The sequence below is a fragment of the Motilibacter deserti genome (genome assembly GCF_011250635.1).
In the GTDB taxonomy this organism is placed as follows: Bacteria; Actinomycetota; Actinomycetes; order Motilibacterales; family Motilibacteraceae; genus Motilibacter_A; species Motilibacter_A deserti.
In genome coordinates, this window is the sequence record NZ_JAANNP010000002.1 from 132,478 (window position 1) to 190,148 (window position 57,671).

A 57,671-nucleotide genomic window follows, 5' to 3' on the forward strand; every position below is an offset into this window, starting at 1 on the left:
GCTCGCGGTTGCGGGACGCGCGGTGTCGGCGCCGAGGCCGCAGCACGCGGTCAGCGGCGCTCCGCGCTCAGCGCTGGGCGCGCGCCCGGGAGGAGCCGAGGTACGCGACGACCAGGAAGAGGACGACCGCGGCCAGGAGGCAGGCGCCCGTGAGGGCGATGAAGAGACCGAGGCTCACCCCCCAAGCCTAACCGCCCGCGCGGGGCCGGCTCGACGCCGGCGGGGCGGGACGGCCCGCGGTCTCACGCGCTCTTGCGCGCCGCAGCCTTCTTGGTGCCCGTGGTGGCCTTCGTGGCGGTCTGCTTGGCGGTCGTCTTCTTGGCCGGGGCCTTCTTCGCGGCCGACTTCGAGGCAGTCGCCTTCGTCGTCGAGGACGCGGTCTTCTTGGCTGCGGCCTTGCGGGTGCCGCCGTCGTCGTCGCCGGCCGTCTTCTTCGCCGCGGTCTTCTTCGCGGGCTGCTTGGCCGCGGTCCTGCGCGCGGGCTTCGCCGTCTCGGCAGCGTCCTGCTCGTCAGCGGCGCCCTGCTCGTCGGCCTTGTCGTGCTGGGCCGCGCGAGCCGGGGCCGGCGCCCCGCCGGCCCGCTTCGCCTGCGCCGCCTCGACGCTCGCACGCAGCGCCGCCATCAGGTCGACGACGGTGCCGCCGGTGTCCGGCTCCTCCTGGTCCTCCTGCAGCTCGCGTCCGCCCGTCTTCGCGGCGACGAGCTCCTCCAGCGCGGTGCGGTAGTCGTCGGTGAACGCCGACGGGTCGAAGTCGTCGGACAGCGTGGAGATGTAGGACTCGGCCATCGCGACCTCCTGGTCGCGGATGTTGACGTCCTCGTCGGGCGCGAACGGCTCGGCCCCGCGCACCTCGTCCGGCCACAGCATCGTCTGCACGAGGAGGGCGCCGTCGCGCGGGCGCATGACGGCGAGCGACTCGCGGTTGCGCAGCGCGACCTTGACCAGCGCCGCGCGGCCGCTGCGCTCGAGCGCGTCGCGGAGCAGGACGTACGGCTTGTTGCCCGGCCCGTCGGCGGCGATGTAGTACGGCTTGGACATGTAGACGCCGTCGATCTGCTCCAGCGGGACGAACTGGAGGACGTCGATCGTGCGCTTCGTCGGGAGCGGGAGCGCCGCGAAGTCCTCGTCGGACAGGACGACGATGTCGCCGTCGGGCAACTCGAACCCCTTGACGATGTCGCGGTACGCGACCTCTTCGCCGTCGACCGAGCAGACCCGCTTGTACTTGATCCGGCCACCGTCGGCGTCGTGCACCTGCCGGAAGGAGATCCCCTTCTCCTCCGTCGCGGCGTAGAGCTTGACGGGAATGGACACGAGCCCGAAGGACACCGTGCCCTTCCAGATGGCCTGCATGGCGATCAGTCTCCCCGAACGGGCCGCGTGTGGAAACAGGGCGCGCGGGCACGTACGCCCGCAGAAGAGGCTGTGCGAGCGGCGGCCCCTCCGTCGGCACGACGATAGTGGCAGGGTGACAGCCGTTGGACGGCCTCCTGCACGTCGAGCGGGACGGGCCGTGCGCGGCACGAGCGGGTCGGCCCGTGCGAGGACAGCGGGACGGCCTGCGCGAGGAAGGAGCACCGTGGCGCCGACGAAGACGGGGGTCGAGGTCGAGGGCCGCCAGCTCGTGCTGACGAACCTGGACAAGGTGCTCTATCCCGACGTGGGGTTCACCAAGGGCGAAGTGATCGACTACTACGCCCGCATCGCCCCGGTCCTGCTGCCCCACCTCGCCGGCCGCGCGCTGACCCGCAAGCGCTACCCCGACGGCGTCGACAGCACCCCGTTCTTCGAGAAGAACGCCCCGCGCCACACCCCCGACTGGGTCCGCACGGTCGTGGTGCCCTCGCCGGGCAGCACGAAGGACCGGGAGACGGTCAACTACGTCGTGGTCGAGGGCCTGCCGACGCTCGTGTGGCTGGCCAACCTGGCGGCGCTCGAGCTGCACGTCCCGCAGTGGACCGTGGGCCCGCGGGGGGCGATCCACGACTCGGACCTGCTCGTGCTCGACCTCGACCCCGGGCCGCCGGCGACCGTCGTGGAGTGCTGCCAGGTCGCCCTGCTGCTGCGCGAGGTCCTCGCGCGCCCGGAGTACGGCGGGCTGCAGGCGTGGGCGAAGACGAGCGGATCCAAGGGCCTGCAGCTCTACGTCCCCATCGCGCCGCAGCCGGGGGAGAAGACGTCGGCGTACGCCAAGAAGCTCGCCGAGTGCCTGGAACGCGAGCACCCCGAGCTCATCGTCTCCCGGATGACGAAGGCGCTGCGGCCGGGCAAGGTGCTCATCGACTGGAGCCAGAACAACGCGGCCAAGACCACGGTCGCGCCGTACTCGTTGCGCGCGCGGGAGGCGCCGACGGTCTCGACGCCCGTCACGTGGGCCGAGGTCGAGGCCTGCGACAGCCCGCAGGACCTGCGGTTCACCGCGGCGGACGTGCTCGAGCGCGTGGACCGGTCGGGCGACCTGTTCGCACCGCTGCTCGAGCTGCGTCAGCGGCTGCCGGCCCCGCCCGGCTAGCGGTCGTGCGCCTGCCGCCTCGCCCAGCTAGTGGTCAGTCCGCGAAGCCCGGCAACCAGCGCTCGAGCTCGGAGCGGAAGGGCGCCTCCGTGCCGAGCTGGGACAGGACTCCGATGCCGCCCAGCCAGACCCGGTGGATGAGGAGGTACGCCGGCGGCATGTTGAGCTTGAGCCCGACCGTGTAGCCGGGCTGTCGCGGGTCGTTGATGCGGGCGAACTGCTCGCGCATCCAGTCGCGGGTGAAGCGGAAGCGCGGGGCGCTGGCCGGCTCGATGAACGGGGCGAGGTAGTCCAGCAGCGCATCGGGGTCGATCGTGACCCCGGGCTTGACGAACCCTTCGTCCCGCAGGCCGGCGAGCATCGTGTAGGCGGCGCCGTCGAGCGCGCGGCGCATCAGGGTGCCGATGGAGGGCGGCAGCCCTCCGGGCAGGCGGGCGACGGCGCCGAAGTCGAGCACTCCGAGCCGGCCGTCGGGCAGCACCCGGTAGTTGCCCGGGTGCGGGTCGGCGTGGAGCATCTCCACCCGGGCGGGCCCGGAGAAGAGGAACCGGACGTAGAGCAGTCCGACCCGGTCGCGCTCCTTCGGGCTGCCGTCCGCGATGAGCCGGGAGAGCGGCTCGCCCTCGAGCCACTCGGTGACGAGGACCCGCCCTGTGCCGGCGAGCACGGGAGGGACGGCGATCTCCGGGTCCCCGGCGTAGGCGGCGGCGAACGCGCGCTGCGCCTCGGCCTCCAGCCCGTAGTCCAGCTCCTCCGCGACCCGGTCGCGCAGCTCGCGCAGCAGCGGCTTCATGTCCAGGCCCGGGACAAGCGGGCCGATCACGCGCCCGAGCCGGCTCAGCTGGTCCAGGTCCGCCCGCAGCGCCTCGCCGGCGCCGGGGTACTGCACCTTGACCGCCACGGCACGGCCGTCGCTCCACCGCGCGCGGTGCACCTGGCCGATGGAGGCCGCGGCGGCGGGCACGTCCTCGAAGCCGGGCAACAGGTCGGCCCACCTGGGCCCGAGCTCGGCAGCGAGGACCTCACGGACGGTCGATGCCGGCATCGGTGGCGCGGCGTCCTGCAGCCGGGTGAGCGTGGATCGGTAAGGGGCCGCGACGTCCTCCGGCAGCGCCGCCTCGAAGATCGACATCGCCTGGCCGAGCTTCATCGCTCCGCCCTTGAGGTCGCCCAGCACCCTGAAGACCTGGTCGGCCGTCCTCGCCTGCACCTCGGCCGACACCTCATCGGCGGGGCGCCCGCCGAGCCGCTTGCCGAGCCCGAGCGCCGTCCGCCCCGCGAACCCGACGGGCAAGGCCGCGAGGCGGGCGGTGCGTGCCACGGCCTTGCGGGGTAGCTCGCTCACCAGACCATCCTGCCTGACGGACGGGGCGGACATGCCGTCCCGAACCGGTCATTCTCACAGGGCCCGGCCGCGCGCCACCCGGCAAGCCCGCGATGACGTACGGGCGTCGTCGACGGTCTGGCCCACGGACCGCGGCGCGAACTCGCGGCGCCCGCCCCAGCCGCATGTGCGAAGCGGACGATCCGGCCCCGCACGCTGGCGCGGTTCACGGCCGCCCGCCCCAGCCGCATCCGCAGAGCGGGTGCATCGACCAGGAGCGCCGCCGGGTCGGGCCGGCCGGCAGCGTCGTCTCGAGCGTGCCGCCACGCGCCGGCGGGCTCTCGTCGCCGTCGAGGTGCGCGAGCGCCTGCAGCGCCGCGCTCGCCGCAGCGAGCGCCGACAGCGCCACGTCGCAGCTGTCGGCCGGCGGCGTGCCGGGGACCGCCAGCTGCGCGGCGAGCCGGGGCCAGGCCGGATCGCGGTCGGTCCGGTGCAGGTCGAGGCAGCGCAGGCAGGCCGAGCGGCCGGGCAGCACGAGCGGGTCCACCACGGCGGTCGTCTCGCGCACGACGACCAGCAGATGCGGCACGCCGCTGCGTACGAGGGACTCGACCAGCTGTGGAGCCGGCGCCACGGTCGGGGCGAGCACGGCGAGGTCTGGCGGCGGCGAGCCGAGCGCTGGCGCCGCCCGCACGCCGGGTCCCCCGGCACGGGCGCCCGCGGGACGGCCCGCGAGGGCCCCCTCCGCCGGCTGCCCGCCGTGCGGGGAGGTGCGGGCGGCGTCGGCCCGGGAAGCGTCGTCCGGGTGGTCGGCAGCGACGGGCCGGCCACCACCGCCGGCCCAGCGTGGGCTTTCGCTCGGCGTGTCCCGGGCCTGGTCCGCAGGTCGGGCCGACCAGCGGGTCGCGGCGCGCTCCGCGGCCGCCCCGCGCGGAGCTCCCAGCCCGTCGGGCGCGTGGCCGCCCGGGCTGAGGTCGCCGGGGCGCACGGTCCCGGAGTCCTCGACCTCGACCGTGCCGACCCCGGCTGCGGCGAGCAGCGCGGCCACCGTCGCCCCGACGCGGCCGGCGCCGTGGACCCGCACCCGCCGCGAGAGCCGTGCGCGCAGCGCCGCGGCGCCGCCGTCGGTCGCCCCCTGGCTGAGCGACAGCGCCGACAGGTCCGGCAGGAGCCGCTCGCGGACCACCGGCGCCAGCTCGCGGAGCACCCGTCGGTCTGCGGCCGCGTCCTCCACGACGCCGCTGTCGGCGAGCAGGTCGAGCAGCACGCGTGCCGTGGTCGCGTCCACCCCGTAGGACGGGGCGCCCTGCAGCAGCTCTCCGGCCTCCCTGCTCCCGTCCAGCGACTGCAGCAGCCGGGCCGCGCCGGGCGCCAGCCCGCCGACCACGACCGCGCGATCGGCGTCGAGCCCGAGCTGGACGGTCGCCGGGTCGCGCCACAGGCGGCGGAGCGCTGGCTTGAGTGCTGGGCGCATGGGGCCTCCGGCGGGAGCGGGCGGTGCGGACGGCTGCAGCCTCCCCGAGCCGTCCCGCCCGGTGGCCGCGTCGTCCACAGGGCGGGCTCCACCGAGGCTCTCCGGCGCCCGCTCGTCCACAGGGCAGGCCCCGGAAAAGCGGAACGGGGCCGCTCCCGGATGGGAGAGGCCCCGCGTCGCGGTGGATCGGGCGCTGCGTGCCGTCAGGCCTTGCCGAGGATGCGGTTGAGCTTGGTGCCGCAGACCGGGCAGATGCCCTGCGCCATACGACGGCCGGAGTCGCTCACCTTGACCTCGCCGGTGAACTCCCGCTTCTCCTTGCACTTCACGCAGTACGCCTCGCCGCTGTAGCTCTCGGCCACGAGGATCTCCTTGTCGTCGGGGGAGCCGGGCTGGGCCAGGGGGAGGGTCTCCCCGGGGCCTCGACGCCCGGCGGGGGCTCCGAGCGGTGAGCCTATGCCAGGCGGCGGCCTACGCCGTGGAGGCCCACCGCGAGCGGGCGTGCCGTGGGCGTGCGCCAGAACCGGTCGGGGACCGGCGGGAGGCCGGTCCGGGGCGGCTCGAAGGGCGGGACCGGGGTCGGTCGGAGGGTCGGCCCGGATCGAACGGGAGGCCGGCCCGGGACCCGTCATGGGTTGTCGAGGGCCGGCCGAGAGCCGGGCAAGGGGACGTCAGCGGCCGGCAGGCGCACCGGTCCCCGGCCTGCGGACCGGGCGTGGACACGGCGCCCGCGCCATGTGCACGGCCCTGGGGACGACGTGGGCGCAACCTGTGGACGCGCCTGGGGATACCTCCACGTACACCGCCGTGACCTGCATCGACTGCGTCCCCTGCCTGTGGAGAGCGGCTCGCTTGAGCGTTCTGCCCCATCCAGGTGGAGATCCGGGGTAGCGTCCGAACATGGAGGGACCTCGGGCGCTGCCGGAGGGCGGCGACCAGGCCGCCGAGCGCTCCGCAGGCATCCGCAGAGCGCCGGACGGCAGCCTCGTCGACGTGCGGCGCAGCGCCCGCCGGCGGCGCACCGTCTCGGCCTACCGCGACGGGGACACCGTGGTCGTGCTGCTGCCCGCGGGGCTCGCCGCGGAGCAGGAGCGCCACTGGGTCACCACGATGCTGGAGCGGCTCGAGCTGCAGGAGCGGCGCCGCCGCCCGAGCGACGACGGCCTGCTCGACCGGGCCGGGGAGCTGTCGCGGCGCTACCTGCACGGCCGCGCCGTCCCCGCCACGGTGCGCTGGGTGGACAACCAGGGCAGCCGCTGGGGCTCGTGCACGCCCGCGGACGCCTCCATCCGGCTGAGCAGGCGGCTGCAGGGCATGCCGGGCTGGGTGCTCGACTACGTGCTGCTGCACGAGCTCGCCCATCTGATCGAGCCCGACCACGGGCCCGCCTTCTGGGCGCTGCTCGAGGCCTACCCGCGCACCGAGCGAGCGCGTGGGTTCCTCGAGGGGGTGGAGGCGAGCCGGGGGGTGCCGGACATCCCGAACGGCCGCCGGGCGGCGGACGGCGACGACACCGCGCCGGGCGGGGCGGCCGGCCGGGGCGCAGCAGTCGCCTGCGGCGGTGAGGGTGACGAGGGGGGCGAGAGCGGCACCGTGGGCGCGCAGGGGCCGTCCTGGACGACGGCCCACCCTGCGTACTAGTCCCGGCCCTGCCCGACCGGCTCGGCGAGGGCCCGCCCCGCAGCCGCGACGAGGGCGACGACGGAGGCGTCCGTCCCCGGGGGAAGGCTGTCGGTCGGGAACCACCGCAGCTCGAGGGACTCCTCGCTGACCTGCTCGACGGCGTCCGGCGACGCGATGGCGACGTACTGCACGTCGAGGTGGGCGACCGCGCTGCCCGGCCCGGCGCACGGCACGAGATGGCGGTCGAGCCGCACCGGCGCCGGCCGCAGCGCGAGCCCGGGGATGCCGGACTCCTCGGTCGCCTCGCGCAGGGCCGCGGCGTGCAGCGTCGGGTCGCCGGGCTCGCAGTGGCCACCGAGCTGCAGCCACCGGCCGAGCTTGCGGTGCAGCGTGAGCAGCACCCGCCCGCCGACGGGGTCGACGACGAGCGCGCTGGCCGTCAGATGGCCCGGCAGGCAGGCGCGCGCCATGCCGTCCGGGTACGCCGCGAGGTGGTCCAGGTAGGCCCGGCGCAGGGCGTCCTGGCCGGCGTCGGGCGGCTCCCACCCGGACAGGACCGCGACGGCGTCAGCGTGCAGGGTCACGGGCCGGACGGCGCGGGGGGCAGAGGGCGGTCGTCGGGGCCAGTGCCGGGCGCGCTTCCGCCGGTGCCCTGGTCCGGGCCCTCGGCCGTGCCTCCGCCGGCGCCCTGGTCCCGGCCCCCGGTCGGGCCCTCCTCCTCGGCGGCCGCTCCGGGAACCGGTCCCGGCTCGTCCGCGAGCAGGCCGGACAGGTCGAACGCCGCGTCGTCGGAAGCCGCGGCGAAGGCGGCGGGGGAGTCGAGGTCGTCGGAGCCGGGCAGCAGGTCCGGGTGCCCCCAGACCGCGTCCCTGCCCTCGATGCCGCGCACGTCAGCGACCGCCTTCCAGAGGGCAGCGGCCTCGCGCAGCCGGCGTGGGCGCAGCTCCAGGCCCACCAGGCTGGCGAAGGTCTGCTCGGCCGGGCCGCCGGTGGCCCGGCGGCGGCGCACGGCCTCCCGCAGCGCCGCGGCGTGCTTGAGGGCCGGCTCGGCGGCCGCGGCGACCACCTCGTCGACCCACCCCTCGACCAGGGCGAGCAGGGTCTCGAGCCGGGCGAGCGCCGCAGCCTGCGCAGGGGAGGGCTCGACGTCGAAGAGCCCGGAGCCCAGCGCCTCCTGCAGGGCGGACGGGTCGGAGGGGTCGAGCTGGGCCACCGCCTCCTCGATACGGCCGGTGTCGATCGTGATGCCGGAGGCGTAGGCCTCGACCTCGCCGAAGAGCCGGGCGCGCAGCCACGGGACGTGGGCGAACAGCCGCTGGTGGGCGGCCTCGCGCAGCGCGAGGTAGAGGCGTACCTCCTCCTCCGGGACCTCGAGGCCCTCGGCGAACGCGGCGACACCGGCCGGCAGCAGCGCGGCGCGGCCGTCGAGGAGGGGCACGCCGACGTCCGTCGAGCCCACGACCTCCCCGGCGAGCGCGGCCAGGCCCTGGCCCACCTGGGCGCCGAACATCGACGCCCCCATCGCGCGGACCATGCCGGAGAGCGGCCCGGTCAGCTGGGCGCCGAGTGCCTCGGGGCTCATGCCGCCGGCGCCGGCCAGGTCGCCGAAGCCGCGCTGGGCCTGCTCGGCGAGGGTCTCGCCCATGGCCGCGACCACCCGAGCGGCGACCGGCTCGACGAGGCCCTTCCAGCTGGGCAGGGTGTGCTCCACCCACTCGGCCCGGCTCCACGCCTGCGCGCGGGCGCCGGCGGCGGGCAAGGTGGTCGCCGGGTCGAGCCACAGGTCGGCCAGGCGCAGCGCCTGCTCCACCTGCTCGCGCTCCGCACCGCCCACCGACCTGTCCTTGCCGGCGATCCCTGCTCGGGCCACGTCCCGGGCGAGGTCCCAGTTGACGGGGCCGCCCGTCCACGACAGCAGCTGGCCGAGGCGCTGCAGTGCCGCCCCCATCGAGGCCGGGTCGCCCATGGCGCCGAGCAGCCCGAAGGGGTCCGAGGGGTCCGGGGAGCGCGGCGCGGGGTCGTTGCCGCCCTCGCCCCCGCCTCCCTGGCCGCCGCCGCCTGGCCCGCCGGAGCGTCCGGGCGGGCCGAAGCCGAACGGGACGCCGCTCATCGCGCGCCCGGGGCGACGACGTCGGGCCGGTCGCTTGGCAGGATGTGGGCGATGAACGCCGCGGCCTTGCTCATGGGTCCCACCGTATCCGCGGGGCCGGACGAGGCGCGCCCTCGCGAAGGGCTGACGTGAGCGCCGCGAGCGGGGTTCGCCCAGGGCGCAGCGGGCGCGGGCCGACCGTGGCGGTCACCGGCGCCGCGGCCGGGGTCGGACGGCAGGTCGCGGGGCTGCTCGTCGCCCACCCCGACGTCGCGCAGGTGGTGGCGCTCGACGACCGGACCGGCGACCAGCCGGGGCTTCACGGGGCCACCAGCCGCCTCGTGGACGTGCGCAGCCCATCGCTCGTCGACGCGCTCGCCGGGGTTGACGTGCTCGTCGCGCTGCAGCCCGAGCCCGCCGTCGCCGGGGACGACGAGGCCGGGCTCGACGGCCCGCACGCGCCGCACGACTACGCCCGGGCGGCCGCCGCGGTCCTCACCGCCGCCGCGGCGTCGGGCGTACGCCGCGTGGTGCTCGTGACGTCCGCGATGGTCTACGGCGCGCTCCCCGACAACCCGGTGCCGCTGGACGAGGACGCGCCGCTGCGTGCCCTGCCCGACTCGGCGGTGGTCGGCGACCTGCTCGAGGTGGAGGCGCTCGCGGACCGCTCGCGCGCGGCCCGCCCGTCGCTCGAGGTCACGGTCGTGCGCCCCGCCCCGCTGGTCGGGCCGGGCGTGGAGAGCGCGCTGACCCGGCACTTCGAGGCGCCACGGCTGCTGGTCGTACGCGGCACCCGGCCGCGCTGGCAGTTCTGCCACGTCGACGACCTCGCCTCCGCCCTCGTGCTCGCCGCCCTCGGCCGCGTCGAGGGCGCGGTGACGGTGGGGTGCGAGGGCTGGCTGGAGCAGGAGCGGGTGGAGCAGCTGTCCGGGCTCCGCCGCATCGAGCTCCCCGCGACCCTGGCGTTCGGCACGGCCGAGCGGCTGCACCGCTTCGGCGTGGTGCACGAGTCGGCGGCCGACCTGGCCTACGTCGTGCACCCCTGGGTCGTTCCGTCGACCCGGCTGCTGGCGGCCGGGTGGCGGCCGGCGTACGACAACGAGACCGCCCTGGGGCAACTGCTCGAGCAGGCTTCGACCACGGCCGGGCGGCGCGCGGGCCGCCGCGACGCGACGCTCGGCGCCGCGGGCGCCGCCGTCGCGGTGGTCGGCACCGCCGCGCTCGTCCGCCGGGCCCGCCGGAGGAGGCGCTGATGACGACGCCCGAGCAGCGACAGGAGCCGAGCGGGGAGGTACGCCTCGTCGCCGTGCGCGACACGCCGCTCTCGGTGGACGAGGTGATGGACGCGGTGCGGCACGACGGCGCGGGCGGCATCGTCACGTTCGTCGGGGCCGTCCGCGACTCCGACGGCGGCCGCGCGGTGACGGGGCTCGGCTACTCCGCGCATCCGAGCGCCGCGCAGGCGCTGCAGGAGGTGGCGGCCGAGGCCGCGGCGGTGCCCGGCGTGCGCGCGGTGGCCGTAGTGCACCGGGAGGGCGACCTGGCGCTGGGCGACCTTGCCGTCGTGGCCGCCGTCGCAGCAGCCCACCGGCAGCAGGCCTTCGCCGCGTGCGCGCGGCTGATCGACGAGCTCAAGGCGCGCGCCCCGATCTGGAAGCACCAGCTCTTCGCCGACGGCGGGGAGGAGTGGGTGGGCTCGCCCTGAGCCCGGACGGGCCTTTCGCGCTGGAACGGCCTCGTCGGCTGCCGTCGTTACCCTGGACGGACACGGGGCAGCGGACCGTCGCCGTCCCGAAGCGCACGGCCCGAACGCTCAGGAGAGTTGCGAACGTGGACCAGCTCGCCTGGCTGGCGATCCCGGTGGTCGCGGTGGTGCTCGCGATCGCGTGGGTCGCGTGGGCGGGCCGCACACGACCGCCGGCCGACACGCACGAGACGGTCGAGGGCTACCGCCGCTTCACGGCGGCGCTGGACTCCGCCGCGCGCAGCGGGCGCGTGGAGGAGCCCGCGAGCACGGACGACGACCCCGATCCGGGCGCGCGCCGATGACGCCGGAGCACCAGCCGCACGAGCCCGGGGCAGCATCCCCGGCCGGAGGCGGCGCCGCCCCGACGGGCGCGTACGCCGCGCCCGTGCCTGCGGCGGCTCCCGACGATGGCGCCGCGCAGCCGCCGGCCTCCGACCGGCAGGGCCTGCTCGGCATGGGCCGGCGCGCCTCCACCCTCACCTTCGCGGCGGCCGTCGTGGTGCTGCTGACCGCCATCGCGGCGCTGCTGCCCGTCCCCTACGTGGTCCTGATGCCCGGGCCGACGAGCAACACGCTGGGCTCGGTCGAGGGGCAGGGCGAGGTCATCAGCGTCTCCGGGCGCAAGACCTATCCCACGTCCGGTCATCTGCAGCTGCTCACGGTCTCCGTACGCGGTGGCCCCGGCGCGCGGATGGACCTGTTCGACGCGGTGCGCGGGTGGCTGGACTCCGCCGACGCCGTGGTGCCGCGCGAGAGCGTCTACCCGGAGGGCCAGACGCGCGAGCAGGCCCGCCAGCTCAACGCCGAGGAGATGGCGGCCTCGCAGAGCAACGCGACGACGGCCGCGCTGCACTACCTCGAGATCCCGATGGACGTCGTCGTGCAGGCCGTGCTCAAGGACGCCCCGGCCGAGGGGGTCGTACGCGCCGGCGACGTGATCGTCGCGGTGGACGGCGAGGCGGTGGCCGACCCGGAGGCCGTGCGCGCGGCGATCTCCGCGCACGAGCCCGGCGACACGGTCGTCGTGACCGTCGAGCGCGGCGGCGAGCGGCTGCGGCTGACGCTGAAGACCGTCGACGGGGGAGGCGGCCGGGCGATGATCGGCGTCACCCCCTCGGCGCGGGTCCGTGCCCCGTTGAAGGTCGACATCAAGCTCGAGGACGTGGGCGGGCCGAGCGCCGGCATGATGTTCGCCCTCGGGCTGATCGACAAGCTGACGCCGGGGGAGCTCACCGGCGGCGCCTTCGTCGCCGGCACCGGCACGATCAGCGAGCAGGGGGAGGTCGGCCCGATCGGCGGCATCCAGCAGAAGCTGGTGGGCGCGAGGCGCGCCGGCGCCACGGTCTTCCTCGCACCGGCCGCCAACTGCGCCGACACCCGCGGAGCGGTGCCCGACGGGCTCCGCGTGGTCAAGGTCGCCTCTCTGGAGGAGGCCGTGACCGCGCTGGACACGCTGCGCGAGGGGGACGCGGCGAAGGTCGCGGCCCTGCCCTCCTGCGCCTGACCTCGCCGTTCGCCGCGCCCGTCGCTCGCCCGCGCTGCCCTCGCTGACGCTGCCTGCGAAGCCCGGCGGCCAGGGCGTCAGTCGGCGAGCGTGGCCGCCAGCGCGTCGGCCAGCCCTGGGAGCAGGTCCGGGCCGCGCAGCACGGCGAGGTCGTCGTCATGGGACCGCATGCGCAGGGCGCACGAGCGCTCGCCGCCGCGCAGGACGCCGACGGCGACGCGTACCTCCTGCCGTTGCGGGTGGGCCGCGAGCCACTCGAGCGCCTCCTGCTCGTCGGCGGGCATGCCCTCCTCGGCCTCCGGCGGCAGCACGAGCCGCTCGACCACCAGCGCGGTGCCCAGCACGTCGTCCGGCCAGGCGATGCCGCCGAGCAGCTCCTCGATCGTGGCGTGGCGGGGCAGCTCGTCCTGCTCGACCGGGGTGAGCGACCCGGGCTCGGGCTCCTCGCCGAGCGCCGCGGCCAGCGCCGGCTCGCGGGCGAGCAGCTCCGCGGTAGGGACGAGGGCGTACAGCCGGGGCGGCCGGTCCCACCCGGCGGCGGCGGCGTGCCGCTCCACCTCGGCCACGACCGCCTCGAGCGGTGACGGGGGCGGGGGGAGGGAAGGGGCGGGGCTCTCGGTCATCCCGCCATCGTGGCACCGCGGGGCCCTGCACCCGGGGTGGCCGCGCTGGCGCGGGAACTCGGGCGTCCCTGGCGTAAGTTGAGCCGGAACGGGCGCCGTGCCGCCAGACGCCCGGCGTGACCCCGACCCCGCAACCTAGGTGCTGTCTTCGTGAGCTTCTCGATGCCGCGTGACCCGGGGCGTGCGCCCCGACTTCCCCTGTCGCGACGCCGGGGGCGGGTGCTGCTGCCAACGCTGGCCATCCTCGTCGCGCTGGCGCTCGCGTTCGCCGTGTTCACGGCGTACTACACGGAGCTGCTGTGGTTCCGCTCCGTCGACGCCTCGGGCGTCTTCAACCGTCGGCTGGGCACGAGCATCGCGCTCTTCCTCGTCTTCGGCCTGCTCACCGCGGGGGCCGTGCTGCTCAACGCGGTGCTGGCGCACCGCTCGCGCCCGCCCTACATCGCGACGTCGCAGGAGCAGCAGAGCCTCGACCGCTACCGGATGGGCATCGAGCCCTTCCGCAAGATCCTCGTGATCGGGCTGGCGGTCCTGCTCGGCCTGCTCGCGGGCGGCTCGGCGGCGGGCGAGTGGAAGACGTTCATGCTCTGGCGCTACGGCGGGTCCTTCGGCACGCAGGACCCGCAGTTCGGCATGGACGTGTCGTTCTTCACCTTCGACCTGCCGTGGTACCGGTTCCTCGTCGGGTTCGGCTTCGCCGTGACGGTCCTCAGCCTGCTCGTCACCGTCGCCGTGCTCTACCTCTACGGCGCGATCCGGCTGCAGGGGGTCGGGGACCGCACGACGACCGGTGCGCGGATCCACCTCAGCGTGCTGCTCGGCGTGTTCGTGCTGCTGAAGGCGGTGGCGTACTTCCTCGACCGCTACTCGCTCGAGACCCGCGACGCGCGGGTCGGCCGCGCGGACCTCACCGGCATGACCTACACGGACATCAACGCGCTGCTGCCGGCGAAGACGATCCTCGCCTGGGTCGCGGTGATCTGCGCCGTCCTCTGCTTCGCCAACATCGCCCGCCGCACCTGGGTGCTCCCCGGCCTCGGGGTCGGCACGCTGGTCATCGCCGCGGTCCTCATCGGCGGCCTCGTGCCCGCGCTGTTCCAGCAGTTCCGGGTCAAGCCGAGCGAGGCGGACCGCGAGGCGGCGCAGATCAAGCGCAACATCGCCTCGACGCGCGAGGCCTACCAGATCGGGGACGTCGACCGGCGGTCCTTCAACGCGCAAGCGGGGGCGGCGGTCCCAGAGAGCTCCCCGACGGTCGACAACATCCGGCTCATCGACCCGCTCGTCGTGTCCGACACGTTCACCGCCCGCGAGCAGGACAAGGCGTGGTACGAGTTCGCCAGCCCGCTCGACGTCGACCGCTACGACATCGACGGCGAGCAGGTCGAGACGGTCGTGGCGGTCCGCGAGATCGACACGTCCAAGCTCGACGCCGGGCAGCGCAACTGGACCAACGAGCGCACCGTCTACACCCACGGCTACGGCTTCGTGGCCGCGCCGAGCGACACCCCGACCTCCAACGGCGAGCCGAGCTTCCTGCGCTCGGGCACGCTGGAGGACTACGAGCCGCGGGTCTACTTCGGGGAGAAGTCGCCGACGTACTCCGTGGTCGGGGCGCCCGAGGGAAGCGCGCCGTACGAGGTGGACAACCCCGAGGACGACCGGTCGCGCAACACCTACACCGGGGACGGCGGCGTCAGCATCGGCTCGTTCCTGAACCGCACGATGTACGCGCTGAAGTACCGCGACACCAACCTGCTGCTGTCCAACCGCGTCAACGCCCAGTCGCGGATCCTGTACGACCGCGAGCCGCGCGAGCGGGTCGAGAAGGTCGCGCCGTGGCTGACGGTGGACGGCAACCCCTACCCGGCGATCGTCGACGGCAAGATCCTCTGGATCCTCGACGGCTACACGACGTCGAACTCCTACCCGTACTCGACGCGCACCGAGCTCGGCAGCGCCACGGCCGACGTGCTCAACGCGACCGACGCGACCGTGGTGGCGCGGCAGAGCGACCAGCGCGTCAACTACATCCGCAACTCGGTCAAGGCGACGGTCGACGCCTACACCGGCGAGGTCAAGCTCTACGCCTGGGACGAGCAGGACCCCGTCCTCAAGGCCTGGCGCAGCGCCTTCCCCGGCACGGTCGAGGACCGGTCCGCCATCGATGGCGTCGAGGGGCTGCTCGACCACATCCGCTACCCCGAGGACCTGTTCAAGGTGCAGCGCGAGCTCTACTCGCGCTACCACGTGGACGACCCGCGGACGTTCTTCAGCAGCACGGACTTCTGGCGCATCCCGCAAGACCCGACGCGCAACGTCGACGACGAGGTGCAGCCGCCCTACTACCTGACCCTGCAGACCGGCGACATGCCGAGCGAGGCGTTCTCGCTGACGACGACCTTCGTCCCGATCGGCCGGCGCGACAACCTCACGGCCTTCATGACGGTCAACAGCGACCCGAACTCCGACGAGTTCGGCAAGATCCGCGTCCTCGCGGTGCCGTCGACGTCGGGGCAGATCAACGGCCCGCAGCTGGCGCAGAACGCGCTGACCTCGAACCAGCAGATCGCCGAGCGCATCACGCTGCTGCAGGGCCGTGGCGGGTCCTCGAGGGTCGAGTACGGCAACCTGCTCACGCTGCCCGTCGGCTCCGGGGACTCCGCCGGCTTCGTCTACGTGGAGCCGGTGTACGTCCGGGCGAGCACCGGGACGACCTACCCGCTGCTGCAGATCGTCCTGGCCTCGGACGGCACCCGCAACGTCTACGCGAGCACGCTCGACGACGCGCTGGCCGAGCTGGAGCGGCTGCGGCGGGGGAGCGGGGCGGCCAGCCCGCCCACGACCACGCCGCCGGAGGACGGGGCCGCCCCGGACCCGGGCGCGTCCCCGTCGCCGCCGACGACCGGTGGGACCGGGGGCACGACCCTCGAGGAGGCGCTGGTCGACGCGCAGGAGGCCTACCAGGACGGTCAGCAGGCGCTGCAGCGCGGCGACTTCACGGCGTACGGCGAGGCGCAGCAGCGCCTGAAGGACGCGCTCGACCGGGCGACTGCGGCCTCGAACGGCGGCGGGTCGGCTGCCCCGTCGGCCTCGCCCTCTGCAGGGGCGTCGGCTGAAGCGTCGGCGGAGGCGCCGCCGAGCCCGGCGAGCACGGCGGAGTCGCGCTAGACACCGGGATTTGGCCTGCCGGCCACGGGCACGTATGCTGGCAGAGCCGACGCGGGGTGGAGCAGCTCGGTAGCTCGCTGGGCTCATAACCCAGAGGTCGCAGGTTCAAATCCTGCCCCCGCTACAAGATCCGCAGGCCCTGCCTTCTGGCAGGGCCTGCGGCGTTTCCGGCCCTGGACGCGTGAGCTCTCGGCGTCAGGCCGGCGTGCTGTGGGCGCGAGGGCGTCCTGCGGATTGGTGATCCGCAGATCGGCGATCGGCACTTCGGCTGCGGCTTTCGGTCGCTAGGGCTGTCGCGTACGGCGGGCGTCGGACCGATGTGGTGCGACCGCTCGCTCCCGCATTAGGTATGCTGTGAACACCGACGCGGGGTGGAGCAGCTCGGTAGCTCGCTGGGCTCATAACCCAGAGGTCGCAGGTTCAAATCCTGCCCCCGCTACAAGACCGGAGCGATCCGGCGGCCAGGCCCAGGTCTTCGACCTGGGCCTTCGTCGTTCCCGGGCGGCCCCCGTCATCCCCCCTTGCGACCGGCCTTCGGCTGCCGCCCGGCAGCGGGCCGCAGTCGCCTTCCCGCACCGGGCCGCAGTCGCCGTCCAGCGCCGCGATCAGCCGGGCGACCTCCCGGTCGGGGTGCTCGGCGCGCATGACCGCACCCATCACCGCGACGGCTGCGGCACCGGCGGCGCGGCACGCGGCGGCGGTGTGCGGGTCGATGCCGCCCAGCGCCACCAGCGGCAGCCCCGGGGCGGCGCGGACGAGACCGGCCAGGCCGTCGAGCCCGAGCGCCGGCCCGTAGCCCGGCTTCGACGCGGTCAGGAAGACCGGCGAGACCGTGACGTAGTCGCAGCCCTCCTCGCTCGCCGCCAGCACCTGAGCCACGTCGTGGCACGAGCGGCCCACGAGGGCCGGCCGCTCGTCCGGCAGCCGGTCCGCCGCCGCGAGGTGGACGGCGGCCGCGCCGGGCACCGCCCCCGCGAGGACGAGCAGCCCCTCGACCGGGTCGAGCACGGCGCGCAGCCGCTCGGCGAGCCGCAGCCGCTCGTCGAGCGGGAGGTCCTTCTCCCGCAGCACGACCCCGCGCGCGCCGCCCTGCACAGCGGCGGCCACGGTGTCGACCAGGGGCCGCTGGCACTGCCTCCGGTCGGTCAGCACGAGCAGCCGCGGCAGGGTCACAGCTGCGCCAGCCCCGCCATGGGTGTGGAGGCCTCGGCGTGCCACCGCCGGGGGATGCGCCCCGCGCGGAAGGCGAGCCGGCCACCCTCGACGGCGTACCGCATCGCCAGTGCCATGGCCTCGGGGTCGCGCGCCCGGGTCACTGCCGAGGCGAGCAGCACCGCGTCACAGCCGAGCTCCATCGCCAGGGCCGCGTCCGACGCCGTGCCGATGCCCGCGTCGAGGACCACCGGGACGGTGACGGACTCGCGGATCAGCGCGATGTTGTGCGGGTTGCGGATGCCGAGGCCCGAGCCGATGGGCGAGCCGAGCGGCATGACCGCGGCGCAGCCGACGTCGGCGAGCCGGCGCGCGACGATCGGGTCGTCGCTGGTGTAGGCGAGGACGCGGAAGCCGTCCATGACCAGCTGCTCGGCTGCCTCCAGGAGCTCCACCGGGTCAGGGAGCAGGGTCCGCTCGTCGCCGATGACCTCGAGCTTCACCCAGTCGGTCTCGAAGGCCTCGCGCGCGAGCTTGGCGGTGAGCACCGCCTCGCGGGCCGTCATGCAGCCGGCGGTGTTGGGCAGCAGGCGCACCCCCGCGCGCTCGACCACTTCGAGCAGCGTCCCGCCGTCCCCCGGGCTGACCCGGCGCAGGGCGACCGTGACGATCTCGCTGCCCGACGCGGCGAGCGCCCGGTCGAGCACCTCCAGGCTCGGTACGCCGCCCGTCCCCAGCAACAGCCGTGACCCGAAGCTCGCCCCGGCCAGCTCGAGCCGGTCCGCCGTCTCCTCCGCCCGCGGCGCGGGCATGCTCTCGACCGTCATCTCAGCCACCCGCCACCGGCACGAGCACCTCGAGCGCGTCGCCGGCGCCGAGGACGGTGGTGTCCCACGCCGTCCGCGGCACGACCTCGCCGTTCAGGGCCACCGCCGCCCGGCGTGCCCCCGGCGCGGACAGCTGCACGACGTGCCCGACCGTCGCGGCGTCGTCCACGGAAGCCTGCTTCCCGTTCACTTGCACGATCACGGTGCCGTGACCTCCCGTTGCGCGTCGATCGACTGGAACCTCTGGGGCGAGAACCGCTGCAGCAGCGGTGATGCCTGGCCCGTCGCCAGGAGCTCGGCGACGAGGTCGGCGGTGACCGGTGCCAGCAGCACGCCGTTGCGGTGGTGGCCGGTGGCGAGGACCAGCCCCGGCAGCGCCGACGCCCCGAGTAGCGGGGCGTTGTCGGGCGTGCCTGGTCGCCAGCGGGCCAGCGTCTCGACGAGCTCGAGCTCGGAGACGCCGGGCACGATCTCGGCGGCGTCGTGGAGCAGGTCGTGCACGGCGCCGGCCGTCACTCGCCCGTCGAAGCCCAGCTCGTCCGTCGTCGCCCCCACGACCAGGCGCCCGTCCGCCTGCGGCACCAGGTAGGCCGCTCTCCCGTGGACCATCCCGCGCACGGTGCCGGACAGCAGCGGCTCACCGCGCAGCCGCAGGATCTGCCCCTTCACCGGGCGGACCGGCACCGTGCCGGGCGGCAGGCCCGGCAGCCGCCCGCTCCAGGCGCCGAGGGCGAGCACTACGGCGGGCGCGCGCAGGTCGCCGTCACACAGGCGTACGCCCATGGCCCGGCCGTCCTCCACGACGAGGCCTTCGACCCGGGACGGCAGCAGCTCGACCCCTGCGCTCCGGCACGCCGTGAGCAGCGCCGCGGACAGGGCGCGCGGGTCCACGGAATGGTCGTCGCGGACGAGCACACCGCCGCGGAGCCGCGGGGTGAGCGCGGGCTCGCGTCGTCGGCAGGCGCTCGCGGTCAGGCGGTCCGCGGCGAGCCCGAGCTCGCGGTGGAAGTCGTGCAGGGCGAACAGCGCCCGCAGGTCGTCCTCGTCGAACCCGACGAGGAGCGTGCCCGCCGTCCGCAGCCCCACCGACAGCCCGCTGGCCCGCTCGACCTCCGCGACGAACGACGGGTAGCGAGCAAGGGATGCGTGCGCGAGCTCGAGCAGCGACTCCTCGCCGTACGCGGCCTCTGCGACCGGCGCGAGCATCCCCGCGGCGGCGTGGGACGCGCCGCTGCCGGGGGCGTCGTCGACGACCGTGACCCGCAGCCCGTGCTGCGCGGCGCGCCAGGCGACCGCCAGCCCCACGAGCCCGCCGCCGGCGACGACGACGTCGGCCGGGGCACGAGCAGGAATGCTCACGCGATGCTCCCTACGCCGGCATTACCCGGACAGGTTCCAGCGGTCGGCAGCGCTTCGTAGCCGCCCTCTCAGCCCGGTCGTCCCGAGCTCCCGCACAGCGGCGCGGAGTCTACGGCCTCGTGCTCCCCGGGCGCGCCGGCGCGGTCGCCGGGGGACGTCGGGGTCCGGGGCTCGCCGGGCCGGGACCTTCGTCCCACGGCCCCGTCGGGACCTTCGCCCGAGCCCTGTCGGGATCACCCGGGCGGCCCTCTGAACTGCCTGCTGCGCAGCCGTTTCTCCCGCTGACGACGGCAGCGCACGGACGCCTGCCGCGAAGCGCAGGAGGCGTTGCACAATGACTGCTCGCACGGCACGGGGCGTGGCCTGGGCCGGGACGGCCACGGTGGTGGCCCTGCTGGCCGCCGCCATGACGCCCGTCGCCCCGCCGGCCGAGGCCGCGACGGCCGTCGGCGCGTCGGCGTGGGGCCAGAACGCGTACGCCCAGCTCGGCGACGGCACCACCACGGCGCGCAAGACGCCGGTCACCGCGCGGCTCGGCGGCCGGGCCGCGGGCCTCGCCGCCGGCGACCGGCACAGCCTCGCCGTGGCCGAGGACGGGACCGTCCTCGCCTGGGGCAGCAACGCGTACGGGCAGCTCGGCGACGGGACCGTCACCACCCGCAAGACCCCGGTCCGGGTGGGGACGCTGACCGACGTGGTGGCGGTCGCCGCCGGCGCGTACGCCAGTGTCGCGCTGCGCGCAGACGGCACCGTCTGGGCGTGGGGGCGCAACACCGCCGGCCAGCTCGGCGACGGCACGCTGACCAACCGCAGGACGCCGGTCAGGGTGCCGGGCCTCACGGACGTGCGGGCCATCGCGGCGGGAGACACCTTCACGCTCGCGGTCAAGACCGACGGCACGGTCTGGGCCTGGGGGGCGAACGCCTCCGGCCAGCTGGGCGACGGCACGGTCACGACCCGCAAGAGCCCGGTGCGCGTGACCGGGATCTCGAACGTCCTCTCCGTGGCGGCGGGCATCGCCTCCTCGGTGGCGCTGCGCGCCGACGGCACGGTGTGGACGTGGGGGGCCAACGCGTACGGCCAGCTCGGCGACGGCACGCTGACCACCCGCAAGACGCCCGTGCAGGCGGTCGGCGTCACCGGCGCCGTGGCGGTCGACGCCGGCGACCAGGACACGCTGGTGCTGCGCAGCGACGGGACCGTCCGGGCCTGGGGCCGCAACCAGAGCGGCCAGCTCGGCGACGGGACGACGACGACCCGCAGGACCGCGGTGTCCGTGACCGGCCTGGCCGGCGTGACCGGCATCGCGGCCGGTGACACGCACACCCTCGCGGTGCTCGCGGACGGCACGGTCCGCGCGTGGGGCGCGAACGGCAACGGCCAGCTCGGCGACGGCACGGCGACCGCGCGCAAGACGCCGGTCGTGGTGAAGGGGCTCAGCGAGGCCGGGGTGATCGCGGCCGGCACGGCGCACACCCTCGCCGCCGCGCGCAACGAGGCCTCCGGGCCGCAGCCGTCGGGCTGGTGGCCGGCCGAGGGCGACGGGGACGACGCCGCCGGGGACCTGACGGCGTCGCTCGGCGCCGGCGTCGGCTTCACGACGGGTGCGGTCGCGTGCGCCTTCGACGTCCCCGCGGACAGCGCGGTCGAGATCGCCGACGACCCCGCGGTCGAGCCCCGCGCCGCCTTCTCGTTCTCCGCGTGGGTCTCCCCGCAGGCCGTGACCGGCCGCCGCGTCGTCGCCGCCAAGTCGGAGGACGGCCGGCAGGCCTGGGCGCTCGCGGTCGTGGACGGCAAGCTCTCCGTCGACGTCAGCGCGGACGGCTCCGACGTCCGGACCGTCACCTCGACCTCCGCCGTCGTCGCCGCGAAGCGCTGGCAGCAGGTGGCCGTGACGTTCGACGGCTCTGTGACCGAGCCCGAGCGCGTGAAGCTGTACGTCGGCGGCCTGCCCGTCGCGGCCGCCGCCACCGCAGGCCCGCACTCCTCGGTCGCCGACGTGGCCGGGCCGCTGCGCCTCGGCGGCCCCGGCTGGTCCGGAGGGATCGACGAGGCCCGCGTCTTCCCCGGCCCGCTGACGGCCGCCCAGGTCGCCGACGTGCAGGCCGGTGACGTGGCGAGCGCCGGCGCGCCGTGCGACCTCGTGGCGCCGGTGACCGCGGCCGCCCTCTCCCCGAAGCCCAACACCGCCGGCTGGAACAACGCCCCGGTGGCCGTCACGCTGACCGCGACCGACAACACCGGCGGCACCGGCGTCGGCTCGCTGACCTACTCCGCGTCGGGGGCGCAGGAGGTCGAGGAGGACTCGGCCGACGGCGACACCGCGACCCTCACGGTCACCGAGGAGGGCCTCACGACGGTCTCCGCCTCCGCCTCCGACACCGCCGGCAACACCGAGGAGGCGCGTGCCTTCGCCGTGCGGGTCGACCGCTCCGCGCCGACGGCGACCGTCTCCCGCGCCCCCGCGGCCAACGCCCAGGGCTGGAACAACGGCCCCGTCACGGTCGCCTGGGAGTGCGCCGACGCCGTCTCCGGGGTCGCGTCCTGCCCCGCGCCGCGCACCTTCGACACCGACGGCGCCGGCCAGTACGCCCTGGGCAGCGTCGTCGACGCGGCCGGCAACACCGCCGCCGTCCGCAGCGGTGACGTGAGCATCGACACGACGGCGCCGACCCTCACGGCGGGCCTGGCCGTCGCGCCTCACGCGTCCGGCTGGTACCGCGAAGACGTGCGCGTCAGCTGGTCCGCCACCGACGCGCTCTCCGGCATCGATGGGGCCGCACCGGCCGACGGCGTCATCGACGGCGAGGGCCGCGGGCTCACGACGAGCGCGCGGGTCTCCGACCGGGCCGGCAACGTCACCGTGGCCACGTCGCCCGCCGTCTCCATCGACCGTACGGCCCCCGTCACGACGGCGTCCGCGCCCGAGGGCTGGGTACGCGGCGCGGCCGTGAAGCTCTCGGCGGCCGACAACCTCTCCGGTGTCGCGGCCACCTGGTGGCAGCTCGACGAGGGGCAGCCGCAGCAGGGTGACCACGTCGACATCGACGAGGACGGCATCCATGATCTCCGCTTCTGGAGTGTCGACGCTGCGGGCAACGCCGAGGAGCCGGCGACCGTGCGGGTCCACGTGGACTCCACCGCGCCCGTCGTCACCCACCGGCTCGACCCCGAGCCGAACGCCCTCGGGTGGCTCCGGGACGACGTCACCGTGACCTTCGACTGCGCCGACGGCACCTCCGGCGTCGCCGAGTGCACCGCCCCGGTGCGCGTCACCGCAGAGGGAGCGGGCCGGACGGTGACGGGCTCCGCCCGTGACGCGGCCGGCAACACCGCGACCGACGTCGCCGTCGTGTCGATCGACCGGACGGCTCCCGCCGTGACGCCGTGGGTCGACGCGGTCGCCGCCGCCTCGGGCTGGTTCAACACCCCGGTGACCGTGTCCTTCGACTGCGCCGACGCGCTCTCGGGCGTCGTCGAGTGCGCCGGGCCGGTCACGCTCGGGGAGGGCCGCGGGCAGTCCGCTACGGGCACCGCCACCGACGCGGCGGGCAACGAGGGGAGCGGCACCCGCTCGGGCGTCGACGTCGACCTCACGGCCCCGACGCTGGCGGGCTCCGCCGGTGAGCGGCCCACGAGCGGCTGGTGGCGCGACGACGTCGTCGTCCGCTGGGAGTGCGACGACGCGCTCTCCGGGATCGACGGCGGCTGCCCGGCGCCTGCCTCTCTCACCGGCGAGGGCGAGCTCTCGACCGTCGCGAGCGTGGCCGACCGGGCGGGCAACACGACCGTGGCGCGCGTGGACGGCGTACGCATCGACCGCACCGCCCCTGTCACGACGGCGGACGTGGCCGCGGCGCTGGCGACGGGCTGGCACTCCGGCCCGGTCGAGGTGGCGCTGGCCGCCACGGACGCGCTGTCCGGCGTCTCGGTGACCCGCTACTCGGTCGACGGGGTGACGGCGTCCTACGACGGGGCCTTCACGGTCAGGGAGCCGGGCGTGCACGAGATCCGCTTCTGGAGCGAGGACGTCGCGGGCAACGTCGAGCCCGCGGGCTCGCTCACCGTCCGCATCGACGGCATCGCGCCGGCCGTCGCGGCGTCGTTCACACCCGCCCCGAACGCCGAGGGGTGGAACAACAGCCCCGTCGACGTGACGTTCACCTGCGGCGACGACGAGTCCGGCGTCGCCGAGTGCCCCGCGCCCGTCTTCGTCGGTGAGGACGGGGCCGGGCGCGCCGTGGCCGGCACCGCCGTGGACGCCGCGGGCAACGCGTCCACCGCGACCGCCGTCGTCAACCTCGACACCAGGGCGCCCGAGGTGTCGGGTGCCGCGACGACCGAGCCCGCAGCCACGGGCTGGCACCGCGAGCCGGTGACGGTCGCCTTCCGCTGCGCGGACGAGCTGTCCGGCGTCGCCGACTGCCCCGCCGCCGTCACGGTGGACCGGGAGGGCGAGGGGGTCGTCGTGAGCGGGACCGCCACGGACCGGGCCGGCAACGTGTCCGAGCCGGCCGAGGTCTCCGTGGACGTCGACCTGACGGCGCCGTCCGTCGCCCTGGCCGGCGGCCCGTCCGGCACGGTGGAGTTCGGGCAGGTCCCGGACGCCCCGACCTGCGAGGCCCGGGACGCCACGAGCGGTGTGGCCGGCTGCGTGGTGGACGGCTACGGCATCGAGGTCGGCGAGCACGTCGTGACCGCGACCGCGACCGACGCTGCGGGGTGGACGAGCACGGCCACCCGCGCCTACACGGTGGTCAAGGCCCGCCAGGCCATCCGCTTCGACGCCCTCGGCGACAAGCGCGCCGGTGACCCGGACGTCAACGTCGTGGCCGTCGCCTCGTCGGGGCTGCCGGTCGAGCTCCGCGCAAGCGGCGCGTGCACCGTGTTCGCGACGACGGTCCACCTCGTCGGGGCGGGCCAGTGCTCGATCACGGCCTCGCAGCCCGGCAACGGCAGCTACGAGCCGGCGGCAGACGTCACCCGCACCTTCACGGTCGCGACCACCGTCCTCGACGGCTTCGACCGAGCCAACGGCTGGGTCGGGTCGGACTGGGCCGGCACTGTGGGCACGGCGTTCTACCGGGTCTCCGGGCGCGCGCTCGACGTCCGGGCCGGCGGCCCGCTCGTCTACCGGGCCCCGTTCGGCACGACGCAGGAAGCGCAGATCACCCTCACGGACGTCGACCCGCGCAGCCATGCGGTCGGGGTGCTGCTCAAGGCGCAGACGGGCAGCATCCCGAGCGCCGGGGCGATCTCGGTGACGTACGACGCGAAGGAGAAGGCGGTCGAGGTCTCGACCTTGCGGGTGGGGACGCTATCCTGGAAGGTCTACACCGGCAAGGCGGTCACGTTCGCCGACGGCGACGTGCTGCGCGCCCGGGTGACGGCCGCTGGCGACGTGCAGGTCTACCGCAACGCGACGCTCGTCACGACCGTCACGCTGAGCGCGGCCGACAAGGCCTTCTTCAACCCCAAGGGCGGCCAGATCGGGATCTGGGCCCACCCCTCGACGAGCGGCCTGGTCGACGACTTCGGCGGCGGCACGGTCGGCTGAGACGGGCCACGACACGACAGCGGCGCCGGAGGGCATCCTCCGGCGCCGCTGTCGTTGAACAACGCGGGAACGCTACTTCAGCGGATACGTGTGCACGTAGTCGAACGTGGCCAGGGCGCCGGACGCGTTCATGGACACGAGGCCGATCTTGAGGTCACCTCTCTTCGGCATCGTCCACACGCCACCCCACGTCCACGACGAGCCGTCGGTGCTCGTCGCCATGCGCACCTCGTTCTCGTTGTGGACCGCGTCGTAGTGGTAGGCCAGCCGCAGCCACGTCGTCACCGCGGGCGGGCCGCCGAACATCGGGCCGTTGAACACCGCGGTCGCGGGGACCGTCGTCGGCCGCTCGGCCTCCTTGCCGAACTCGGTCTGGTGCAGCACCGTGTTGGCCAGGCCCGTCAGCGGCAGCACCGAGTGGGCGAGCTTGAACCACCGGTCGTCGTTCTCGTAGAGCAGGATGCCGGCCTGCTGGTTGCCGCGCGTCCCGTTGAAGGCCAGCTTCGCCTCCACGACGTAGTCGCCCGCAGGCGTGGGCCGCGTCAGCACCGAGGCGGTGTTGTTGGTCGTGTAGATCTCCGCGTTCTGCGTCGGCCAGGTGAGCGCGCCGTCGGCCTTGACCGCGTTGGCCGCGCCGGCGCCGCGGACCCACGTCCACGCCGGGTCGCCTGCCTCCGGCCGGCCGGTGCCGTCGAAGTCGTCGGAGTACGCCGGCAGCAACGGCCCGAGCTGCGGGTCGTCGACGCGCTCGGTCACCGGGACGTACAGGTCGGCGGCGCTGAGGTTGTCGGCCTGCACGGTGGTGCCGAGCGAGGCGACACCGACGCGTCCGCGCACGCCTGCGTCCGGCACGGTCGCGGTGACGGTCCCCAGCGGGTCGCCCAGCCGGTCCTCGGACACCTGCGCGGTGAGGATGTGGCCGCGTACCTCGACCGCGACGTTGTGCCAGTCGTCGTAGTCGAAGCCGGCGGGGAGCGGCGCGCTGGTCTCCGTGGACTTCTTGCCGTCGCTCACGCTCACCAGGAGGGCCTTGCGGCCGCGGTCGAGCCACGCGGTGACCCGGTCGTTGCCGCGCTCGGAGACGACGAGCCCGACCGCGCCCGCGCTGCCGCCACCGGTGATGCGCAGGTCGGCCTCGACGCGGGAGTCGCCGTTCACGCGGGTGTCCGACGTGAGCAGTGCCGGCAGCCCCTTCGTGGGCGAGCCTGTCTGCGTCAGCACGCCGCCCGCGTCCGGGACCTGCGTGACGGACCACTTCTCGCCCTTGCCGCCGCGCAGCCGCCAGCCGGCAAGGGACGCGGTCTCGAAGCCGGACTGCACCACGCCGGTGGTGACGGGGGCGGCCTGCGGTGTGTCCGAGGGGCCGGCTCCCGCGCGCAGCACGGGCCAGCCGCCGATCCAGTCGAGGCGGTCGATGAGGAGCGGGCGCTGCGACAGCGTCTTGACCCCGTCGACCGTGTTGAGCGGCGGGAAGTCCGGAGTGGCCGAGGGGATGCCGTGGTAGACCAGCCAGTCCTGGCCGGCGAGGTCGGTCGTGATGGCGTTGTGGCCCGGACCGACGAACGTGTTGCCGTTGGCGGCCGCGACGATGCCGGCGTGGCTGCGCAGGTCCATGAGGTCCTGCCCGTCGGGCGCGAGGAACGGCCCGCGCGGGCTCTTGGACCGCCCGACCTTGACCGTGTAGCCCGAGAAAGCGCCGTCGCAGCAGCCGCCGTCGGAGTAGAACAGGTAGTACCAGCCGCCGCGGTTGACGACGAAGCCGCCCTCGGCGCGCCGCCCGCGCGCGATCTGGGTGACGGGACCCCTCAAGGCCGTGGCGGTGGCGTTCATAGCCGACACGCAGATCGTGTCGTAGCTGCCCCAGTAGAGGTAGTGCGTGCCGTCGGAGTCGGTGAACAGCGCCTGGTCGATGGCGTTGCTCGGGCAGCCGCTGTTGGGGGGCACGAGCTGGCCGCGGTCGGTCCACGGCCCGGTGGGGGAGTCGCTCGTCGCCAGCCCGATGCCGCTCGTGGACAGCGAGTAGGTCAGGTAGTAGCGGCCGTCCAGATAGCGGATGTCCGGTGCCCAGGCACGCGTGTTGGAGCGCCACCACGACGGGCGCGCCTCCTGGGCGAACACGTCACCGGCGTACGTCCAGGTGACCATGTCCGTCGAGCGCAGGATCGGCAGGAAGTGCTCGCGGGTCTCGCCCTTGCTGGAGAAGATCGGGTTCGTGGTGCCGTAGGCGTACCAGGCGCCGTCCTTCGCGCGGACCATCGTGGGGTCGGGGAGCGTGTCCACCGTCCCGGCGGTCACGGGGTTCGTGTACGTCGCGGGCGGGGCCTGCGGTGCCGCCCTCCCCGCGGGGGCTGCGGTCGCGGCCCCCGGTGCGGTCACGAGGGAGGCGGACAGGGCGAGGCCGCCGAGCAGCGCCATGGCTCTCGGCTTGGCTGGGGTTCTCACGTCGTCGGGCTCCGATAGGTCGATTCGTCGAGGCCGCTCAGGGTCGGGTCGTACGCGACCTCGCCCACGGCGTACATCGACGTCATCCAGTGGTAGAAGTTGTCGCCGCGCTCGCGCAGGAGCGTGTAGAGCCGCTGCAGCATCGCGTCTCGGACCGGCCGCATCTCGGGGTGCCCGTAGACGTTGACCAGCTCGTCGGGGTCGAGCTCCAGGTCGTAGAGCTCGTTCACGGAGTCCGGGTTGACCACCAGCTTGTAGCGGTCGTTGCGGAGCATCCGCTGGGGATAGGGGAAGTGGTGGCCGTGGAACTCGCACACGACGTCCTCCGCCCACTCGACGTCCGCCCCGCTAGTGAGCGGAAGCAGGCTTCGCGAGTCGACGGCCGGAGCCGGGTCGATGCCGGCGAGCTCGAGGATGGTGGCGGTGCAGTCGAGCAGGCTGACGAACTCGTCGCGCACAACCCCGGCCGGCTGGCCGGGGACCCGGAGGATCCCGGGAGTGCGGTAGATGTCCTCGTACATCGCCGGGCCCTTGTCGTGCAAGCGGTGCGACCCGGTGAACTCCCCGTGGTCGCAGGTGAAGAACACGGCGGTCTCGTCGGTGAGCCCCAGCCGGTCCATCGCGTCGAGGACGCGGCCGACCTCGCGGTCGATGAGCGCGACGTAGCCCTGGTAGACGGCGATGAGCTTGCGCGAGGCCTCGATCGGCATGGTGTCGAAGGTCCAGTGGGCGCTGTAGTTGCGCTGCACCGGGGGCTTGCCCTCGAACGTCTCGATCACCGAGCGCGGCATCTCGACCGACTCGGGGTCGACGAGGTCGAAGTACTCGTCGGGGAGGATGTAGGGCAGGTGCGGCCCGAAGAAGCTCAGCTTGAGGAAGAAGGGCGTCCCGTCGGAACGGGCCTGCTCGGCGTAGCGCTCGAGGTGCTCGATCGCCCGCGTCGCCAGGTAGTGCTCGAACGTCGCCTCGACCGGCTGGTGCAGGCGGGCGGCGAGCAGGTTGCCCGGCCCACCGTTCGGTAGCGTGCCGCGCACCCGGTCGCTGATCGCGTACTCCGGGAGCCCGTTCTCCTTGAGGTAGGCCAGGTAGTCCGGCGCGTCCACCGGGTTGTGCCACCCCGGGAGGTCCGGCCCGTCGAAGCCGTAGTCGGCCGGCGCCTTCTCCGTCCCGGTGTGCCACTTGCCGATCAGGCCGACGTTGTAGCCCTCCTCGCGCAGCGCCTGTGAGTAGGTGAACGTCCCCTCGGGGAGGTCCTCGAGATAGCCGACGTTGCGTTCGTGGTTCGCCAGCAGCTTGTGGCGGAAGGGCGCCTGCCCGGTGAGCAGGCTGGCGCGCGAGGGGGTGCAGATCGCGGTCGGTGTGTACCACCGGTCGAACCGCGTCCCCGAGCGCGCCAGCCCGTCCAGGACCGGCGTCGTCCCCTGCGGGTTCCCGTAGGCCCCGAGCGTGTCCACCCGGTGCTGGTCGGTCATGAGGAAGAGGATGTTGCGCCGGCTCACGGTGCTCAGCCCTGGCTCGCCGCCTGCGTGAACAGGTCGCCCTCGTAGTAGGTCTTCGGGTCCACCTGGCCCTTGAGCTTGCCGGCCCCGATGAAGAAGTCGTTGAGCCCGGTGAGCCACTTGTCGATCGTGCCGTCCTTGGTCAGCGTGTCGACCTCGGCCGCGTCCAGGATCTTGTTGTTGCCGGCGTCGGCCTCGACCTGCGCCTCGTCGATCTTCAGCATCTTCGCGGTGTCGGCGATCGTGGCGTCCAGGTTGGCGGCGCGGTAGGCCATGGCCTCGCGGAGCACCGCGACCACCTTCTCGGTCTTCTCCCTCTCCTCGGCGACGACCTTGTTGCCGGCGACGAAGGCGGTCGGGAAGGACAGCTCGTCGGAGAAGTCGGAGTCCTTTGCGAGCTCGACGAGGTCGGGCACCTGCTGCTTGATGGTGGAGATGGCGGGATACCAGAAGCCGGCTGCGTCGATCTTCTTCGACGAGAACGCGGAGACGATCGTCGCGGCGTCCATCGGGGTGACCTTGACGTCGTCCTTCGTCAGCCCGGCCTTCTCCAGCGCCAGCGTGAGGATCATGTCGCCGGACGTCCCCTCGGGGACGCCCACCGTCTTGCCCTTGAGGTCGGCGACGGACGTGATGCCCGGCTGCGCGATGACGCGGTCGGCGTTGCCGAGCGTGTTGATCGCGATGATCTTCGCCTGCCCGGAGGCCGGGAGCCACACGGCGCCCGGGCCGATGTAGCCGAAGTCGAGGTCGCCGGTGCCGAGCGCCTGGATCTGCAGCGGGCCGTTGGTGAAGACCCTGGTCTCCGCCTTGAGCCCGTGCTTGGCCCAAAGGCCCTGCGAGTCGGCGACGGCGAGCAGGCTGGTGCCGTTGAAGTCGCCGATGTAGCCGAAGTCGACGGTCTCCAGCTTGCCGGAGGCGGAGCCGCCGCTGGAGCCGTCGTCCCCGCCGCAGGCGGCCAGCAGCACGCTGGCGGCCAGTGCGGCGGTCACGGCGAGGAGCTTGCGGGGGAGGAGCATGAAGTCAGGTTCTCCTTGGTCAGGCCGTCGGGACGGACGGCTGGGGGACGACGGCGGGGCCGCCGTCCTGGTGGTGGACCGCACGCCAGACCCGGTTGCGCAAAGCTGCGAACTCGGGGCTGAGGCGGGCCTCCTCGGGCCGGGGATAGGGCAGGTCGACGTCGATGACGTCGAAGACGCGGCCGGGGCGGGCCGCCATGACGACGACGCGGTTGGCCAGGAAGACGGCTTCGTCGACGTCGTGGGTGATGAAGAGCACCGTGCGGCGCTCCTCGTTCCAGGTCTGCAGCAGCTGCTCCTGCAGGTTCACGCGGGTGAGCGCGTCGAGCGCGCCGAAGGGCTCGTCCATCAGCAGGATCGAGGGGTTGACCGCGTACGCCCGCGCGATGGCGCAGCGCTGGCGCATGCCGCCGGAGAGGGTCTTGGGCAGGGCGTCGGCGAACTGCTCGAGCCCCACCAGGCGCAGGTAGTGGTCGGCGAGCTCGCGCCGTTCCCGGCGGCCGACGCCCTGCTCTCGCAGGCCGAACTCGACGTTCCTGCGCACCGTGAGCCAGGGGAAGAGCGCGTACTGCTGGAAGATGACGCCGCGGTCCGGGCCGGGGCCGGACACCTCGCGGCCGTCCACCACGGCGTGGCCGCCGGTCGGCTCCTCCAGCCCGGCGAGGATGTTCATCAGCGTCGTCTTGCCGCACCCCGACGGCCCGACGACGGTGACGAACTCGTTGTCGGCGATGTCGAGGGAGACGTCCTGCAGGGCGGCGAGCTCATGGCCGGCCAGGTCGAACGTCTTGCTGACGCTGCGGACGGAGATCTTCGGGGTGGCCATCAGCGGCGCTCCTGCCATCCGGTGACGCGGCGTTCGACCAGCAGCAGCAGCCGGTCCATCACCAGTCCGAGGACACCGATGCTGATCAGGCCGACGAAGATCGTCGGCAGGTCGTAGTAGAGCTGCGCGCTCTGCATCCGGTAGCCCAGCCCCGACTGCGCGGCGATCAGCTCGGCGGCCACGAGCGTCGCCCAGGCCGAGCCCAGTCCCACGCGCATGCCGACGAAGATGAACGGCGTCGAGGCCGGGATGACGACACGCAGGAAGATCGAGAGGTCCCGCGCGCCGAGGACGCGCGCGGCGTCGATGAGAGTGCGGTTCACGTCGACGACGCCCTGGAACGTGGCGATGACGCAGGCGAGGAATGCGGCGAGGAAGATGACGAAGACCTTCGGCGTCTCGTCGATGCCCATCAGCACGATGGCGAGCGGGATGATCGCGAGCGGGGGGATGGTGCGGAAGAACTGGATCCACGGCTCGATGAGCGCGCGCGCCGTGGCGTACCACCCCATGAGGAAGCCGACGGGGACGGCGGCCGCCGTGCCGAGGGCGAAGCCGAGCACCACGCGGCGCAGGCTGGCCCTGACGTCGTCCGCGAGCGTGCCGTCCGCGACCAGCTCGCCGGCGCGGCGCGCTACGGCGGCCGGGGTCGGCAGCGTGTAGCCCAGCAGGGCGAGCGTCTCCCAGCCGGCGACGCCGAGCACGATGGAGACGAGGTTGAGCACGAGGGAGCGCCCGCGCCATCGCCGCCGCCGGCGGGCAGGCGCGGGTGTGCCTCCGGTGGTCACGGCGGGCGCGGCGCGGCGCGGGTCCGTCAGCTGCATTGCGTTCTCTTCCTGACGGCGGGGTGGGAGTGGTACGCGGGCGGTCACGAGGCGCTCGAGCGCGGCTGCGCCGGTCGGTCGTCGTAGGCCGCGACGGGGTAGTCGGCGATGAGCGGCGAGCTGTGGAAGAGGGCGGCGAGCGCGCCGAGCGCTCCGGACTCGTCGGAGAGCCAGCCGGCCCGGACGCGCGGCTCGCTCGTGGCGTGCGGGAACCGGTCGTAGCGCACCGTCGCGGCGACCTGCTCGACGAGCACGGGCGCCACCCGGGCGATCTCGCCGCCGATAACGATCTCGTCGGGGTCGACCGCGACGGCGACCGCGCTGACCGCCGCGCCGATCGTCTGCCCGGCCTCGCGCAGGACCCGGTCCACCACCGGGTGGGCGCGCTCCACGTGCGTGCGCAGGTCGGCCAGGGTGCGCGCGTTCACCCCTTCCTGCCGACAGCGCGCGAGGACAGCCGGGGTCGAGGCGAGCGTCTCCACGCACCCTCGTTTGCCGCAGCGGCAGGCCTTGCCGCCCGCGGGCACGGCCCGGACGTGGCCGAGCTCGCCGGCGAGGCCCGTCGAGCCGGTGACGAGGCGCCCGTCCACGACCAGCCCGCCGCCGACGCCGTCGGCGACCCGGACGTAGAGCAGGTTGCGCACCTCCGCGCCGGCGCGCACGGCCTCCCCGAGCGCCGCGAGGCGGGTGTTGTTGTCGAGCACGACCGGGGTCTCGAAGCGGGAGCTGAACGCCTCCGCGACGCCCTCGGCGGTGTCTCCGAACGGCCGCCCGCTCCGCCTCGTCGGGCGCGGGGCCAGCGCGGAGGAGTAGGGGCCGGGGACGCCGACCCCGACGCCCTGCAGCGCGCGGTAGTGCACGCCGGACTCGTCGTGCAGCCGGTCCAGCAGGGTGAAAGCGGTCTGCACGCGCTCCGGCCACTCCGCCGTGGCCCGGGGGTATGCCGCAGCCCCCGCGGCGACGATCTCGTGCGAGGCGTCCGCGACCGCGACGTGGACGGTGCGGTGGCCGAAGTCGACGCCCAGGAACTGCCCGGATGACGGGTCGAGGGCGAGCCGCTCGGCCGGGCGCCCGCTGCCGGCACGGCCCTCGGCGTCCGTGCCCAGCACGATCACGGCGCCCTGGCGCAGCAGGCCGCCGGCGATCTCGGAGGTGGAGGAGCGGGAGAGCCCCAGCGTGCGCGCGATCTCGCTGCGCCGCAGCGGGCCCTGCTCGCGGAGGGCGCGCAGCAGGCGCTCCTCATGCGAGCGGCGGACCGCGTCGTACCGCGCCTGTGGAACCAGCATGGTAGGGATACTAGGGCTGCTTGGATTTTTCCTTCAACGCGCCGACAGAAAAACTTGGACGATCGTCCGACGGGTCGACAGAAGGAGCCCGAGCCCAGGCAGGAGAGAAGTGTGATTCAGGCAATACGCGTCGTATGCCCGAGAAAGGCCGGAGGGCTACGCCCCGAGCGCGTCGTCGTCCTGCAGGGCGCGGTCGACGAACTGGGCGAGCCGGTCGCGCAGCCGCTCGACCCGGCCGGGGGAGCCGACCGGCTCGGGCTGGGTGAGCGTCAGCGGGCGCAGCCCGCGGACGTAGAGCGAGCAGGCGAGGTCGCTGCAGATGTAGGTGCCCACCGTGTTGTCGTTGCGGCCCGCCGCCCCGGCGCGCTTGGCGACCAGCAGCGAGACGTCGCCGGCCGGGTGCGCCGAGTGGCACAGGTTGCACAGGCCCGAGCCGGGGCGCAGCCCCGAGCGCCCGGTGGCGCGCAGCGCGAGGCCGACGAGCCCGTCGCGGTGCGGGGTGACGAGGTATGCCCGCTGCGGCGAGCGCGGGTCGCGCCAGCCGAGGAAGTCCAGCGGCTCCCAGTCGAGCGCGTCCAGCCCCGCGGGCAGCGTCATGCGCTTGGCCTCGCTGCGCGAGCAGTTGACGAACGACGCGCGCAGCTCGTTCTCGCTGACGGCGTCCACGTCCCGCTCCTCGTGCCGTAGGCCCGCCCCCTGCGGACGGACAGGGAATCCTCCCACGGGCGCCGGTGCGGCCGACGGTGCCTCTCGCCCGACAGGGTGGTCGTCCCGCAGACGGCTCGGACGACGTCGATCGGTGCCGATGGTTCAGCTGTGCAACGGTTCCACGTGCCTGGCGTCCTGCTGGCGGCCGCCGTCACGACAGCTGCCGTCACGGCTGCGGCGGTGCCGGCGTGGCGCGTCCCCGTCGTCCTCGCCGTCTCGGTCGCCGCTCCCGTCCTCACCCTCGTCGGCGTCGTCGCGCACCGGCCGGTCGCCGCGGTGCGCTGGCTGCTCGTCGCACTGATGCTGGCGCTTTGGGCCGTGGGGACGTGCACTGCCGCCGTCCTGGGCAACACCTCGCCGGCCGCGGTGGGGTTCGTCGTCGCGGGGCAGGCGGTCGCGGTCGTCCTCGTGGCGATCCTCTTCGTGCACCGGACGGCCTCGCGGTCGCGCCCGGCGGGCGGGCGCCGCGACCGGCTGGGGCGGCGTACGGACGCCGTGCTCCTCTGGTCGGTCCTGGGGCTCGTGTTCGCCCAGGTCGCCGCCACCTCCGTCGCGGGGGAGGCCGCGGCGCGCGGCTGGGTCTCCGTCGTGCCCGCCGTCGACGTGCTGCTCGCCGGCCTGCTCGTGCGCTTCGTCGCCTCCCGCGCCCACCTCGAGCCGAGCCGGGCCCTCTCGGTCCTGGCGGCCCTCGCCACGGCGGTCTACGACGTCATGGTGACGCTGGAGGGCGTGCGCGTCGCGCCGACGAGCAGTCCGAGCAGCGTGGTCTGGGTGCTCGCCTGCTGCCTCTTCGCGACGGCCGCGCTTCTGCCCTCGATGAAGGGAGCATTCGACTCGTCGACGCTCTTCTCCCGCCGCTCGGAGTCCTCGCGGCTGCTCGGGCTGGTCCCGCTCGCGGCGGTCCCGGGCGTCCTCTACCTCCTGGTCGGGCGCCAGAGCGCGAGCGCGCTGCCGACCTGGAGCTACGTGGCGGTCGAGCTCGTGGTCGCCGTGCTGGGGCTGCTGCGCGGCGCGCAGGCCGTGCGCACGAGCGAGCAGCGCGCCGAGCGGGACCCGCTCACCGGCCTGGCCAACCGGCGGGGGCTCGCCAGGGCCTTCGAGTCCGCCCTCGCCGAGCCGGGGGACGTGCCGGTCCGGGTGGCGCTGCTCGACGTCGACGACTTCAAGCAGGTGAACGACACCTGGGGGCACGACGCGGGGGACGCGCTGCTCTGCGAGGTGGGCGCGCGGCTGGGCGCGGCGGTCGGGGGCGCGGGCCTGGTCGCGCGCTCGGGAGGGGACGAGTTCGTCGTCCTCCTGCACGGTGACCCGGGCGCGGCCCGCCGGGCCGTCGCGAGCGTGTTCGACCGGCCGTTCGACGTGGCGGGCCACTCGCGCCCGATCCGGGTCAGCGCGGGCATCGCCGAAGTGGCGCCCGGCGCCACGCTCGCGCACGTCCTCGCCGACGCGGACATCGCCCTCTACGCGGCCAAGGGCGACGGCAAGGGCAAGGTCATGGCCTACACCCCGGACCTTCGCGAGCGGGTCCTCGGCCGGCTCGCCCTGGTCAGCGAGCTGACCCGGCTGCTCGACGGCGACCCCGACGCGGGCGAGCTGGTCGTGCACTACCAGCCGCTGGTGGACCTGCACACCGAGGCGGTCTTCGGCTGCGAGGCGCTCGTGCGCTGGCAGCACCCGACGAGGGGCCTGCTCGCGCCCGACGTCTTCCTCGGCCTCGCGGAGGAGCACGGGCTCGCCGCCCGCGTGGACCGCCGGGTCCTCGACGAGGCGCTCGCCCAGCTGCTGCGGTGGGACCGGGCCGGACTGCCGGAGCTGCGGATGAACGTCAACCTCGGCCGGTCGAGCATGGAGCACCCCCGCCTGGCCCAGGACGTCATCAGCTCCCTCACCGAGTCGGGGGTCTCGCCGTCAAGGCTGCACGTGGAGATCACCGAGCACCACGAGCTGCGTCCCGAGGCGGGGGTGAGCGCGCTGCAGCTGCTTTCCGCGCACGGCGTGGGCGTCGGCCTGGACGACTTCGGCGTCGGCTACACCTCCCTGGACTACCTGCGCCGCTACCCCATCGAGGTCCTCAAGCTCGACCGCTCCATCACCCGACCGTTGGAGGCCGAGCCGTCCTCGCCGCTGCTCGAGGGCATCGTCGGGCTGGCCCGCTCGCTCGGGGTGAGCGTGCTGGCCGAGGGGATCGAGACCCCGGCGCAGCGGGACCGGCTCGCCGCGCTGGGGATCGCGTACGGCCAGGGCTTCTCGATCGCGAGGCCGATGCCGGCTTCTGCTCTGGAGGGCTTCCTGCGCGCGCAGGCGACGGAGCCGGTGCGCGGCTGACCCGGCGCTCGTGCCGAAGCCGCCCCGGCCAGGGCGTCCACCCCCTACCGTCGTCGCGTGCAGGTGGAGGGGACGGGGCGGCCGCAGTCATCGGGGTCGCAGGAGCCCGGGCCGCTGCGGATCCAGGTCCTCGGCGGCCTGGCCGCGCGCCGCGGCGGCCTCGAGCTGGACCTCGGAGGGCGGCGGCAGCGGGCCGTGCTGGCGCTGCTGCTCCTCGCGCGTGGCGAGGCGCTCGGCGCCAGCCGGCTGATCGACCTGCTCTGGGGCGAGCAGCCGCCGGCGAGCGGGCCGGCCGCGCTCCACTCCTACGTCTCGCACCTGCGCCGAGCGCTCGAGCCCGACCGCAGCGCCCGCAGCCGCGACACGCTGCTGGTCCGGGAGGGCACCGGCTACGCCTGCCGCCTGCCCGCGGACGCCGTCGACGCCTGGCGGTTCGAGGCGATGGTGCGCTCGGCGAGCTCGGGCGACGGAGCAGGGGCGGGCTCCGTCGGGGCCGTGGCCGAGCTGTCGGCGGCGCTCGCGCTGTGGCGGGGCACGCCGTACGCCGAGTGGGCCGGCGAGCCGTGGGCGGACGCCGAGGCCGCGCGGCTGGCCGAGCTGCGGGCCGTCGCGATCGAGCGCCTGATGGCCGCCCGCCTGGCGGCCGGAGAGGCCGCCGTCCTCGTGCCCGAGCTCGACGCCCTCGTCGCGGAGGAGCCGCTGCGCGAGGAGCGCTGGCGGCTGCTCGCCCTCGCGCTCTACCGCTCCCAGCGCCAGTCCGACGCCCTGGCCGCCCTGCGCCGGGCGCGCACCCGGCTGTCGGACGAGCTCGGCGTCGATCCCGGGCCGGCGCTGCGCGAGATCGAGGCCCAGATCCTCGCCCACGCCCCGGCGCTCAGCCTCCCCGCCCCCGGCACCCCCGCCTCCGCGGCGGATCCGCGCTCGGCACGGACGCGCGCCCCCGCGCAGGCGCCCGTCGCGCCGGCGCCCCGGGTCCCGGAGCAGCAGCGTGCCAGGCCCGCCGAGGACGAGATCGTCGAGCGCGACGCGGAGCTGGCCCGCCTGCGCGCCGGCCTGGAGGACGCGCTGGCCGGGCAGGGCGGGGTCGCGCTCGTCGAGGGGCCGGCCGGCATCGGCAAGACCCGGCTGCTCGCAGAGGCCCGCCGCATGGCCGCCGAGCACGGTGCCACGACGCTGTCGGCGCGCGGCAGCACCCTTGAGCGCGAGTTCGCCTTCGGCACCGTCCGCCAGCTGTTCGAGCCGTTGCTCGTGGACCCCGTCCGGCGCGCGCGGCTGCTGTCCGGCGCCGCGGCCTCGGCCGCGACCGTCTTCGACGCCGCTCCCGCCGACGAGGTGCGGGCCGACGGCTCGTTCGCCGTCCTGCACGGGCTCTACTGGCTGACGGTCAACCTCGCCGTCGAGGAGCCCGTGGTGCTCGCCGTGGACGACCTTCAATGGTGCGACACGGCCTCGCTGCGCTTCCTGGCGTTCCTCGTGCGGCGGGTCGAAGGCGTCCCGGTCGCGCTCGTCGCCACCCTCCGCACGGGGGAGGAGCACGCCGAGCAGGCGCTGCTGTCGGAGATCACGCTCGACCCGGTGACGCTGTCGGTCCTGCCCGGGCCGCTGACCCGGCCCGGCGTCGCCGATCTCGTACGCCGCCGGCTGGGCGCCGACCCCGCCCCCAGCTTCGTGACCGCCTGCCACGAGACGACCGGCGGCAACCCACTGCTGCTGCGCCAGCTGCTGCGCGCCCTCGAGGCCGATGGCATCCGCCCGGACGAGGCCCACGCCGACACGGTCACGGCGATCGGCTCGCGGGCCGTGTCGAGCATCGTGCTCATGCGGCTGCGCCGGCTCCCGGCGGAGGCCGGGGAGGTCGCGCGGGCGGTCGCGGTCCTCGGTGACGGCGCGGCCCTGCCCGCGGTGGCCAGGCTCGCCCAGCTCGACGAGGAGCAGGCCGCGCACGCGATCGCGGCCCTCGCGGCGGCCGAGATCCTGCACGACGAGCACCCGCTCGGGTTCGTGCACCCGCTCGTGCGCGACGCGGTCTACCGCGGCCTCGCCCCCGGCCAACGCGAGCTGGCCCACGAGCGGGCGGCGGCCGTGCTGTCGGCCGGCGGCGCCGCGGCCGAGCAGGTGGCGGCCCACCTGCTGCAGGTCCCGGCGCGCGGTGACGAGTGGGTGGTGGCCACCCTGCGGCACGCCGCGCGGATCGCACGCGACCGCGGGGCCGCCGAGAGCGCCATCGCCTACCTCGCCCGGGCGCTCACCGAGCCGCCGCTGCCCGAGGAGCGTGGCGAGGTGCTGCTCGAGCTGGGCGGGCTCGAGGCGCTGACCGACGGCGTGTCCGCGATCGAGCACCTGCGCGAGGCGTACGCCGTGGCCGGCGCCGTGGCGACCCGGGCGCAGGCCGCGCGCATCCTCTCCCACAGCCTGGTCTTCGCCGGCGGCCGCGGCGAGGTGACCGCCTTCGCCCGGCAGGCCCGCCTCGCGCTGCCGCCCGAGCTGGCGGACGACCGGCAGGCGCTGCACGCGCTGGAGCGCATCGGCGGCTACATGCACGGCCTCGACTGTGCGATCTGGCAGCGCGAGGAGATCGTGCTGGACGGCGACGGGCCGGGCGCCCGCATGCTCGCCGTGGTCAAGGCATGGGAGACGGTGATCGCGGGCGACGGGCTCGCCGAGTGCGTCGAGCTGGCCCGGTTCGCGCTGCGGGACGGGCTGCTGCAGCTCGTCGACCCCGGGCTCTTCTGGGTCATCGCCGCGTTCAGCCTGGACATGGCCGACCAGGACCTCGGCGACTTCTGGGACCGGGCGCTGTCCAGCGCCCACGCGCGGGGCTCGCTCTTCTCGGCGCTCTCGACCCACCTGTGGCGCGGGCACGCCCAGTGGTGGCAGGGCGACCTGCGCGAGGCCGAGCAGTCGTTGCTGACGGCGAACGAGCAGATGCTGCGCTGGGGCGCGCCCGAGATCGGCGTGGCCTACGGGACCGCGTTCCTGCTCGGCGTGGTGCTCGACCGGGGCGACGTCGCGGGCGCGCGCCGGTTCCTGGACTCGGTGAGCGGCCAGCCCCGGGTGGGGGACGGCGGCCGGCTGCTGATGGACGCCGAGACCGACGTCCTGCTCGCCGAGGGCAGGCACGCGGAGGCGCTGCAGGTCGCCGAGGCGGCTCGCGCCCAGATGCGGACGGTGGCCAACCCGGTGTGGCGGCCGTGGCGGTCCCTGGCCGCGCGGGCCCTGTCCGGGCTCGGCCGGCACGACGAGGCGGTCGCCCTCGCGCAGGAGGAGGTCGGCCTGGCGCGCAGGTGGGGGGCGCCGCGGCTGACCGGCCGCTGCCTGCGGCTGCTCGGCGAGGTCCAGGGCACGGCGGGCGAGCCGGCGCTGCGGGCCGCGCTGGACGAGCTGCAGGGGACGTCCTCGCGGCTCGAGCTCGCGCGGGTGCTGTACGCGCTGGCGGCCCTCGCCCCGCCCGAAGAGGCGGTGACGCTGCGCCAGCGTGCGCTCGAGCTCGCCGAGGCCTGCGGGGCGGAGGCGCTGCGGACGTCGGTCGCGGAGGCGCTGCGCGGTCAGGGGATCCCGGTGCCGGAGCAGCCGGCGCGCACGGTTCTGACCACGACGCAGCGGCGCATCGCCGCGATGGCCGTGGCCGGCTCGGACAACCGGCAGATCGCTGAATCTCTCTTCCTGACTCCGCGTTCGGTCGAGCGCGCTCTCGAGCTCGTACGCCGCGAGCTCGGCGCGACGTCCGACGCGGAGCTCCGGGTGGCGCTGGCGATGTGAGCCGTGCCGGGCCGGCGGGTGCCTGCTCCACCCCAGCGGCGGCGTGGCTGTGTGCCGGGCGGCGCGGCCTCTCCCGGCGTGCTCCGGGGCGGCCGCACATCGCCGCGGGGTTTCACCCGCCCGCACCGGGAGAGGGGGCGGCGCGTACGCCCCCGCCCGCAGGAGGATTCATGAGCGTCCGCGCACCCGGCCTTCCGTCGGTCGCCGTCCAGTCCGAGCGCCAACGGGGTGGAAGGGGAAGCATCCTCTCGCGGCAGAGCCGGGACCACGCCGTCCTGCAGTCGCTGATGCTGGCCTACGAGCACACGCCCTCCGTCCGCAAGCGCGCCAAGATCGTGGACACACTGGCGGAGCGCGCCCTGCGCCACGCGTTCGCCGAGGAGACGGTGCTCTTCCCGGCCTACCGGAAGTACCTCGGCGAGCAGGCCGACGAGCTCAGTGCCCACATCGAGGGCGAGCACCAGGCCGTCAACGAGATGCTCGTGGAGCTGCAGAGCCTCGACCCGCACGACCCCGAGTTCGACCGGACCGTGCGCAAGACGTTCGCGGTGATCCGCGACGACGCGCGCAACGAGGAGGACGCGCTGCTGCCGCAGCTGCAGCAGGTCGCCACCGGCCGTCAGCTGCGGGCCATCGGCCGCGCCTGGGAGGTGTCGCGGCGCACGTCCCCGACCCGGCCGCACCCCAAGGTCTCCCGGCGCCCGCCGGGCAACCTGCTCGCCGCGCTCCCGCTCGCCGTCTCCGACCGGGCCAAGGACGCCGCGCAGCACGTCGTGCCGCCGGCCTCGGGCGTACGCGTCCTCGGCGCCGGCCTGCTCGCCGGTGCCGCGGGGGTGGCCGTGATGACGCTGGGGGAGAAGGTCGAGCAGGCGTTGACCGGCCGGCCCAACTCCTACGTCCCGAGCCGCGTGCTGGAGCGGCTGACCGGCCTGCACCCGGCCGACGAGGCCGAGCGGGACGTGCTCAACCTCGCGATGCACTGGGGCCAGGGGACGCTGCTCGGCGTCGTCCGGGCGGCGATGGCGCGCCGCGGCGTCCGCGGCGCGAGCGGGGCCGTCGCGTTCACCGGGCTGCGGCTCGCGGTGGACCAGACGCTGGAGAACGGCACCGGGGTCGGGGCGCCGCCGTGGACGTGGCCGCGCGACGAGCTCGTCATCGACGTGGCGCACAAGGCGGTGTACGCCGTCGTCACCGGCTCGGTCGCGGACCGGCTGGTGCGGACGCGCGGCTGAGGCGTACGTCCTGCCGGCTCGCGCCGCTCCCGGCCGTGCGCGGCGCGACGTGATCGGCCGCCGACGCCGCGCCGCGGCACTTCGTTGCCCGAGTCGGTGCCGCCGACCCTGCACAAAGCCACCCTGGCGCCCATTCGGCCAGCGGAGTCGCGAGCCGCGCGGCCGCTACCGGCGTACGACGGACATCGAGCGCAGCAGCGCCGGGAACGCCTGTCGCTCGAGCCGGCCGAGCGGTGCCTCCTCCGCGTCGAGGAAGCTCTGCATCAGCGCGCCGTCGTGGAACGCGATCAGCACCCGCGCGGCGAGGTCCGGCGGGGTGACGAGCTCCCGGCCCGCTCCCTGCATCGCCTTGGTCAGCAGGTCGACGAACTGCGCGGTGAACCGGTCGCGGTGCGCCTGCAGGGCGCGGCCCGCCTCCTCGTTGCGCGCGGCGTGGACGAGGAACTCGGTCGACACGAGCCACCACCGCCGGTCGACCGGGACCGAGGCGAGGAAGGCCTCGACCGCGGCGTCGAGGACCTCGTCCGGGTCAGGGCTCTCGTCCGTGTCGCCGGCGGCGCTCTGCGTGGGCGTGGCGTCGACGTCGGCCGGGAAGCCGAGCAGAGCGGCCCGCAGCGACTCCAGCGCCTCCTCGACCTTGGCCTCCCACAGCGCGAGCATCAGCTCGTCGAGGGTGCGGAAGTTCGAGTAGAACGCGCCGCGCGTGTAGCCGGCCCGCTCGCACACCTCCTCCACCGTCGCGCCGCGCAGCCCGCGCTCGGCGAACACGTCGAGCGCGGCGTCGAGCAGGCGGCGACGGGTCTCCGCGCGCCGCCTGGTCACGCGCTGCGGGCGCTCGCCGGCGTCCACGTCATCGACGCCGTCGATCTCCCGCGCCCCGCTGCTCCCCGCGTCGTCGGCGGTGACGGCGCCTTCCGTCATGGTGCCCTCAGTCATGGCGCCACCTGTCCGGCGGGCACCGGCGCCTCCGACCGCTGGCCCGGGCGGCCCAGCGACTCGCCCTCGATGTCCACGCGCGGCACCACGCGGTCGAGCCAGCGCGGGATCCACCAGGCCGTACGCCCGAAGAGCGCGAGCACGGCCGGGACGAGCGTCATGCGGACGAGGAAGGCGTCGGCCAGCACACCGAAAGCGAGCGCGATCGCCATGGGCTTGATCGTCGAGTCCTCGCTGGTCGCGAAGCTCGCGAAGACCGAGAACATGATGAGCGCCGCGGCCGTGACGACCCGGGCGGCGTGCCGGGAGCCGGCCAGGATCGCCCCGTGCGCGTCGCCGCCGTGGACGTAGTCCTCCCGGATCCGCGACACGAGGAAGACCTCGTAGTCCATCGCGAGGCCGAAGAGCACCGCGATCACGATGATCGGCAGGAAGCTGATGACCGGGCCGGTCGTGTGCACGCCGAGGGCGTCGTCGAGCCAGCCCCACTGGAAGACCGCGACCACGACGCCGAACGCCGCGCCGACCGAGAGCAGGAAGCCGACTGCAGCCTTCACGGGGACGACGATCGAGCGGAACACCAGCAGCAGCAGGACCAACGCCAGCCCGACGACGACGCAGGCGAACGGCAGCAGCGCGTCACCGAGCCGGTCCGACACGTCGATCCCGACCGCGGTGTTGCCCGTGACGGCCAGCGTCGTGCCGGTCTGCGCCTCGAGCTGCCCGGCCTGGCTGCGGATCGCCTGCACCAGGTCCTTCGTCTCGTCCGCGGTCGGCCCGGTGCCCGGGACCACCTGGACGATCGCCGTGTCGCCCTGGTCGTTGAGCTGCGGCTCCGACACCGACACGACGTTGGGCAGCGCCTTGACCGCAGCCGCGACCTGGCCCGCCCCCTGCTGCAGCGCGTCGCGGCCGCCAGGCCCCTCGACCAGGACGAGCAGCGGCCCGTTGAAGCCGGGCCCGAAGCTGGCGGAGATCTCGTCGTACGCCTCGCGCTGCCCGCTCTCGGGCGCCGCGCTGCCGTTGTCGGGCAGGGCGAGCGCGAGCTCGCGGGCCGGCAGCGCCACGGCCCCGAGGCCGAGCACGATGACAGCGACGGTCAGCAGGGGCTTGGCGACGACGATGCGCGCCCACCGCTCGCCGAAGGGCCTGGCGGGGGCCGAGTGCGCGGGGTGGCCTGCCCCCACCGGCACCGAGTGCGCCGGGTGGGCGGCGCCTGCCTGGGACGCGCCGTGCGTGCCGGATATGCGTGCGGACCGCGAGCCTGGCTTCGGGCGCAGCCGCTCGCCGGCGAAGCCCATGAGCGCGGGGAGCAGCGTCACGGCGATGGCCACGGCGACGACGACGGTGACGGACGCCGCAAGCCCCATCACGGTCAGGAACGGGATCTTCACCACGCTGAGCCCGGCCATCGCGATCACGACGGTGAGGCCGGCAAAAACGACCGCGCTGCCCGCCGTACCGGTCGCCCGTCCGATCGAGTCGTGCAGGTCGTCGCCGTCGGCGAGCTGGGTGCGGTGCCGGGACAGGATGAAGAGCGAGTAGTCCAGCCCGACCGCGAGCCCGATCATGAGCGCCAGCGTCGGCGCGGTCGACGACAGCGTGACGAGCTCGGTCAGCGACAGCAGGCTCGCGAGCCCCACGGCGACGCCCACGAGCGCGGTCAGCAGCGTCATCCCGGCGGCCAGCGCGGAGCCGAAGGTGACGAGCAGGACGATCAGCGCCACCACGACACCGATGAGCTCCTTCGGCCCGACGGCCACTCCGGTCGTCCCGAGCGCGTCGCCGCCGACGACGGTCTGCAGGCCGGCGTCCCGCGCCGGGGCGAGCAGCCGGTCGAGCGCGCCCACGGCGCCCTCGTCGAGCTCGCCGCGCTGCACGGCGTACTGCACCTGCGCGAGCGCCACCCGGCCGTCGGGCGAGACGGTGCGCGCCGTGAACGGGTCGATCGCCGCCGCGACCTGCGGAGCCGACGCCGCGGCCCTGACCGCCTCGCCGATGGCCGCCTTCGCCGCGTCGGCGGTGACCGTCGACCCTTCCGGCGCCGTGAACACGACCTGCGCGGACGTGCCGCTCGCCGCCGGGAACTTCTCGCCCAGCACGTCGAGCGCCTGCTGGGACTCGGTCCCCGGGATGCGGAACTCGTTGTCGGTCTTGCCCCCCGAGGCCACGACTCCGGCCACGGCCAGGGCGAGCAGCAGCACCCAGGCGGCGAGGACGAGCAGGCGCCGGCGCGCGGAGAAGCGCCCGAGCCGGTAGAGCAGTGCGGCCACGGAGATGTTCCTTCCGATGGTGCTCGGGCAGATACGCGCTGTAGCTACCCGTGAGAGCGTTCGATACGCCAACGTATCCGATGCACTCGTGTATCCGTCGCGGGCGTGCTCATGCTTGACCGGCGGTGATCACGGGACTCGGCCGGGCGACACGGGCGTGTCGTGAGCCAAGCCCCGTGATCGATGGCGTGAAGGGTGAGCTCAGCGCGGCCCGCCCGGCCCAACTCAGGACTTCACCCCACCCTGTGCACGAACAGCCCGCTGCGCAGCTTCGGCTCGAACCACGTCGACTTCGGCGGCATGACGGCGCCCGCGTCCGCGCACGCGAGCAGCTCCTCGACGGACGTCGCGGGGAGCGCGAAGGCGAGGTCGTACGCCCCGGAGCCCACCAGCCGCACGAGCCCGTCGACGCCGGCCGAGCCGCCGACGAAGCCGAGCCGCTGGTCGGTACGCGGGTCGGTGATGCCGAGGACGGGGCCGAGCACGTGCTCCTGCAGCACCGACACGTCGAGCCTGCCGACCACGTCGGCCTCGTCGACCAGCCCCGGTCGCGCGGAGAACCGCAGCCAGCCGCCGGCGGCGTACAGGCCGAAGACGTGCCGCTCGGCGGGCTCGACGGGGCCGGGGGCCGACGTGACCTCGAAGGCCTCGCGCAGCCGGCCCGACAGGCCCTCGAGCGGGACGCCGCGGACGACCCGGTTGTAAGGGAGGATCCGCACCTCGTCCGCCGGGAAGACGACGGCGGGGAAGCGACCGGCCTCGACGGAGTCCCGGCCGGCCGCCCGGCGCAGCTCGCGCAGCCGGGCGGCGGCGGCGCTGCGGTGGTGGCCGTCGGCGACGTAGACCCGCGGGACGGCCGCGAACGCGTCCACCAGGGACGGGACGAGGCCGGAGGCGACCACCCAGAACGTGTGCCGGACGCCGTCCGGAGTGCTGAAGTCGTATTCCGGAGTCGCAGAAGTGGCCTCGCTGACGTCACGCCGGACGCCCGCGTCCGGCGGCGCGATGAGGAACACCGGCTCGTCGTGCGCGTCGAGGGCGTCGAGATGACGTACGCGGTCGTTCTCCTTGTCCGGCCGCGTGTGCTCGTGGGTCGCGATCGCCCCGGACTCGTAGTCGTCGACGTCCACGCAGCCGACCACCCCGGTCTGGGCACGCCCGCCCAGCTCCTGGCGGTAGACGTAGAGGCCCGGCTCCGCGTCCGGCCGGAGCAGCCCGCGGGTGACGAAGCCGTCGAGGGCGCGGCGGCCGGCGGCGTACACCTGCTCCGAGTACGCGTCGGTCCCGTCCGGCAGGTCGATCTCGGGCCGCGACACGTGCAGGAACGAGTCGGGGTTGCCGGCGGCGAGCTCGCGGGCCGAGGCCACGTCCACCACGTCGTACGGCGGGGCGGCCACGCGCTCGGCGAGCTCGGGCGGCGGGCGCAGGGCGGCGAAGGGGTGGAGGACGACCATCTGCCGATTGTCGCCGGGCCCCGGTGGCCTGCGGGGCGCACAACGTGAGGAGGATGACGTGTCGGCCTCCGCGCAACGCGGAAGGAGCCGGGGCGACCGAGCATGGAGGACTCATGGCGAGCGCACAGGGCGACGTGGCGGCCGGGCCTGCCTGGCAGCGGCTGCAGCAGCACTACGAGACGGCGCGCGGCCTGCAGCTGCGCGAGCTGTTCGACGCGGACCCGACCCGGGGTGAGACGTTCACCGCGACGGCGGGAGAGCTCTACGTCGACTACAGCAAGCACCGCCTGACCGCCGAGACGCTCGAGCTGCTCGTCGCTCTCGCCGAGGAGCGCGGGGTCCCGGAGCAGTTCGCCGCGATGGTGACCGGGCAGAAGATCAACACCACCGAGGGCCGTGCGGTCCTGCACACCGCCCTGCGCGCGCCGCGCGGCACGGTCGTCGAGGTGGACGGCGTCGACGTCGTGCCGGGCGTGCACGAGGTGCTCGACAAGATGGCCGGCTTCGCCGACTCGGTCCGGTCCGGGGAGTGGAAGGGACACACCGGCAAGCGGATCAGGACCGTCATCAACATCGGCATCGGCGGCTCGGACCTCGGTCCCGCGATGGCCTATGACGCCCTGCTGCCCTTCACCCAGCGCGACCTCGACTTCCGCTTCGTCTCCAACGTCGACGGCGCGGACATCTACGAGGCGACCCGCGACATCGAGGCCGACGAGACGCTCTTCATCGTCAGCTCCAAGACGTTCACGACGCAGGAGACGCTGGCCAACGCGCACACCGCGCGGGACTGGCTGCTGGGCAAGCTCGGCGACGAGTCGGCCGTGGCGAAGCACTTCGTCGCGGTGTCGACGAACGCCTCGGCTGTGGGCGAGTTCGGCATCGACACCGACAACATGTTCGGCTTCTGGGACTGGGTCGGCGGGCGCTACTCGTTCCCCTCGGCCATCGGGCTCTCGCTGATGATCGCGATCGGGCCGGACGGCTTCCGCGAGCTGCTCGCCGGCATGCGTGAGATCGACGAGCACGTGCGGACCACGCCGCTGGACCGGAACGTCCCCGTCCTGCTCGGCCTCATCGGGGTCTGGTACCGCGACTTCTTCGGCGCGCAGGCGCACGCGGTCCTGCCCTACAGCAACTACCTGGGCAAGTTCCCCGCCTATCTGCAGCAGCTCGACATGGAGAGCAACGGCAAGTACGTCCGCAAGGACGGCGAGCTCGTGACGGTGGACACCGGGCCGATCGTGTGGGGGACCCCCGGCACCAACGGCCAGCACGCGTACTACCAGCTCATCCACCAGGGGACGACGATGATCCCGGCGGACTTCATCGGCATCGCCCGGCCGGCCGAGGAGATCGGCGAGCACCAGGACCTGCTGGTGGCGAACCTGTTCGCCCAGACCGAGGCGCTCGCGTTCGGCAAGACGCCGGACGAGGTGCGCGCCGAGGGTGTCGCCGAGGACCTGGTCCAGCACAAGACGTTCCCGGGCAACCGCCCCACGACGACGATCCTCGCGGCCGAGCTGACGCCGCGCGTGCTCGGCCAGCTCGTGGCGACGTACGAGCACAAGGTCTTCACCCAGGGCGTCATCTGGGGGATCAACAGCTTCGACCAGTGGGGCGTGGAGCTGGGCAAGGTGCTGGCCAAGCGCATCGCTCCCGAGCTGACCGAGGCGGAGGTCGACCTCGCGCACGACAGCTCGACGAACACGCTGATCCGCAGATACCGCAGCATGCGGGGCCGCTGACCGCGTCAACAGTGCCCGGGAGCACATGGACCCGGGCCGGGAGCCTCGATAGCGTTCGGCGTGGCGGCTGCTGCCGGGCAGCAGAGGGTCACCGGGACCCGTCCGGGCGTCCGAGGGGCGTCCGCTCGAGGAGAAGGAGGATCGCCGATGGGCGTCAGCCTGGCGAAGGGCGGCAACGTCTCGCTCACGAAAGGGGTGGCCAACCTCACGTCGGTGGTGGTGGGCCTCGGATGGGACGTCCGCACGACCACGGGCACCGACTTCGACCTCGACGCGAGCGCCATCATGTGCGGCGCGGACGGGAAGGTGCTGTCCGACAGCCACTTCGTGTTCTTCAACAACCTGAAGAGCCCGGACGGCACGGTCGTGCACACCGGCGACAACCTCACCGGCGAGGGTGAGGGCGACGACGAGTCGATCATCGTCGACCTCGCGTGGGTGTCCCCGCAGGTGCAGAAGGTGGTCTTCGCGGTGTCGATCTACGACGCCGAGCCGCGCCGGCAGAGCTTCGGCCAGGTGCAGAACGCCTTCATCCGCATCGTCGACCAGCCGACGGGCATGGAGATCGCGCGTTACGACCTGGGCGAGGACGCCTCGACCGAGACGGCCATGATCTTCGGCGAGGTCTACCGGCACAACGCGGAGTGGAAGTTCCGCGCTGTCGGGCAGGGCTACGCCTCCGGACTGCGCGGCATCGCGCTCGACTTCGGCGTGGGGGTCTGACATGGCGATCGACTACAACAAGCGCCAGCCCGCCCCGGAGCCGGCGCCGCAGCAGCCGCCGGCCGCCGGCAACGTCTCGCTGAGCAAGGTGACGCTGACCAAGTCGGCGCCGACCGTCTCGCTCACCAAGGGCGCGGGCGGCTCGGGGACGCTGCGGGTCAACCTGAACTGGAACTCCCGGCCCGCGGGGCAACAGCCTGCGAAGGGCTTCCTCAAGCGGCTCACCGCCGCGGCGACGCCCGGGATCGACCTCGACCTCGGCTGCCTCTACGAGTTCAGCGACGGCAGCAAGGGCGTCGTGCAGGCGCTCGGCAACTCGTTCCAGGCCAGCGCCTACGGCCAGTCGCCGGTCATCCGGCTCGACGGCGACGACCGCTCGGGCACCAACGCCGGCGGCGAGAACATGTTCGTCGACCTGTCCCAGCTCGAGGCGATCCGGCGGATCCTCGTCTTCGCGCTGATCTACCAGGGCACGCCGAACTGGGCCGAGGCCGCCGGCGTGGTCACGCTGTTCCCCACCGCGGGGCCGGAGATCGAGGTGCGCCTGGACGAGACCGACCCGAGCGCGCCGATCTGCGCGATCGCGCTGCTGGAGAACGTGGGCGGCCAGCTGCAGGTACGCCGCGAGGTGCGCTACATCCACGGCGCGCAGGACGTCCTGGACCAGGCGTACGGCTTCGGGCTCAACTGGCGGCCCGGCCGCAAGTAGGAGCCCTACCGCTCGACGGAGCCCCGGTGCCGCGACACGGCGCCGGGGCTCCGGCACGTCCGCGCCCGTGCGGCCAGGATCCGACCGCAACGCCGCCTAGCCTCTCGGAGACGGGTGAGCGTAAGGAGCAGACGATGATCCCCGAGGCCGAGGCGTTCGTGCAGGCCGACCAGGCCGCGGTCGGGCTCGTCGCACAGATCCTCGCAGCCGAGTGGGAGCTGCTGCTCCCGCCGGTCTTCGACATGCCGGGAGCCGACCGGCCGACGCCCCTGCGGCAGGTGGTGAGCCGTCTCGCGTACGACGACGCCTGGGTCCCGGACATGCTCGCGGGGCGGACGATGGAGGAGGTGGGGCGGGACGCGTACGCCGGGGACCTGCTCGGCGACGACCCGGCCGCCGCGCTGGCGCGGATCGCGGCAGCGGCCCAGCGGGCTGCCGGGCAGGTGACGGACCGGGACGCCGCCGTGCACTGCTCCTACGGCGACGCCCCGGTGTGGGACTACTTCTGGCAGCTCGTGGTGGCGCGGACGCTCGCGGCGCACGACACGGCCCTGCTGCTCGGGCGGCCGTCGCCGTTGACGGAGGAGCTGGCCCGGCGCGCGTGGGAGGGCGTGCAGCCGATGGCCGAGGTGTGGCGCGGCATCGGGGTCTTCCGCGACCCCGTCGCGGTCGACGACGACGCGGGCTGGGTCGAGCGCTACCTCGCCCTGACCGGGCGCGCGGCCGGGGCGGCCGTCAGCCCGCGGGCGGCGGGGTCGGCTGGCTGATGCGGATGCTGTTGCCGAACGGGTCGCGCAGGCCGAAGTCGATGCCGTACGGCCGCTGCGTGGGCTCGTCGGTCAGCTCGACGCCGCGCGCCTTGAGCGTGTCGTAGGTCTTCTGCGCATCGTCGGTCTGGAAGAACAGGTGGCCGCCGGTCGCCCCCTTCGCGACCAGCTCGCGGACCGTCTCGGCGGTCGACGGGTCCATCGAGGGCGGGCCCGGCTTCTCCAGCAGGATCTGCCGGCCCGGGTCACCGGGAACGTTGACCGTCAGCCAACGCATGAAGCCCAGATCGGTGTCGGTGTTGACGTCGAGGCCCAGCTTGTTCACGTAGAAGTCGAGGGCCTCGTCCTGGTCGAGGACGAAGATCTGCGAGATCGCGAGTGCGTTCAACATGGGGACGACGCTAGTCGGCGGCGTCGCCCCCGGCTTCTCCGAAACTGCTGGGCCTCATCCAGGCCATCGTGAAGCAGGAGGGGACGGCGGCGACCGGGCCGCGCCGGCGGTAGGCGCTGGGGGGCTCGCCGACGATGTCGCGGAAGGTCCGGCTGAACGTCCCGAGGCTCGTGAAGCCGACCTCCATGCAGATCTCCGTGACGGGGCGGTCGGTCTCACGCAGCAGCAGCATGGCTCGCTCCACCCGACGGCGCTGCAGGTAGCGGTGGGGCGTCTCGCCGAACGTCGCGCGAAACGTACGGATGAAGTGCGCTTCGGAGATGTGTGCGATGCGGGCGAGCGCGGGGACGTCCAACGGCTCCGCGTACGCCCGGTCCATCGCGTCACGGGCGCGCAGCATCCGCCGGTTCGAGTCCTCCGTCGCGCGGCTCACGCCGAGCTGACCACGACCGACATGGGCAGCAGTGCACGGGCACGGGCCTCGAAGAGCGCGGCCCCCTGCTCGCGCGCGACGGCGACAGCCTCCTGCAGTGCGCCCGAGACCTCCCGGGCCGGGGCGCCCTCCGCCTGCAGCGCCGCCGCGCGCAGCCGGTGCAGCTCGGCGAGGAAGAACCGCTCCCCGGTGGACTCGGACTCGCCGAACGCCCGGTCGAGCGTCGCCCGGGCCTGCGCCGGCGCGCCGCAGAGCAGCTGCAGGTCGGCCAGCACCCCGAGCATGAGGTGGGCGAACATGTGCCGGCCGAGCTGCCCGAACGCCGTCAGCGCCGCCGTCACCTCCGCGATCCCCTCGTCCAGGCGCCCGTCGGCCCGCGCGATGCCCCACCCGTGCGGAGGCAGGGAGAACGCCTGCAGCTGCGCGAACCCATGGCGCTGCGCGATGCCGAGGCCGTGCTCGCTGTGCGCGCGGGCCTGCTCGGGCTCGTCGAGCCACACGTGGCGCCAGGACTCCAAGACTTTGATGTACGCCGCGGTGTAGGGGTCGGCCGCCTCGTCGACGCGGTCCGCGGCGGCCTGGGCGACGGAGTGGGACTCCTCGACCCGGCCCATCATGGCCAGCACGATCGACCGCCACCCGCGCAGCACCGCCACCGGGTGCTGGAGGAAGAGCTCGAGCGGGATCTCGTCGCGGGCGCCGTCGGCCAGTGGCATCGCGACGAGGAGCTCGTCGTCGGCCTCGGCCAGCCGGCCCTGGTGCCAGCGCACCTGGCCGCGGGCGTGGTGCGCCGCCAGCAGGAGCATGACGTCGCCGGTCGCGCCGCCCGCCTCGCCCATCTCGTCGGCCAGCCGGTCCGCGGCCGCGAGGTCCGCGCCGACGAGCGCGTGGCCCCACGTGCCCCACAGCGCGGAGAGGAGCTCGCCGTGCGAGCCGCCCTCGCGGGCGAGCTGGAGCGCGCGCCGGCGCTGCACCCCCACCTCGGGCGCGTTGTAGCCGAGCATGAGCGTGAGCAGCGAGCCGAGCGCGACGCGCGCGGCGAGCTCCTGCTGGGTCCGCTCGCCGGCCGGGAGCAGCTGGGCCGCCGTGATGGCCGCCCGCAGGTGGCGCTCGGCGTCCTCGTAGGCCCACCGGGACCGGGCCGACTCGGCCGCGAGCAGGCTGTAGCGCACGGCTGGCCCAGCGGCCGCCGCGCTCCCGGCGGCGAGGAAGTGGTGCGCCAGCTCCTCGGCGTGGCCGGCCAGGTCGTCCGCGTGCCGGCGCTCGAGAGCCGCGCCCGCCCGGGCGTGCAGCCGCGCGCGGCGGGCGGGCCCGGTCTGCTCGAGCAGCGTCTCCTGAACGAGCGCGTGGGCGAACCGGTAGCGCCCGGGGACGTCAGGCTCGGGGACGAAGATCCCGGCGGCCGTGGCGCGGTCGAGCCGGTCGTCCAGGTCCTCGTCCGACAGCCCCGTCACCTCCTGCAGCAGGGCGAGGTCGAAGGCGCGCCCCGCGACCGCGACCGCCCGCAACAGCTCGACGTCCTCGGCCGCGAGCGCGCGCAGCCGGCTCGTCACGACGTCGCGCACGGTGCCCGGGACGCCGGTCGCGCCGGGGGAGTCGAGGCTGCCGTCGGCCGCGAGGGCGCGGACGAGCTCGGCGATGTAGAACGGGTTGCCGTCGGTCCGGCCGCGGATGGCCGCTGCGACCCCGGGCGCGACGGCCGTGCCGGCTGCGGCCGAGACGTACTCCTCGACGTCGGAGGCCCCCAGCCCCTCGAGGTCGAGGCGGACGGTGCCGGGACGGCGGGCGAGCTCGGCCAGCATGCCGGAGCTGAGCGGGTCCTGGGCGTCGTTCGGCAGGCGGACCGTGACCAGGACCGCGACCCGGGTGTCGCGCAGGTTGGCGGCGAGGTATTCGACGAGCTGGCGTGAGCCGGCGTCGCCCCAGTGCAGGTCCTCGAGGACGACGAGCAGCGGCCGGTCACGGCCGAGGGCGGTGAGGAACGCGGTGACCGCGTCGTAGACGCGGACCCGGGCGACGTCGGGGGAGGGTGCGGCGGCCGCAGGAGCGGCGGCGAGCGCGCGCAGCTCCGGCACGACCTGCGCGACGTCGGCCGCGCGCCCCTCGAGGGCGGCGCGGGCAGCGTCGGGGCCGACGGCCTCCGCGACGCCCTGCAGGGCCTGCACCCACGGCCACAGCGCCGGCGCACCCTCGTGCTCCCAGCAGCGGCCCCACGCGACGACGGCCCCGGCCGCCGCCCCCATGGCCGCGGCCTCCTCGGCCAGTCTGGTCTTGCCGATCCCGGCCTCGCCGACGAGCGCGACGGTGCGCGGTGACCCGGCCGTGGCCTCCGCGAGCGCCGTGGTGATCGCGGACAGCTCCTCGCCGCGCCCGACGAGCATCCCGCGCGACGGAGCCGCTGCAGCCGCCGGAGCCGTCGGGGCCGCCGCGGCCGGCTCCGCGCCGGCCGAGCGCACGCTGGGCGCGGGAGCGGTGGGAGCGGCGGGAGCGGCCGAAGCGGGCAGGTCGAGCTCGGGGTCCTGGCGCAGCACCTGCTCGTGCACACGGGCGAGCGTGCGCCCGGGGTCGACGCCCAGCTCGTCGGCCAGCGCCTCCCGGCCCTCGGCGTAGACCTGCAGCGCGTCCGCCTGCCGCCCGGAGCGGTAGAGCGCGACCATGAGGGCGGCCCGCAGCCCCTCGCGCAGCGGCTCCGCGCGGACGAGGGCGGGCAGCCGCTCGGCGAGCTCCGCGTGCCGTCCGAGCCGCAGGTCCAGCTCGCAGGCGAGCTCCACGGCGCCCTGGCGGAGCTCCTCGAGCCGGGCCGCCTCCGCTCGAGCGAAGGCCGGGGCCACGTCTCCGTACGCGGGGCCGCGCCAGAGCGCGAGGGCCTCCGTCAGCGCCACCCGCCCCGCCGCGGTCTCGCCCCGCGCCGCCTGGTCACGGGCCGAGCGGACGAGGGCGGCGAAGCGTACGGAGTCCACCGATTCCGGCGGCACGTCGAGCACGTAGCCAGGGGCGCGCGTGACGAGGACGCCCCAGTCGCCCCGGCCGTCGGGCTCGAGCGCCCGCCGCAGCCGTGAGACGTGGGCGTGCAGGCTGCGCACGGCCGTCGCGGGCGGGTCGTCGTCCCAGAGCCGGTCGGCCAGCGCGTCCAGGGAGACGACGCGGCCGGGGTCGACGAGGAGGGCGGCCAGGACGGCCCGCTGGGCAGGAGCACCCAGGTCCACCTGCTGCGGCCGTCCTCGCACGAGCCTCTCCACGACGAGTGGCCCGAGGACGGAGAACTGCACGGCACCCCCATGACGACGCTTCGACAGGCAAGCCTAAGCCGCGCGGTGGCGGGAGCGCCTGCAGACCGGCCGCCCTTCCGCCCGTCGGCAGAGGTGCTGGCCGGCGCCACGAATACAACCTGCGCTGTGCAAGAGACCCGGAACGATGGGGTTTGTCCACGTGACCACCGGTCGCCGCGCGCCGCCGCAAGCGAACGACAACGTGCTGACAAGTGGCCGGCGCCAAGGTCTGCTTCGGATGCCCACGCCTGTGGGCGCAGGGCGGGACGGGTGGCTGTCCCTCGGCCGCGGTGGTGGTGGCCCCACCACCGAAGCGCTGGGGAGCACGGTCGTCCCCCGGCCTCCGGGACGCGATCTTCGACTGCGCCCCGGCTTCGCCCGCGTCGTCGGCATCCGCGCTGCCCGCCTCGAATGGAGACCGAACGTGCCCGCTCGCCCCGCCCGCCTGCCTCGGCCGTCGCGTACGGCTGCCCACCGTGCGGCGCGCCCCTCCGCGCCCCGCCGCCTGCTGCTCCTGCTCATCGGGCTCCTCGCGACCGTCGGCGTTGCGAGCGCCGTGCGAGCCGGTGCCGCGTCCGGCCCACCAGAACTCGCGTTCACCTGGTCGATGGCTGAACGGATAGGCGCCGACGCCGACGGGGACGGTCTCGTCGACTACGACACGACGCCGGGATACGTGAATCCGGATTCGTGGAAGGTGACGTTCGACGCGTGCGCCTCGCCGGCCGTCGTCGACGGCGGCCCGTCGACGACGGTGACGTGGGCCTTCGCCGGCAGTGGCTTCCAAGCGGCGACGACGGGCGCCTGTCGGGTCGAGCAGTCGTTCCCGGCGCTCGGCGACTACACAGCGACGGCGACGCTGGCTGACGACGCGGACCGGCCGGTGACGCAGACCGTCACGCTCAAGGACCTGCTCGTCGTCTCGGTCGGCGGGTCCGTCGCTGCCGGTGACGGCACTCCCGACGCGCTGCGACCCGCCGCGAAGAAGCGTGCGGGCCACGACCCGGTCTGGCAGGACGAGCAGTGCCGGCGCAGCGCGCTCGCTGGCTCGGCGCAGGCAGCGGTCCGCATGGAGAAGCGCGACCCGCACAGCTCGGTCACCTTCCTGCACCTCGCCTGCTCCGGCGCCACGATCGAACGTGGGCTGCTGAAGCCCCAGCCCGGGGTGGGCAAGGCGGAGCCCGGGCAGCTGGACGAGGCCGTCCGGCTGGCCCACGGCCGCCCGATCGACGCGCTCCTCGTCTCGGCCGAGCCGCGCAGCGCGGGCTCCACGAAGGCCTACGCGAAGCTCAGCGCGAAGCTCGGCGCCATGACCGCCGCCGGCCGGCTGGGGCGCGTCTTCGTCACCGAGCCGTACGACGCCGACGCCTGCCGGGCTGCGGGCGAGCGCGCACGGCAGACGGGCACGGGCGTGACCCTCGACACCGCGTTCGGCTCCCTCGCCGGTGGCGCGGCCGTGACCGTCATCGACGACGTCGACGACCGCCTCGCGGCCCGCGGCGACTGCGGGCAGGACAGGGGCAAGGGCCGTCCCGCCGGAGCTCCCGCCCGGCACGCTGCCACCGCCGCTGCGTCTGCCGCCGCCGCGGAGATGCAGTACTTCGGCTACGCCCTCGCGATCGAGGAGGCGGCCGCGCCTGCCCTCGGTGTCGGAGGCACGCCGCTCGTGGCCGAGGCTCCCGCTGCCGCTGCGGCGGCCGGCGAAGGCGTCGCGAGCTTCGTCGCGCTGCTCGACAGCGTCGATGCCTTCAAGCAGCTGAAGGGACAGCTGGCCCTCGTCGACCCGAACAGCATCAGCCCCGGCGCGCAGAAGCTCTTCACCTGGGCCGACACCCTGTCCACGAAGGTCAAGGACCTGGCCTCGAAGGCCGACCAGACACTGACGAAGCTCGACGCCTCGCTCGACGACATCGACGGCAACGGCGACACCACCAGTGACATCCCGGTGGTCGACGGGGTGAAGGTCGACCTCGACGTGTCCATCTCCCCGCACGTCCCCGCGGCCGAGTACGACGTCACCGTGAAGGTCAAGGCCAACGTCGCGAGCGGCGGGCCGATCTCCTACCTGGCCGACGGGCTCACCCTCAACGGCCAGCCGCTCGGCGGCGACCTCGGGTGGAAGTCCGAGGTCGCGTTCAAGCTGCGTCCCGAGCTGCCGCAGAAGGAGCGCTTCGTCATCCCCGCCGCGTCGGTGGAGCTCGGCAAGCTGGGCCTGAGCCTCAACGGCTCGTTCACGGGTGCGTCGAACCCGCTCGCCTTCAACGTGGGCATCCTCGGCGCCTCCGCGACGGGGACGGCCAAGGCGGACGTCGCCGTCGCCGCCCGGATCGTGGACCCCAACAAGGACGGCAAGATCGACTTCGACGAGCTGACCAGCCCGTCGCGCTCCTTCTCGCTCGCCTGCTCCTCGGGCGGCGCCCAGCTCGACCTCACCGTGAAGGGCACGCTCGCCGGCCTGACCTCGCAGATCGGCAAGGTCACCCTCGACGACCGCAACCTCTGTGACGGACTGAAGGCCCCGGAGCTCGAGCTCGCCGAGCTCGGCGACTTCCGCAACGTGACGGTCGCCGACTTCATCAACGGCCTGGCCCAGGTGACGACGGCGCTGAAGACCGCGCAGCAGGCGGCCGACCTCGACATCCCCTTCGTCAAGGAGGGCCTCTCCTCGGTCGTGGAGGTGAACGAGCGGCTGGTGAAGTTCTTCGTCGACAACCAGCTGACCGACCCGGCCAACCCGATGGGCAGCATCACCATCGACCCGGCGAAGCGGCCCGACCTCGACACGCTGCAGGAGATCGTGCCGAAGCTGGCCTCGGCCCTCGGCATCAGCCCCTCGACGCTCAATGTGCGGGTGGAGAACCACAAGCTGCTGTTCGACCTCAAGCTCGCGTCCGACCCGGCCGCGAAGCCGGAGGCCGGTGAGCTCGACTTCAACGACGCGCTCAAGAACACCGGGCTCATCTCCCTCACCGGGAGCGCGAAGGCGACGGTCGACCCGGCGTACTCGCTCAACCTCGTGGTGGGTGTCGACCTGCGGCCGAACCCGAACCTGACTCTCGCCGACCGGTTCTTCGTCAAGGTCGACCCCGACGCGCCGGAGCTCAGCCTCGACGGCGCCGTCACCGCCGACGTGAGCCTCACGGGCAAGGTGGCCGTGATCGACGTCAAGCTCTCCGACTCCAACACCAGCGGCCCGGTGACCCTGCTCGAGCGCCGCGTGCCCACCGAGCCGATGCTCCGCGTCGACCTCGTCGACACCTTCACCACCACCAACGGCTCCAACGACCTCACGGAGCTGACGCTCGCCGAGCTGGCCAAGGCGGTCGCGGGGAGCATGTCCCCGATCAAGGTCACCGTCAACGCGAAGGTCCCCACGACCACGCTCTCCGTGCAGGCGTCGTTCGGCGGCAAGGAGCTCGCGGGTGGCGCCGTCACCTTCGGGTGGGCGGACCTCGCGGCCACGAGCGGCGACAAGCGGCTCATCATCTCCGGGGACGCCACCTTCAAGAACAACCTCCTGCCGTTCGCGTTCGACCCGGAGAACCCGACCGCGATCATCGGGCAGTTCCTGTCGGCCGCACGTGACACGGTGGTGCAGCTGCGCACGGCGATCGAGAAGAACCCCGCCATGGCGCAGAGCCTCCCGCTCGTGGGCCGCAGCGCCGCCGAGCTCGACCCGATGCTCGGCAAGCTCACCACCACGCTGGACAAGCTCGTCGCCGCGAACAGCACGCTGACGTTGGCCGAGGCGGAGAAGGCCGCCGAGAAGGCGCTCGCCACCGCGCTGGGGCTCATTGACGGCACGACGCCGGACCTGATCACCTTGACCTACGAGCCGCCGAAGAACGGCGCGCAGCCGGCGCTGCTCGTGCGGCTCGCCCTCGGCGCGTGCACCGCGGACCGCAAGGCGATCCTGCCTGGCTGCACCGTGGAGGCGGAGGACGTCAAGCTGCCGCTGAACCTGCGCCTGGGCAACACGGACGCGGCGAAGGGCCTGGCCGGCGTCGGCACGACGGGTGAGGTGAAGGTCAGCTTCGACGCCCGTGCCGTCCTCGAGTTCGGCGTGGAGCTGCGCACGGTCACG

At 74.4% G+C, this 57,671-nt stretch carries 39 protein-coding genes, 2 tRNA genes, 1 pseudogene and 1 riboswitch (1 of these 43 running past the window's edge); of the genes and pseudogenes, 18 read left to right on the plus strand and 24 right to left on the minus strand.

Annotated features, from left to right (window positions below; translation table 11 throughout):
- Positions 1-242 precede the first annotated feature (242 nt).
- Positions 243-1,355, minus strand: a complete 1,113-nt coding sequence (gene ku / locus G9H71_RS05720) for a non-homologous end joining protein Ku (protein ID WP_166279450.1) — start codon at positions 1,353-1,355, stop codon at positions 243-245.
- 226 nt (positions 1,356-1,581) lie between these two features.
- Between ku and ligD the strand changes: the two genes are divergently transcribed.
- Entirely contained in the window at positions 1,582-2,514 is a 933-nt protein-coding gene (gene ligD, locus G9H71_RS05725; RefSeq protein WP_166279453.1) for a non-homologous end-joining DNA ligase, read from the plus strand.
- 34 nt (positions 2,515-2,548) lie between these two features.
- Here the strand turns inward: ligD and G9H71_RS05730 are convergent, their stop codons facing one another.
- The 3 genes from G9H71_RS05730 to G9H71_RS24935 form a co-directional block, all read right to left on the minus strand.
- Positions 2,549-3,859 (minus strand): ABC1 kinase family protein, encoded by a 1,311-nt coding sequence (locus G9H71_RS05730; RefSeq protein ID WP_166279456.1) that lies wholly within the window; start codon positions 3,857-3,859, stop codon positions 2,549-2,551.
- A 205-nt stretch (positions 3,860-4,064) separates the two neighbouring features.
- On the minus strand, positions 4,065-5,312 hold the full coding sequence (locus G9H71_RS05735; RefSeq protein ID WP_166279459.1) for a ThiF family adenylyltransferase: 1,248 nt from the start codon (positions 5,310-5,312) through the stop codon (positions 4,065-4,067).
- Between the two features lie 203 nt (positions 5,313-5,515).
- Positions 5,516-5,674, minus strand: coding sequence for a DUF5679 domain-containing protein (locus G9H71_RS24935; RefSeq protein WP_166170634.1), 159 nt, complete (start codon positions 5,672-5,674; stop codon positions 5,516-5,518).
- Positions 5,675-6,305: 631 nt separating this feature from the next.
- Between G9H71_RS24935 and G9H71_RS25460 the strand changes: the two are divergent.
- A pseudogene (locus tag G9H71_RS25460) lies at positions 6,306-6,785 on the plus strand (M48 metallopeptidase family protein); the annotation flags it as partial.
- Between the two features lie 164 nt (positions 6,786-6,949).
- On the opposite strand, the gene G9H71_RS05750 reads toward G9H71_RS25460, so the two are convergent.
- Both G9H71_RS05750 and G9H71_RS05755 read right to left on the minus strand, forming a co-directional pair.
- On the minus strand, positions 6,950-7,519 hold the full coding sequence (locus G9H71_RS05750) for an NUDIX hydrolase (protein WP_166279465.1): 570 nt from the start codon (positions 7,517-7,519) through the stop codon (positions 6,950-6,952).
- A complete protein-coding gene (locus G9H71_RS05755) occupies positions 7,516-9,045 on the minus strand; it encodes a zinc-dependent metalloprotease (RefSeq protein WP_166279468.1) in 1,530 nt (509 codons plus the stop codon). Before G9H71_RS05755 ends, G9H71_RS05750 begins: the two co-directional genes overlap by 4 nt.
- 128 nt (positions 9,046-9,173) lie before the next feature.
- Here G9H71_RS05755 and G9H71_RS05760 point away from each other — a divergent pair, with 128 nt between their 5' ends.
- The 4 genes from G9H71_RS05760 to G9H71_RS05775 all read left to right on the plus strand — a co-directional run bounded on the left by G9H71_RS05760 (position 9,174) and on the right by G9H71_RS05775 (position 12,275).
- On the plus strand, positions 9,174-10,277 hold the full coding sequence (locus G9H71_RS05760) for an NAD-dependent epimerase/dehydratase family protein (protein WP_166279471.1): 1,104 nt from the start codon (positions 9,174-9,176) through the stop codon (positions 10,275-10,277).
- Entirely contained in the window at positions 10,277-10,729 is a 453-nt protein-coding gene (locus G9H71_RS05765; protein WP_166279474.1) for a molybdenum cofactor biosynthesis protein MoaE, read from the plus strand. The genes G9H71_RS05760 and G9H71_RS05765 overlap by 1 nt, the downstream gene beginning before the upstream one ends.
- A 125-nt stretch (positions 10,730-10,854) precedes the next feature.
- Entirely contained in the window at positions 10,855-11,073 is a 219-nt protein-coding gene (locus tag G9H71_RS05770) for a hypothetical protein (protein ID WP_166279477.1), read from the plus strand.
- Positions 11,070-12,275, plus strand: coding sequence for a YlbL family protein (locus tag G9H71_RS05775; RefSeq protein WP_231134270.1), 1,206 nt, complete (start codon positions 11,070-11,072; stop codon positions 12,273-12,275). The genes G9H71_RS05770 and G9H71_RS05775 overlap by 4 nt, the downstream gene beginning before the upstream one ends.
- Positions 12,276-12,352: 77 nt before the next feature.
- Here G9H71_RS05775 and G9H71_RS05780 read toward each other — a convergent pair whose 3' ends face one another.
- Positions 12,353-12,898 (minus strand): PPA1309 family protein, encoded by a 546-nt coding sequence (locus tag G9H71_RS05780; protein ID WP_166279480.1) that lies wholly within the window; start codon positions 12,896-12,898, stop codon positions 12,353-12,355.
- Between the two features lie 219 nt (positions 12,899-13,117).
- Here G9H71_RS05780 and G9H71_RS05785 point away from each other — a divergent pair, with 219 nt between their 5' ends.
- The 3 genes from G9H71_RS05785 (at position 13,118) to G9H71_RS05795 (ending at position 16,508) form a co-directional block, all read left to right on the plus strand.
- Positions 13,118-16,069, plus strand: a complete 2,952-nt coding sequence (locus tag G9H71_RS05785) for a UPF0182 family membrane protein (RefSeq protein ID WP_331272773.1) — start codon at positions 13,118-13,120, stop codon at positions 16,067-16,069.
- Between the two features lie 50 nt (positions 16,070-16,119).
- A tRNA-Met gene (locus G9H71_RS05790) sits at positions 16,120-16,193 on the plus strand.
- Between the two features lie 241 nt (positions 16,194-16,434).
- Positions 16,435-16,508: transfer RNA gene (locus tag G9H71_RS05795), tRNA-Met, on the plus strand.
- Here G9H71_RS05795 and G9H71_RS05800 read toward each other — a convergent pair.
- The 4 genes from G9H71_RS05800 to thiO all read right to left on the minus strand — a co-directional run bounded on the left by G9H71_RS05800 (position 16,490) and on the right by thiO (position 19,407).
- The gene (locus tag G9H71_RS05800; RefSeq protein ID WP_331272774.1) at positions 16,490-17,242 is read right to left on the minus strand and encodes a thiamine phosphate synthase; all 753 of its coding nucleotides are present in this window, start codon (positions 17,240-17,242) and stop codon (positions 16,490-16,492) included. The two genes, G9H71_RS05795 and G9H71_RS05800, sit on opposite strands and share 19 nt — an antisense overlap.
- Entirely contained in the window at positions 17,239-18,033 is a 795-nt protein-coding gene (locus tag G9H71_RS05805) for a thiazole synthase (protein ID WP_166280508.1), read from the minus strand. Before G9H71_RS05805 ends, G9H71_RS05800 begins: the two co-directional genes overlap by 4 nt.
- 16 nt (positions 18,034-18,049) lie before the next feature.
- Positions 18,050-18,250 (minus strand): sulfur carrier protein ThiS, encoded by a 201-nt coding sequence (thiS, locus tag G9H71_RS24410; RefSeq protein WP_166279483.1) that lies wholly within the window; start codon positions 18,248-18,250, stop codon positions 18,050-18,052.
- Positions 18,247-19,407: a glycine oxidase ThiO gene (thiO, locus tag G9H71_RS05815; protein WP_331272775.1), complete on the minus strand. Its 1,161-nt coding sequence runs from the start codon at positions 19,405-19,407 to the stop codon at positions 18,247-18,249. Before thiO ends, thiS begins: the two co-directional genes overlap by 4 nt.
- Positions 19,398-19,511, minus strand: a riboswitch (TPP riboswitch). It overlaps the preceding gene by 10 nt.
- Positions 19,512-19,741: 230 nt before the next feature.
- On the opposite strand from thiO, the gene G9H71_RS05820 reads away from it, so the two are divergent.
- The gene (locus G9H71_RS05820; RefSeq protein ID WP_166279486.1) at positions 19,742-24,964 is read left to right on the plus strand and encodes an RCC1 domain-containing protein; all 5,223 of its coding nucleotides are present in this window, start codon (positions 19,742-19,744) and stop codon (positions 24,962-24,964) included.
- 72 nt (positions 24,965-25,036) lie between these two features.
- Here the strand turns inward: G9H71_RS05820 and G9H71_RS05825 are convergent, their stop codons facing one another.
- The 7 genes from G9H71_RS05825 to G9H71_RS05855 form a co-directional block, all read right to left on the minus strand.
- Positions 25,037-27,406 carry a family 43 glycosylhydrolase gene (locus G9H71_RS05825; protein ID WP_331272776.1) on the minus strand — a complete coding sequence of 790 codons (2,370 nt, stop codon included), beginning with the start codon at positions 27,404-27,406 and terminating at the stop codon, positions 25,037-25,039.
- Positions 27,403-28,905, minus strand: a complete 1,503-nt coding sequence (locus G9H71_RS05830; RefSeq protein WP_166279489.1) for a sulfatase-like hydrolase/transferase — start codon at positions 28,903-28,905, stop codon at positions 27,403-27,405. Before G9H71_RS05830 ends, G9H71_RS05825 begins: the two co-directional genes overlap by 4 nt.
- 5 nt (positions 28,906-28,910) lie before the next feature.
- Positions 28,911-29,924, minus strand: a complete 1,014-nt coding sequence (locus G9H71_RS05835) for an aliphatic sulfonate ABC transporter substrate-binding protein (protein WP_166279492.1) — start codon at positions 29,922-29,924, stop codon at positions 28,911-28,913.
- Between the two features lie 19 nt (positions 29,925-29,943).
- Positions 29,944-30,750, minus strand: a complete 807-nt coding sequence (locus G9H71_RS05840) for an ABC transporter ATP-binding protein (RefSeq protein ID WP_231134271.1) — start codon at positions 30,748-30,750, stop codon at positions 29,944-29,946.
- Positions 30,750-31,574: an ABC transporter permease gene (locus G9H71_RS05845; RefSeq protein WP_166279498.1), complete on the minus strand. Its 825-nt coding sequence runs from the start codon at positions 31,572-31,574 to the stop codon at positions 30,750-30,752. Before G9H71_RS05845 ends, G9H71_RS05840 begins: the two co-directional genes overlap by 1 nt.
- Before the next feature lie 44 nt (positions 31,575-31,618).
- A complete protein-coding gene (locus G9H71_RS05850; protein ID WP_166279501.1) occupies positions 31,619-32,860 on the minus strand; it encodes an ROK family transcriptional regulator in 1,242 nt (413 codons plus the stop codon).
- Between the two features lie 156 nt (positions 32,861-33,016).
- The gene (locus G9H71_RS05855) at positions 33,017-33,526 is read right to left on the minus strand and encodes an FBP domain-containing protein (RefSeq protein WP_166279504.1); all 510 of its coding nucleotides are present in this window, start codon (positions 33,524-33,526) and stop codon (positions 33,017-33,019) included.
- A gap of 150 nt (positions 33,527-33,676) precedes the next feature.
- Here G9H71_RS05855 and G9H71_RS05860 point away from each other — a divergent pair, with 150 nt between their 5' ends.
- The 3 genes from G9H71_RS05860 to G9H71_RS05870 all read left to right on the plus strand — a co-directional run bounded on the left by G9H71_RS05860 (position 33,677) and on the right by G9H71_RS05870 (position 40,884).
- Positions 33,677-35,893: a putative bifunctional diguanylate cyclase/phosphodiesterase gene (locus G9H71_RS05860; protein ID WP_166279507.1), complete on the plus strand. Its 2,217-nt coding sequence runs from the start codon at positions 33,677-33,679 to the stop codon at positions 35,891-35,893.
- A 57-nt stretch (positions 35,894-35,950) separates the two neighbouring features.
- Positions 35,951-39,652, plus strand: coding sequence for a BTAD domain-containing putative transcriptional regulator (locus tag G9H71_RS05865; protein ID WP_166279510.1), 3,702 nt, complete (start codon positions 35,951-35,953; stop codon positions 39,650-39,652).
- A 170-nt stretch (positions 39,653-39,822) separates the two neighbouring features.
- Positions 39,823-40,884: a hemerythrin domain-containing protein gene (locus G9H71_RS05870; protein ID WP_166279513.1), complete on the plus strand. Its 1,062-nt coding sequence runs from the start codon at positions 39,823-39,825 to the stop codon at positions 40,882-40,884.
- Between the two features lie 165 nt (positions 40,885-41,049).
- Here G9H71_RS05870 and G9H71_RS05875 read toward each other — a convergent pair whose 3' ends face one another.
- From G9H71_RS05875 to G9H71_RS05885, 3 genes are all read right to left on the minus strand, one after another.
- Positions 41,050-41,820 (minus strand): TetR/AcrR family transcriptional regulator, encoded by a 771-nt coding sequence (locus G9H71_RS05875; RefSeq protein ID WP_166279516.1) that lies wholly within the window; start codon positions 41,818-41,820, stop codon positions 41,050-41,052.
- Positions 41,817-44,093, minus strand: a complete 2,277-nt coding sequence (locus G9H71_RS05880; protein ID WP_166279519.1) for an MMPL family transporter — start codon at positions 44,091-44,093, stop codon at positions 41,817-41,819. Before G9H71_RS05880 ends, G9H71_RS05875 begins: the two co-directional genes overlap by 4 nt.
- A 233-nt stretch (positions 44,094-44,326) precedes the next feature.
- Positions 44,327-45,547: a DUF1015 domain-containing protein gene (locus G9H71_RS05885; protein WP_166279522.1), complete on the minus strand. Its 1,221-nt coding sequence runs from the start codon at positions 45,545-45,547 to the stop codon at positions 44,327-44,329.
- Positions 45,548-45,660: 113 nt separating this feature from the next.
- Between G9H71_RS05885 and pgi the strand changes: the two genes are divergently transcribed.
- The 4 genes from pgi (at position 45,661) to G9H71_RS05905 (ending at position 49,494) form a co-directional block, all read left to right on the plus strand.
- Positions 45,661-47,295 carry a glucose-6-phosphate isomerase gene (gene pgi / locus G9H71_RS05890; RefSeq protein WP_166279525.1) on the plus strand — a complete coding sequence of 545 codons (1,635 nt, stop codon included), beginning with the start codon at positions 45,661-45,663 and terminating at the stop codon, positions 47,293-47,295.
- Positions 47,296-47,442: 147 nt separating this feature from the next.
- Complete coding sequence (locus tag G9H71_RS05895) at positions 47,443-48,018, plus strand: TerD family protein (RefSeq protein WP_166279528.1); 576 nt, start codon at positions 47,443-47,445, stop codon at positions 48,016-48,018.
- Position 48,019: 1 nt separating this feature from the next.
- Positions 48,020-48,727 carry a TerD family protein gene (locus tag G9H71_RS05900; RefSeq protein ID WP_166279531.1) on the plus strand — a complete coding sequence of 236 codons (708 nt, stop codon included), beginning with the start codon at positions 48,020-48,022 and terminating at the stop codon, positions 48,725-48,727.
- Positions 48,728-48,861: 134 nt separating this feature from the next.
- Positions 48,862-49,494 carry a TIGR03086 family protein gene (locus tag G9H71_RS05905; protein ID WP_166279534.1) on the plus strand — a complete coding sequence of 211 codons (633 nt, stop codon included), beginning with the start codon at positions 48,862-48,864 and terminating at the stop codon, positions 49,492-49,494.
- Here G9H71_RS05905 and G9H71_RS05910 read toward each other — a convergent pair.
- The 3 genes from G9H71_RS05910 to G9H71_RS05920 are packed head-to-tail and all read right to left on the minus strand — an operon-like array spanning position 49,463 to position 53,545.
- Positions 49,463-49,885, minus strand: a complete 423-nt coding sequence (locus G9H71_RS05910) for a VOC family protein (protein ID WP_166279537.1) — start codon at positions 49,883-49,885, stop codon at positions 49,463-49,465. The two genes, G9H71_RS05905 and G9H71_RS05910, sit on opposite strands and share 32 nt — an antisense overlap.
- 10 nt (positions 49,886-49,895) lie before the next feature.
- Positions 49,896-50,318: a helix-turn-helix domain-containing protein gene (locus G9H71_RS05915; RefSeq protein ID WP_166279540.1), complete on the minus strand. Its 423-nt coding sequence runs from the start codon at positions 50,316-50,318 to the stop codon at positions 49,896-49,898.
- Positions 50,315-53,545, minus strand: a complete 3,231-nt coding sequence (locus tag G9H71_RS05920) for a BTAD domain-containing putative transcriptional regulator (RefSeq protein WP_166279543.1) — start codon at positions 53,543-53,545, stop codon at positions 50,315-50,317. The genes G9H71_RS05915 and G9H71_RS05920 overlap by 4 nt, the downstream gene beginning before the upstream one ends.
- 466 nt (positions 53,546-54,011) lie before the next feature.
- Between G9H71_RS05920 and G9H71_RS05925 the strand changes: the two genes are divergently transcribed.
- Positions 54,012-57,671: the start of a Calx-beta domain-containing protein gene (locus G9H71_RS05925; protein WP_166279546.1), read on the plus strand. 5,916 nt of this gene lie beyond the right edge of the window; only the first 3,660 of its 9,576 coding nucleotides appear in the window; the start codon lies at positions 54,012-54,014; its stop codon lies beyond the right edge, outside the window.

Excerpts from the sequence above, each read along its gene's own strand:
- G9H71_RS05780 (WP_166279480.1), bottom strand. The coding sequence starts at position 12,898 with ATGACCGAGAGCCCCGCCCCTTCCCTCCCCCCGCCCCCGTCACCGCTC.
- G9H71_RS05755 (WP_166279468.1), bottom strand. The coding sequence starts at position 9,045 with ATGAGCGGCGTCCCGTTCGGCTTCGGCCCGCCCGGACGCTCCGGCGGG.
- G9H71_RS05895 (WP_166279528.1), top strand. The coding sequence starts at position 47,443 with ATGGGCGTCAGCCTGGCGAAGGGCGGCAACGTCTCGCTCACGAAAGGG.
- G9H71_RS05805 (WP_166280508.1), bottom strand. The coding sequence starts at position 18,033 with ATGCCCGCGCCGCGGGCGGAGGAGACGGCGGACCGGCTCGAGCTGGCC.
- G9H71_RS05840 (WP_231134271.1), bottom strand. The coding sequence starts at position 30,750 with ATGGCCACCCCGAAGATCTCCGTCCGCAGCGTCAGCAAGACGTTCGAC.
- G9H71_RS05735 (WP_166279459.1), bottom strand. The coding sequence starts at position 5,312 with ATGCGCCCAGCACTCAAGCCAGCGCTCCGCCGCCTGTGGCGCGACCCG.
- G9H71_RS05885 (WP_166279522.1), bottom strand. The coding sequence starts at position 45,547 with ATGGTCGTCCTCCACCCCTTCGCCGCCCTGCGCCCGCCGCCCGAGCTC.
- G9H71_RS05820 (WP_166279486.1), top strand. The coding sequence starts at position 19,742 with ATGACTGCTCGCACGGCACGGGGCGTGGCCTGGGCCGGGACGGCCACG.
- G9H71_RS05910 (WP_166279537.1), bottom strand. The coding sequence starts at position 49,885 with ATGTTGAACGCACTCGCGATCTCGCAGATCTTCGTCCTCGACCAGGAC.
- G9H71_RS05870 (WP_166279513.1), top strand. The coding sequence starts at position 39,823 with ATGAGCGTCCGCGCACCCGGCCTTCCGTCGGTCGCCGTCCAGTCCGAG.
- ku (WP_166279450.1), bottom strand. The coding sequence starts at position 1,355 with ATGCAGGCCATCTGGAAGGGCACGGTGTCCTTCGGGCTCGTGTCCATT.
- pgi (WP_166279525.1), top strand. The coding sequence starts at position 45,661 with ATGGCGAGCGCACAGGGCGACGTGGCGGCCGGGCCTGCCTGGCAGCGG.
- G9H71_RS05905 (WP_166279534.1), top strand. The coding sequence starts at position 48,862 with ATGATCCCCGAGGCCGAGGCGTTCGTGCAGGCCGACCAGGCCGCGGTC.
- G9H71_RS05850 (WP_166279501.1), bottom strand. The coding sequence starts at position 32,860 with ATGCTGGTTCCACAGGCGCGGTACGACGCGGTCCGCCGCTCGCATGAG.
- G9H71_RS05835 (WP_166279492.1), bottom strand. The coding sequence starts at position 29,924 with ATGCTCCTCCCCCGCAAGCTCCTCGCCGTGACCGCCGCACTGGCCGCC.
- G9H71_RS05875 (WP_166279516.1), bottom strand. The coding sequence starts at position 41,820 with ATGACTGAGGGCACCATGACGGAAGGCGCCGTCACCGCCGACGACGCG.
- G9H71_RS05900 (WP_166279531.1), top strand. The coding sequence starts at position 48,020 with ATGGCGATCGACTACAACAAGCGCCAGCCCGCCCCGGAGCCGGCGCCG.
- G9H71_RS05775 (WP_231134270.1), top strand. The coding sequence starts at position 11,070 with ATGACGCCGGAGCACCAGCCGCACGAGCCCGGGGCAGCATCCCCGGCC.
- G9H71_RS05845 (WP_166279498.1), bottom strand. The coding sequence starts at position 31,574 with ATGCAGCTGACGGACCCGCGCCGCGCCGCGCCCGCCGTGACCACCGGA.
- G9H71_RS05765 (WP_166279474.1), top strand. The coding sequence starts at position 10,277 with ATGACGACGCCCGAGCAGCGACAGGAGCCGAGCGGGGAGGTACGCCTC.